This is a genomic window from Klebsiella sp. 2019SCSN059 (genome assembly GCF_021739525.1).
In the GTDB taxonomy this organism is placed as follows: Bacteria; Pseudomonadota; Gammaproteobacteria; order Enterobacterales; family Enterobacteriaceae; genus Klebsiella; species Klebsiella quasipneumoniae.
Genome location: NZ_JAKKOM010000039.1, coordinates 1 through 42332, shown reverse-complemented (window position 1 = coordinate 42332; position 42332 = coordinate 1). Strand labels below are relative to the sequence as shown.

General features: G+C 58.7%; 38 protein-coding genes and 1 pseudogene. 20 read left to right on the top strand and 19 right to left on the bottom strand.

Going from position 1 to position 42332, the window contains the following annotated elements; genetic code table 11:
• Positions 1 to 541: 541 nt before the first annotated feature.
• The 6 genes from L2I46_RS25535 to hutI all read right to left on the bottom strand — a co-directional run bounded on the left by L2I46_RS25535 (position 542) and on the right by hutI (position 8381).
• The gene (locus L2I46_RS25535; protein ID WP_023288910.1) at positions 542 to 1924 is read right to left on the bottom strand and encodes an amino acid permease; all 1383 of its coding nucleotides are present in this window, start codon (positions 1922 to 1924) and stop codon (positions 542 to 544) included.
• A gap of 98 nt (positions 1925 to 2022) precedes the next feature.
• Positions 2023 to 3558: a histidine ammonia-lyase gene (gene hutH, locus L2I46_RS25530; RefSeq protein WP_121936237.1), complete on the bottom strand. Its 1536-nt coding sequence runs from the start codon at positions 3556 to 3558 to the stop codon at positions 2023 to 2025.
• On the bottom strand, positions 3555 to 5243 hold the full coding sequence (hutU, locus tag L2I46_RS25525) for a urocanate hydratase (protein WP_236948312.1): 1689 nt from the start codon (positions 5241 to 5243) through the stop codon (positions 3555 to 3557). Before hutU ends, hutH begins: the two co-directional genes overlap by 4 nt.
• 142 nt (positions 5244 to 5385) lie before the next feature.
• A complete protein-coding gene (locus tag L2I46_RS25520; protein ID WP_023288907.1) occupies positions 5386 to 6111 on the bottom strand; it encodes a histidine utilization repressor in 726 nt (241 codons plus the stop codon).
• Between the two features lie 57 nt (positions 6112 to 6168).
• Positions 6169 to 7125, bottom strand: coding sequence for a formimidoylglutamase (hutG, locus tag L2I46_RS25515; RefSeq protein WP_117128527.1), 957 nt, complete (start codon positions 7123 to 7125; stop codon positions 6169 to 6171).
• Positions 7122 to 8381 (bottom strand): imidazolonepropionase, encoded by a 1260-nt coding sequence (gene hutI, locus L2I46_RS25510; RefSeq protein WP_236948311.1) that lies wholly within the window; start codon positions 8379 to 8381, stop codon positions 7122 to 7124. Before hutI ends, hutG begins: the two co-directional genes overlap by 4 nt.
• A gap of 214 nt (positions 8382 to 8595) precedes the next feature.
• Between hutI and L2I46_RS25505 the strand changes: the two genes are divergently transcribed.
• Positions 8596 to 9879 carry a putative acyl-CoA thioester hydrolase gene (locus tag L2I46_RS25505; protein ID WP_032455186.1) on the top strand — a complete coding sequence of 428 codons (1284 nt, stop codon included), beginning with the start codon at positions 8596 to 8598 and terminating at the stop codon, positions 9877 to 9879.
• Positions 9880 to 9956: 77 nt separating this feature from the next.
• Here L2I46_RS25505 and L2I46_RS25500 read toward each other — a convergent pair whose 3' ends face one another.
• Both L2I46_RS25500 and L2I46_RS25495 read right to left on the bottom strand, forming a co-directional pair.
• Complete coding sequence (locus tag L2I46_RS25500) at positions 9957 to 12644, bottom strand: cation-transporting P-type ATPase (RefSeq protein ID WP_236948310.1); 2688 nt, start codon at positions 12642 to 12644, stop codon at positions 9957 to 9959.
• 51 nt (positions 12645 to 12695) lie between these two features.
• Positions 12696 to 13127: a universal stress protein gene (locus tag L2I46_RS25495; protein WP_117132629.1), complete on the bottom strand. Its 432-nt coding sequence runs from the start codon at positions 13125 to 13127 to the stop codon at positions 12696 to 12698.
• Positions 13128 to 13661: 534 nt separating this feature from the next.
• Here L2I46_RS25495 and L2I46_RS25490 point away from each other — a divergent pair.
• The 3 genes from L2I46_RS25490 to L2I46_RS25480 are packed head-to-tail and all read left to right on the top strand — an operon-like array spanning position 13662 to position 18775.
• Positions 13662 to 14747: an efflux RND transporter periplasmic adaptor subunit gene (locus L2I46_RS25490; RefSeq protein ID WP_023288901.1), complete on the top strand. Its 1086-nt coding sequence runs from the start codon at positions 13662 to 13664 to the stop codon at positions 14745 to 14747.
• Positions 14748 to 17813, top strand: coding sequence for an efflux RND transporter permease subunit (locus L2I46_RS25485; protein WP_032455183.1), 3066 nt, complete (start codon positions 14748 to 14750; stop codon positions 17811 to 17813).
• 38 nt (positions 17814 to 17851) lie between these two features.
• Entirely contained in the window at positions 17852 to 18775 is a 924-nt protein-coding gene (locus L2I46_RS25480; protein WP_072421334.1) for an acyltransferase, read from the top strand.
• A 16-nt stretch (positions 18776 to 18791) separates the two neighbouring features.
• Here the strand turns inward: L2I46_RS25480 and L2I46_RS25475 are convergent, their stop codons facing one another.
• A complete protein-coding gene (locus tag L2I46_RS25475) occupies positions 18792 to 19298 on the bottom strand; it encodes a hypothetical protein (protein ID WP_085550609.1) in 507 nt (168 codons plus the stop codon).
• A gap of 732 nt (positions 19299 to 20030) precedes the next feature.
• Here L2I46_RS25475 and L2I46_RS25470 point away from each other — a divergent pair.
• Complete coding sequence (locus L2I46_RS25470; protein ID WP_023288897.1) at positions 20031 to 20243, top strand: biofilm development regulator YmgB/AriR family protein; 213 nt, start codon at positions 20031 to 20033, stop codon at positions 20241 to 20243.
• An 82-nt stretch (positions 20244 to 20325) separates the two neighbouring features.
• Entirely contained in the window at positions 20326 to 20880 is a 555-nt protein-coding gene (locus tag L2I46_RS25465) for a helix-turn-helix transcriptional regulator (RefSeq protein WP_085550608.1), read from the top strand.
• Positions 20881 to 20921: 41 nt separating this feature from the next.
• Here the strand turns inward: L2I46_RS25465 and L2I46_RS25460 are convergent, their stop codons facing one another.
• Together L2I46_RS25460 and L2I46_RS25455 are read right to left on the bottom strand one after the other, a co-directional pair.
• Positions 20922 to 21656 (bottom strand): MerR family transcriptional regulator, encoded by a 735-nt coding sequence (locus tag L2I46_RS25460; protein ID WP_023288896.1) that lies wholly within the window; start codon positions 21654 to 21656, stop codon positions 20922 to 20924.
• A gap of 154 nt (positions 21657 to 21810) precedes the next feature.
• Positions 21811 to 23022: a diguanylate phosphodiesterase gene (locus L2I46_RS25455; RefSeq protein ID WP_032455180.1), complete on the bottom strand. Its 1212-nt coding sequence runs from the start codon at positions 23020 to 23022 to the stop codon at positions 21811 to 21813.
• A gap of 327 nt (positions 23023 to 23349) precedes the next feature.
• On the opposite strand from L2I46_RS25455, the gene ycgZ reads away from it, so the two are divergent.
• From ycgZ to L2I46_RS25440, 3 genes are all read left to right on the top strand, one after another.
• Positions 23350 to 23595: a regulatory protein YcgZ gene (gene ycgZ / locus L2I46_RS25450; RefSeq protein WP_023288894.1), complete on the top strand. Its 246-nt coding sequence runs from the start codon at positions 23350 to 23352 to the stop codon at positions 23593 to 23595.
• A 124-nt stretch (positions 23596 to 23719) separates the two neighbouring features.
• Positions 23720 to 24025: a hypothetical protein gene (locus tag L2I46_RS25445; RefSeq protein ID WP_023288893.1), complete on the top strand. Its 306-nt coding sequence runs from the start codon at positions 23720 to 23722 to the stop codon at positions 24023 to 24025.
• A gap of 51 nt (positions 24026 to 24076) precedes the next feature.
• A complete protein-coding gene (locus L2I46_RS25440) occupies positions 24077 to 24343 on the top strand; it encodes a biofilm development regulator YmgB/AriR family protein (RefSeq protein WP_004886050.1) in 267 nt (88 codons plus the stop codon).
• Positions 24344 to 24450: 107 nt separating this feature from the next.
• On the opposite strand, the gene pgl is transcribed toward L2I46_RS25440, so the two are convergent.
• A complete protein-coding gene (gene pgl, locus L2I46_RS25435; RefSeq protein ID WP_023288892.1) occupies positions 24451 to 25446 on the bottom strand; it encodes a 6-phosphogluconolactonase in 996 nt (331 codons plus the stop codon).
• A 228-nt stretch (positions 25447 to 25674) separates the two neighbouring features.
• On the opposite strand from pgl, the gene L2I46_RS25430 reads away from it, so the two are divergent.
• Positions 25675 to 26493, top strand: coding sequence for a pyridoxal phosphatase (locus tag L2I46_RS25430; protein ID WP_044521692.1), 819 nt, complete (start codon positions 25675 to 25677; stop codon positions 26491 to 26493).
• On the opposite strand, the gene modC is transcribed toward L2I46_RS25430, so the two are convergent.
• From modC to L2I46_RS25410, 4 genes are all read right to left on the bottom strand, one after another.
• Positions 26494 to 27552, bottom strand: a complete 1059-nt coding sequence (gene modC, locus L2I46_RS25425) for a molybdenum ABC transporter ATP-binding protein ModC (RefSeq protein WP_044521712.1) — start codon at positions 27550 to 27552, stop codon at positions 26494 to 26496.
• Positions 27552 to 28244, bottom strand: a complete 693-nt coding sequence (gene modB / locus L2I46_RS25420) for a molybdate ABC transporter permease subunit (protein ID WP_023288889.1) — start codon at positions 28242 to 28244, stop codon at positions 27552 to 27554. The genes modC and modB overlap by 1 nt, the downstream gene beginning before the upstream one ends.
• On the bottom strand, positions 28244 to 29017 hold the full coding sequence (gene modA, locus L2I46_RS25415) for a molybdate ABC transporter substrate-binding protein (RefSeq protein WP_236948309.1): 774 nt from the start codon (positions 29015 to 29017) through the stop codon (positions 28244 to 28246). Before modA ends, modB begins: the two co-directional genes overlap by 1 nt.
• Positions 29018 to 29159: 142 nt before the next feature.
• A complete protein-coding gene (locus tag L2I46_RS25410) occupies positions 29160 to 29309 on the bottom strand; it encodes an AcrZ family multidrug efflux pump-associated protein (protein WP_002895156.1) in 150 nt (49 codons plus the stop codon).
• Between the two features lie 152 nt (positions 29310 to 29461).
• Between L2I46_RS25410 and modE the strand changes: the two genes are divergently transcribed.
• From modE to gpmA, 7 genes are all read left to right on the top strand, one after another.
• Complete coding sequence (gene modE, locus L2I46_RS25405; RefSeq protein WP_004886029.1) at positions 29462 to 30250, top strand: molybdenum-dependent transcriptional regulator; 789 nt, start codon at positions 29462 to 29464, stop codon at positions 30248 to 30250.
• 67 nt (positions 30251 to 30317) lie between these two features.
• Entirely contained in the window at positions 30318 to 31790 is a 1473-nt protein-coding gene (gene modF / locus L2I46_RS25400) for a molybdate ABC transporter ATP-binding protein ModF (RefSeq protein ID WP_044521688.1), read from the top strand.
• A gap of 209 nt (positions 31791 to 31999) precedes the next feature.
• Positions 32000 to 33016, top strand: a complete 1017-nt coding sequence (galE, locus tag L2I46_RS25395) for a UDP-glucose 4-epimerase GalE (RefSeq protein ID WP_023288886.1) — start codon at positions 32000 to 32002, stop codon at positions 33014 to 33016.
• 9 nt (positions 33017 to 33025) lie between these two features.
• Positions 33026 to 34072 carry a galactose-1-phosphate uridylyltransferase gene (gene galT / locus L2I46_RS25390; protein WP_032455172.1) on the top strand — a complete coding sequence of 349 codons (1047 nt, stop codon included), beginning with the start codon at positions 33026 to 33028 and terminating at the stop codon, positions 34070 to 34072.
• A 2-nt stretch (positions 34073 to 34074) separates the two neighbouring features.
• On the top strand, positions 34075 to 35223 hold the full coding sequence (gene galK / locus L2I46_RS25385; protein ID WP_032455171.1) for a galactokinase: 1149 nt from the start codon (positions 34075 to 34077) through the stop codon (positions 35221 to 35223).
• The gene (galM, locus tag L2I46_RS25380) at positions 35217 to 36260 is read left to right on the top strand and encodes a galactose-1-epimerase (protein ID WP_236948308.1); all 1044 of its coding nucleotides are present in this window, start codon (positions 35217 to 35219) and stop codon (positions 36258 to 36260) included. The genes galK and galM overlap by 7 nt, the downstream gene beginning before the upstream one ends.
• A 291-nt stretch (positions 36261 to 36551) precedes the next feature.
• The gene (gpmA, locus tag L2I46_RS25375) at positions 36552 to 37304 is read left to right on the top strand and encodes a 2,3-diphosphoglycerate-dependent phosphoglycerate mutase (protein ID WP_002895089.1); all 753 of its coding nucleotides are present in this window, start codon (positions 36552 to 36554) and stop codon (positions 37302 to 37304) included.
• Between the two features lie 73 nt (positions 37305 to 37377).
• On the opposite strand, the gene aroG is transcribed toward gpmA, so the two are convergent.
• The gene (gene aroG, locus L2I46_RS25370) at positions 37378 to 38430 is read right to left on the bottom strand and encodes a 3-deoxy-7-phosphoheptulonate synthase AroG (RefSeq protein ID WP_023288882.1); all 1053 of its coding nucleotides are present in this window, start codon (positions 38428 to 38430) and stop codon (positions 37378 to 37380) included.
• A gap of 315 nt (positions 38431 to 38745) precedes the next feature.
• Here aroG and L2I46_RS25365 point away from each other — a divergent pair, with 315 nt between their 5' ends.
• Positions 38746 to 39129 carry a YbgS-like family protein gene (locus tag L2I46_RS25365; protein ID WP_236948307.1) on the top strand — a complete coding sequence of 128 codons (384 nt, stop codon included), beginning with the start codon at positions 38746 to 38748 and terminating at the stop codon, positions 39127 to 39129.
• Positions 39130 to 39247: 118 nt separating this feature from the next.
• Positions 39248 to 40192 (top strand): CDF family zinc transporter ZitB, encoded by a 945-nt coding sequence (gene zitB / locus L2I46_RS25360; protein WP_236948306.1) that lies wholly within the window; start codon positions 39248 to 39250, stop codon positions 40190 to 40192.
• Here zitB and pnuC read toward each other — a convergent pair.
• Together pnuC and nadA are read right to left on the bottom strand one after the other, a co-directional pair.
• Positions 40189 to 40908: a nicotinamide riboside transporter PnuC gene (gene pnuC / locus L2I46_RS25355; RefSeq protein WP_004151689.1), complete on the bottom strand. Its 720-nt coding sequence runs from the start codon at positions 40906 to 40908 to the stop codon at positions 40189 to 40191. The genes zitB and pnuC overlap by 4 nt on opposite strands.
• Positions 40909 to 40943: 35 nt before the next feature.
• The gene (nadA, locus tag L2I46_RS25350) at positions 40944 to 41987 is read right to left on the bottom strand and encodes a quinolinate synthase NadA (RefSeq protein ID WP_236948313.1); all 1044 of its coding nucleotides are present in this window, start codon (positions 41985 to 41987) and stop codon (positions 40944 to 40946) included.
• A 69-nt stretch (positions 41988 to 42056) separates the two neighbouring features.
• Here nadA and L2I46_RS25345 point away from each other — a divergent pair.
• Positions 42057 to 42203, top strand: a pseudogene (locus L2I46_RS25345) (hypothetical protein); the annotation flags it as partial.
• Positions 42204 to 42332: the final 129 nt, after the last annotated feature.

The following is a 42332-nucleotide window of genomic DNA, read 5'->3' as shown; positions in this document are numbered from 1 at the left end:
ACCGGGAGCGCAATCTGCCCGGAATTAACATAGAAGTTGTAGCCCTGCCAGGCGCAGTGCGAACAAGGACATTTCCGCTTGTGCCGTTATTTTGCCGGGTGGCGGCTGCGCCTGACCCGGCCTACGGGGTCCTCTCACAGGCTCATACCTCGTAGGCCCGGTAAGCGCAGCGCCACCGGGCGATGACAGCAGGCACAGAGCCGTTTTATGCCGGGTGGCGGCTGGCGCCTGACCCGGCCTACGGGGTCCTCTCACAGGCTCATACCTCGTAGGCCCGGCAAGCGCCGCGCCACCGGGCGATGACAGCAGGCACAGAGCCGATTTTGTGCCGGGTGGCGGCTGCGCCTGACCCGGCCTACAGGGTCCTCTCCCAGGCCAACACCTCGCAGACCCGGCAAGCGCAGCGCCACCGGGCGATGACAGCAGGCACAGAGCCGATTTTGTGCCGGGTGGCGGCTGCGCCTTACCCGGCCTGGAGGGTCCTCTCCCAGGCCAACACCTCGTCGCCCCGGCAAGCGCAGCGCCGCCGGGGAGATCTGATTTACTGCTCAGTGACAACCTGCAGCGCGGTTTTACGCACCCGCGCGTACCACACCACCGTCAGCAGCCCGAGCCAGACCAGGCCGGCGATCAGCGCCATCCGCGTCTCGGCAAACATCCCCAGCACAGCGATGACCAGCCCCATAAACAGCAGCGTTAACAGCGGCGCCACCGGCCAGAACGGAACGGGGAAGGCAATCTGGCTGCGCTCTTCGGCAGACAAACTACGGCGCATGGCGAAATGGGACAGCAGGATCATCAGCCATACCCACACCGTGGCGAATGCCGCCAGCGAAGCAATCAGCACAAATACCTGCTCGGGGATCAGATAGTTCAGCACCACCGCCGCCAGCAGCGCGCCGCCCATGACCACCACCGTCATCCAGGGTACGCCGTTGCTGGCGATGCGCTGGAAGCTTTTCGGCGCCAGCCCCTCCTTCGACATGCCATACATCATGCGTCCGGCGCCGAAGATATCGCTGTTAATCGCCGAGATGCTGGCGCTAATCACGATGATGTTAAGGATTGTCGCCGCCGCCGGGATCCCCAGACCGTCGAAAATCAGCACAAACGGACTCCCCTGCTCGCCAAAGCTGTTCCACGGGAAAATCGCCATCAGCACCGCCAGGGTGCAGACGTAGAACAGGATAATGCGCAGCGGAATGGTATTGATGGCCTGCGGGATGACCTTCTTCGGATCCTTCGCTTCCGCGGCGGTGACGCCGATAATCTCCACCCCGCCGAAGGCGAACATCACGATGCCAAGCGAAGCGATAACGCCCTGCCAGCCGTTAGGGGCAAAGCCGCCGTGGCTCCAGAGATTTTCCAGCCCGGTGGCCGGGAAGCTATGGCCGAAGCCAAAGAAGATGATCCCCGCCCCCGCCAGCATCATGGCGATAATCGCCACCACCTTCACCAGCGACAGCCAGAACTCCATCTCGCCGAACACCCGCACGTTGCACAGGTTCATGGCGCCGATAAAGAAGATGATGCTGAGGATCCAGATCCAGCGCGGGACATCGGGATACCACAATCCCATATAGATGCCGAAGGCGGTCACGTCGGCCAGGGCGACGATTACCATTTCAAAAGTGTAGGTCCAGCCGGTAATAAACCCGGCCAGCGGGCCGAGATACTGGCGGGCATAGCTGCCGAAGGAGCCGGAAACCGGGTTGCGCACCGCCATCTCGCCCAGCGCGCGCATGACGATAAACACCGCCGCGCCGCCAATCAAATAGGCCAGCAGCACCGCCGGGCCCGCCGCCTTGATGGCGGAAGCCGAGCCATAGAACAGCCCGGTGCCGATCGCGGAGCCGAGCGCAATAAATCGAATGTGTCGGGCATTGAGCCCGCGCAGCAGATGTGGCTTGTGTTGTTGTTGCATATACAGGTGTCCTGGTTTTTTTATTTGACGACAAATATGCGATGTAGGGCGGTCGGGGGAATGATTTCCCCCGACGCGGGTACAGAGAACAACGGTGATTAGTGCAGGCCTGGCAGTACGGCAGGCAGCAGACGCGTCAGGTGACGGGCCGCCAGAAGCGCAATGGCATTATCGATATCCGGGGCGAAGTAGCGATCCTGCGTATAGTGAGGGACGCGTTCGCGCAGCAGATGGCGCGCCTCTTCCAGCAGCGGGCTGGTGGTCAGCCCTTCGCGCATATCCAGCCCCTGCGCCGCCGCCAGCCACTCGACGGCCAGTACGCCGCGGGTGTTCTCGGCCATCGCCCACAGGCGGCGACCGGCCGCCGGCGCCATCGAGACGTGGTCTTCCTGGTTGGCGGAGGTCGGCAGACTGTCGACGCTGTGCGGGTGCGACAGCGCTTTGTTTTCACTGGCCAGCGCCGCCGCCGTGACCTGGGCAATCATAAACCCGGAGTTCACCCCGCCGTTTTTGACGAGGAACGGCGGCAGCTGCGACATATGGCTGTCCATCATCAACGCGATGCGACGCTCGGAGAGCGAGCCGATTTCGGCAATCGCCAGCGCGATATTATCCGCCGCCATCGCCACCGGCTCGGCGTGGAAGTTACCGCCGGAGATCACGTCATTCTCGGCGGCGAAGACCAGCGGGTTATCGGACACCGCGTTGGCTTCGGCCAGCAGCACCTCAGCCGCCTGGCGGATCTGGGTCAGGCAGGCGCCCATCACCTGCGGCTGACAGCGCAGGGAGTACGGGTCCTGCACCTTGCTGCAGTTATGGTGCGACAGCGAGATCGCGCTGTCGTCGGTCAGCAGATGGCGATACAGCGCCGCCGCGTCAATCTGCCCGCGCTGGCCGCGCACTTCATGGATGCGCGCATCAAACGGACGACGGGAGCCCAGCGCCGCTTCGGTGGTTAACGCCCCGCAGACGACCGCGGAGGCGAACAAATCTTCGGCTTCGAACAGACCGCGCAGGGCAAAAGCGGTCGACGCCTGGGTGCCGTTGAGCAGCGCCAGCCCCTCTTTCGCCGCCAGGGTAATCGGCTCCAGCCCCGCCTGACGCAGCGCTTCGGTGGCCGGCAGCCAGTCGCCGCCGCGTACCCGCGCTTTACCTTCGCCAAGCAGGGTCAGCGACATATGGGCCAGCGGCGCGAGGTCGCCGGAGGCGCCGACGGAGCCTTTCGCCGGGATCCACGGCGTCACGCCGGCATTCACCAGGCCAATCAGCGCCTGGATCACGCTCAGGCGGATCCCGGAGAATCCGCGGGACAGACTGTTAATCTTCAGCACCATAATCAGGCGCGCCAGGTCATCGTCCAGCGGCTCGCCTACGCCCGCCGCATGGGACAGCACCAGCGAACGCTGCAGGTTCTCCAGATCTTCCGTCGAGATACGGGTCTGCGCCAGCAGGCCAAAACCGGTGTTGATGCCGTAGGCGGTCCGCCCTTCGGCAAGGATAGCGTTGACGCAGGCCACGCTCTCGTCAATGGCGGCAAACGCGCCGCTGTCGAGGGCAATATTCACCGGGTGGCTGTAGATGTCGCGGAGCTGCAACAGGCTGAGTTGACCCGGGATCAGAGTTAAAGATTTCATTTCGCGTTCCCCTGCGTTGCCGCCACCATCGGAAGATTCAGACCCTGTTCGGCCGCGCATTCAATGGCAATCTCGTACCCCGCGTCGGCATGACGCATCACGCCGGTGGCCGGGTCGTTGTGCAGGACGCGGGCGATACGCGCTGCCGCTTCATCGGTGCCATCGCAGACGATAACCATCCCGGAGTGTTGCGAGAAGCCCATGCCTACCCCGCCGCCGTGGTGCAGCGACACCCAGGTCGCGCCGCTGGCGGTGTTGAGCAGCGCATTCAGCAGCGGCCAGTCAGAGACCGCGTCAGAGCCGTCGCGCATCGCTTCGGTTTCGCGGTTCGGGCTGGCGACGGAGCCGGAGTCAAGATGATCGCGGCCAATCACGATCGGCGCGGAGACTTCGCCGCTGCGCACCATTTCGTTAAACGCCAGGCCCAGCTTCTGCCGCCATTCCAGACCGACCCAGCAGATACGCGCCGGCAGTCCCTGGAAGCTGATGCGCTCGCGCGCCATATCCAGCCAATGGTGCAGATGCTTATCATCCTTGATGATCTCTTTCACTTTCGCGTCAGTCTTGTAGATATCCTGCGGATCGCCGGAGAGCGCTACCCAGCGGAACGGACCGATACCGCGGCAGAACAGCGGGCGGATATAGGCCGGCACGAAGCCCGGGAAATCGAAGGCATTGCTGACGCCCACTTCCTGAGCCATCTGGCGAATGTTGTTACCGTAGTCGAAAGTCGGCACTCCCATCTCATGGAAGGCCAGCATCGCCTGCACGTGGTCGGCCATCGAGCGTTTCGCCGCCAGAATGGTGCCCTGCGGATCGGATTCGGCTTTCTGCTGATACGCTTCCCAGCTCCAGCCTTTCGGCAGATAGCCGTGCAGCGGGTCGTGGGCGCTGGTCTGGTCGGTGACCATATCCGGGCGCACGCCGCGTTTCACCAGCTCCGGCACGATCTCCGCGGCGTTGCCGCACAGCGCGATGGAGATAGCCCGGCCTTCGGCGGTGTATTTCTTGATACGCGCCAGGGCGTCATCCAGAGAAGTGGCTTGTTCGTCCACGTAGCGGGTGCGCAGACGGAAATCGATGCGGCTCTGCTGGCATTCAATATTCAGCGAGCAGGCGCCGGCCAGCGTCGCGGCCAGCGGCTGCGCGCCGCCCATGCCGCCCAGCCCGGCGGTTAGCACCCAGCGGCCTTTCAGGCTGCCCTGATAGTGCTGGCGACCGGCTTCGACGAAGGTTTCGTAGGTGCCCTGGACGATGCCCTGGCTGCCAATGTAGATCCAGCTGCCGGCGGTCATCTGGCCGTACATCGCCAGCCCTTTGGCATCCAGCTCGTTAAAGTGTTCCCAGGTCGCCCAGTGCGGCACCAGGTTGGAGTTAGCGATCAGCACGCGCGGCGAGTGTTCATGGGTTTTGAAAACGCCCACTGGCTTGCCGGACTGGACCAGCAGGGTCTCGTCGCTTTCCAGGTTCTTCAGCGCCTTCACGATAGCGTCATAGCATTCCCAGTTGCGCGCTGCGCGACCAATACCGCCATAGACCACCAGCTCGTGCGGGTTTTCGGCGACATCGGGATCGAGGTTATTCATTAACATACGCAGCGGGGCTTCGGTCAACCAGCTCTTCGCGATCAGCGTCGTGCCTCTTGGCGCACGGACGTCCTGCTGGCGATATTTGCTTTGCGACATCGGGGTTTCTCCTGACAATGAACGTTGTTTACGTAGATACATATACTTGTCTATACAAGCATGCGCAAGCCAGGATTTAACAGAAATGATACAATTTTGTTATATTGCGTCAGCAATCACGTTTTGCTGACGCCAGCGTGGATCAGGAGCCAAAGCGGCCCTGCAGACGATAGCGGCTACCGGGGAACAGCAGGCGCGCGTGGGAGACGATGTGGGTTGTCGACCAGGTGCGGCGGCGGATCAGCAGGCAGGGATCGTGGGCGTGAATATGCAGCAGCGCGCACTCTTCCGCCGTGGCCTGCACCGCTTCAACAATATGTTCACCTTCTGTTAACGGGGCGATCAGCGACAGATAATCATGGGGCGTGGTGGCGGTATAATCCTGCTGGAGATAGTCCGGCACCACCGCGGCATTGACGCAGCGATCTTCGATTTGCACCGGCACCTCGTTTTCGTAATGCACCATCAGCGAGTGAAAGATGCGGGTGCCTTCCGCTACGCTGAGCGCCGCCGCCTGAATATGATCCGCCCGGGTCTCCTCCAGCAGCAGCACCTCGCAGCGGTGCTGATGGTGACGGGCAATAATTTCTTCGGCAATGCTGCGCACCTCAAACAGCGCCGACTGCCCTTTCGGCTCGGCGACAAAGGTCCCCACCCCTTGCAACCTGACCAGCAGGCCTTCATCCGTTAGCTCGCGCAGCGCGCGGTTGATGGTCATCCGGCTGAAGCCGAACTGGGCCACCAGCTCCGCTTCGGAAGGGATACGGTCATGCGGTCGCCAGACGCCGCTGTGAATTTTTTCACCGATAGCCTGCTTCACCTTCTCATAAAAAGGCGCGGGCGCGGAACGGGGTTGCTGTGAAAACATAGCCTGGCTTTCCTTTTGCAAAATGGGCGGCGAAACACCCAGAATATACCGGAATGGCTACTGCCACCAATGGACGATTTGCCATGCCAGACGGGCGGCCGCGCGGGCGCCCTGACCGTCAATGTCAAACTGCGGGTTGAACTCCACCAGATCCACCGCCTGCAGCTTACCGCTGCGGCACAGCGGCTCAACGATGCGCAGCAGGGTCGCCAGCGGCACGCCCAGCGCCGCCGGGGCCGACACCGCCGGCATTTCCCGCGCCGGGAGCACGTCGAGATCGATGGTCAGATACAGACGATCGTACTGCGCGATGTTGCGCTCAAGCTCCGCCAGCACCCGGGTTTCGAAGGCCTCCAGCACCTGGAGATCCTCCACGATAGCCACCTCGCGTCGCGCCGCTTCCTCCCAGAGCGCCTGGGTGTTGGCCGCCCGACTGACGCCGATGCAGGTATAGTGAAAAGCGCGCTGCTGCGCGTCACACTCCAGCGCCAGCTGGCGAAACGGCGTCCCGGAGCTGGCGCGCTCGGCAATGCGCAGATCAAGATGCGCATCGAGATTAATAATGCCCACTTTTTCGCCCGGGAAGGCATCCAGTACCCCCGCGCCATGACCGAAGGCGGTCTCGTGGCCGCCGCCCAGAACCAGCGTGCGTTTCCCGGCGCGCTGGCAGGCGGTCACCGCCTCGCGCAGCGCCTGATGCGCGGCTTCCAGCTGGTCGCCATCGACGCTAATCGTGCCCATATCCACGCAGCGGTCGTGGCCCTGATGGCTGGCCATATTGGCCAGCGCCCGGCGTAGGGTCGCCGGGCCGTCAGCCGCTCCGGTACGCCCTTTGTTGCGCCGGACGCCTTCGTCACAGGCGAAGCCAAGCAGCGCGATATCGCCGGGCAGCGCCTGCGGCGCGAAGCGTTCCGCGCGGGGGATGGTCTGAAACAGGCGCAGCGCATTCGGCGCTTCCGCACTATCATCGCGCCCCTGCCAAAGGTTGGCGGGCGTAGCTTGCCACAGCATCATTGCAATTCTCCTTGTACCACGCGTCCCCAGAGCGGACTGCGCCCCGGCTCATACACCATCTCGACCGGATGCTCGGCATCCCAGATGGCAAAGTTCGCCACAAAGCCCGCCGCCAGCTGACCGTGGCTGTTCTGCCGCCCCAGCGCCCGCGCGGCATGGCGCGTCACGCCGGCCCACGCCTCTTCCGGCGTTAAACCAAACTTGACGCAGGCCATATTCATCGCCAGATGCAGGCTGGCGAAGGGGCTGGTGCCGGGGTTGAAATCGGTCGCCACCGCCATCGGCACCTGGTACTTGCGCAGCAGTTCCACCGGCGGTTTGCGGGTTTCATTGAGGAAGTAAAACGCGCCGGGCAGCAGGGCCGCCACGGTGCCGCTTTCGCGCATCGCCGCCACCCCCTCTTCCGTCAGATATTCAATATGGTCGGCGGACAGTCCGTGATAACGGCTCACCAGCTGGGCGCCGCCCAGCGAGGAGAGCTGCTCAACGTGACCTTTAACCGGAATGCCCAACGCCTGCGCCGCCTGAAACACCCGCTCGGTTTGCTGCGGGCTGAAGCCGACGTTTTCGCAGAAGACGTCAACGCTTTCAAACAGTCCCTCCCGCCACAGCGTCGGCAGGATAGTGTCGCAGACCAGCGTAATATAGCCGTCGGCGTCGCCTTGATATTCCGGCGGCGTGGCGTGGGCGGAGAGCAGCGTCGCCGAGAGTTCCACCGCGTTATCACGCGCCAGCTGGCGGGCGACCCGCAGCATTTTGCGTTCGTTTTGCAGATCGAGACCGTAGCCGGATTTGATCTCCAGGGTGGTCACCCCTTCACGCAGAAGGCGGGCCAGACGCGGCTGCGCCAGCGCCAGTAATTCGGCTTCGCTGCTGTCGCGGGTGGCGCGCACGGTGGCATTAATCCCCCCGCCGCTGGCGCTGATGGTCTGATAGGAGACGCCGTTCAGCCGCTGCTCCCACTCCTGCGCCCGGCTGCCGCCGAAGATCAGGTGGGTATGGCAGTCGATTAATCCCGGCGTGACCAGCCGGCCTTCGAGATCGATCCTGCGCCCGCTGGGGAGGTCATCTTCGGGGACGATTGCCGCAATGCGACCGTCGCGCACCAGCAGCGCGTGGCGCTCCAGCAGACCGTACGGTTGGGAAGCATCAGGGTTCAGGGTGGCGAGACGGGCGTTTCGCCAGATAACGCGTTCGGAGGTGGCTTCAGTCATAGCGCTTAACTTGTCATGGGTTGTATAGACATTTATTTTCATAACGCCGGGAATGTCAACAAAAGCGCGAGTAAATGTTATTTATTTGTGACTGGAGACCGTCCGGCGACGCGGCGTATTGCGTAAAGAAGGTAAGTTTTTCAGCCCACGTCTTCCCGTTTCGTTCAAGTTAGTATAAAACAGCAGGTTTTAAAGGACTTATACCCTGGCGTCTCAGCCGGGGTATTTCACTACGCTTAATTTTGCCCGGAGCAACATGAACACATATTCCGTTTCCCGTCTGGCGCTGGCGCTGGCCTTCGGCGTGACGCTGTCCGCCTGTAGCTCGACGCCTGCCGATCAACAGCCCTCAACGCAGACTGCACCGGGCACCACCGCGCGTCCCATTCTGAACGCCGATGAAGCGAAAAACTTTACCCAGGCGGCCTATTTCCAGTCGCTGACCCCCAATGCCGCGGCCTGGACGCCGTCCGCCATCAGCCTGCCGGCGCAGCCTGACTTTATCGTCGGCCCGGCGGGAACCCAGGGCGTGACGCATACCACCGTCCAGGCGGCGGTGGATGCGGCGATTGCCCGCCACTCTAACCGTCGTCTGTTTATCGCCATCATGCCGGGCGAATACCCGGGCACCGTCTACGTTCCGGCGGCGCCGGGCGCCCTGACCCTGTATGGTACCGGCGATAAACCGATCGACGTGAAGATCAGCGAAGCCATTGATTCCGAAATGGATCGCAACACCTGGCGTCGTCTGGTCAATCCGGGTGGCAAATACATGCCGGGCAAACCAGCGTGGTATATGTTCGACAGCTGCCAGAGCAAATCCACCGCCACCGTCGGCGTGATGTGCTCCGCGGTCTTCTGGTCGCAGAATAACGGCCTGCAGCTGCAGAACCTGACCATCGCCAACAACCTGGGCGACAGCGTCGATGCCGGCACCCACCAGGCCGTTGCCCTGCGCAGCGATGGTGACCAGGTGCAGATCGATAAAGTGAACATTCTTGGCCGCCAGAACACCTTCTTCGTGACCAACAGCGGCGTGCAGAACCGTCTGCAGGACAACCGTCAGACCCGCACCCTGGTGACGAACAGCTATATTGAAGGCGACGTGGATATCGTTTCTGGCCGCGGCGCCGTGGTGTTTGATAACACCGACTTCCGCGTGGTGAACTCGCGTACTCAGAAAGAAGCCTACGTCTTCGCGCCGGCCACCCTGAAGAGCGTGACCTACGGCTTCCTGGCGACCAACAGCCGCTTCACCGCCTCCGGGGATAACGTCGCGCAACTCGGCCGCGCGCTGGACGTTGACGGCAACAGCAACGGCCAGGTCGTGATCCGCGACAGCGCCATCAATGAAGGCTTTAACATCGCCCAGCCGTGGGCGGCGGCGGTAGGCTCCGGCCGTCCGTTCAGCGGCAACACCGGCAGCGCGGATGACAAAGGCAATCTGCAGCGCAACCTCAACGACAACGGCTTCAACCGTATGTGGGAATATAACAACCGCGGCGTGGGAAGCAGCGTGGTCGCCGAGCCGAAACAATAAACCGCGATACCGGCACAGCACAATAAAAAGAGGGGGCGATGCCCCCTCTTTCCTTTTTCGTTCAACGCTTCACGCCGTCAGGCGGTTCGCCATTTGCGGGTCAGCGGTTTTTCCAGCTCCACAATCAGGAACATGGCGAAGCCGATGATAAAGGTGATCACCCAGTAGCGGAACGGCAGCCCGGTGGTGCCGAACAGCAACTGCATAAACGGCGCATAGATAATCAGCAGCTGCAGCACCAGCAGCACGCCGCTGACGATCCAGATCCCTTTGTTAGCCAGCAGACCTTTGGTCAACGAGAAACCATCCGACACGCGGCAGTTCAGCATATAGAACCACTGGGCGGTGACCAGAGTCTGCAACAGCACGGTACGGATAAACTCCGGCGAATAGCCGCGCGGCTGCAGCCAGGCTTCGAGAATAAAAGCGCTGACCGCAATCATCGACCCCACAAACGCCACGCGCCAGATGGCAAAGCCGTCCATCACGTGCAGTTTCGGGTCGCGCGGCGACCGTCGCATAATATTTTTCTCACCGGCTTCAAACGCCAGACCAAACGACAGCGTGGCGGAGGTGGCCATGTTCATCCACAGGATCAGCACCGGCGTCAGCGGCAGTACGTTGCCCGCCAGCAGCGCGATCACGATCAGTAACCCCTGCGCAAGGTTGGTCGGCATGACAAAAAGAATGGTTTTTTTCAGGTTGTCATACACCCGGCGCCCCTCGCGGACCGCGCTGGCGATGGTGGCGAAGTTGTCATCGGTCAGCACCATATCGGCGGCTTCCTTGGTCACCTCGGTCCCCTTGATCCCCATCGCCACGCCGACGTCAGCCTGCTTCAGCGCCGGGGCATCGTTCACCCCGTCTCCGGTCATGCCGACAATCTCTTTCTTGCTCTGTAGAGCCTGCACCAGACGGAACTTATCTTCCGGGCTGGTGCGGGCGAAGATATCGTACTGCTGCGCGGCCACGCTCAGCTGCGCGTCGTCCATCACCTCCAGCTCGCGCCCGGTAATGGCGTTCCCCGCATTGCCAATCCCCAGCATTTTGCCGATGCTCATCGCCGTTTGCGGGTGGTCTCCGGTGATCATCTTCACGCGGATCCCGGCCTGCAGGCAGTCGGCAATCGCCGTGATCGCTTCCGGACGCGGCGGATCCATCATCCCGGCAACCCCTAATAAAATGACCCCCTGCTGTAGATCCTGATGGGTCAGCTCGGTCTGGCCTGCGGCAGCCGGCTTCCAGGCCGCGGCCACCATTCGCAGCCCCTCCCGGGCGTACTCTTCAATTTTGCTTTCCCAGTACGGGAGATCCAGCGGCTGCAACCCGCTGTCGCTCTGCTGATACTGGCACAGGCGGAACAGAACATCCGGCGCGCCGGTGACCAGCACCACCTCCTCTTCGCCCAGCCGGTAAAGCGTCGACATGTATTTATATTGCGAATCAAAAGGAATTTTACTGCGCAACTCGCTGGGCTGCGGCGGCAGGGTTATCTTCGCCGCCAGCACCTTCAATGCCCCCTCGGTGGGGCCGCCGGTGATTTTCCACAGCCCGCTTTCCTCTTTGATAAGCTGGCTGTCGTTACACAGATCGATGGTGCGCAGATAGCGCTCAAGAAGCGATCCTGGCGCCACCGCAACCGGCGTCGGGTCGTCGATAGCATGGATTTTACCGACCGGCTCATAGCTGTCCCCTTCCACCCGATAGACGCTGTCCGCGGTGATCACCGCCTTCACCGTCATTTCGTTCATGGTCAGGGTCCCGGTTTTATCCGAACAGATAACGGTCATCGCGCCGAGGGTTTCTACCGTCGGCAGCTTGCGGATAATCGCTTTCTGGCGGGCCATCGCCTGCACGCCGAGCGACAGAATAATCGAGATAATCGCCGGCAACCCTTCGGGGACCGACGCCACCGCGAGGCTAATCAACGACAGCATCAGTTCGGAGACCGGCATATCACGGAACAGCAGGCTAAAGACGAACAGCGCCGCCATCATCACCAGAATCAGGATGAAGATGGCTTTGCCCAGCTTGTCCATCTGCACCAGCAGCGGCGTGCGGTGCTTCTCAATGCCCGCCATCATTTGGTTGATGTGGCCCAGCTCGGTATCGCCGCCGGTGGCCACCACGATCCCTTTCCCCGCCCCTGAGCTGACGGTGGTCCCGGAAAACAACAGGTTGCTGCGATCGCCAAGCGGTAAATCGCCGCTTAGCGGCTCGGTGGTTTTTTCCACCACCGTCGACTCGCCGGTGAGGATCGCCTCTTCCACCCGCAGGTTGTGCGCCTCAATCACCCGTAAATCGGCGGGGATACGGTCGCCGGCGCGGATCACCACGATATCGCCGGGTACCAGCGAGGTGGTGGGGATGGTTTCATGGTTACCCTGTCGGATCACCACCGCCTCGCTGGACAGCATATTGCGGATACTCTGCAGCGATTTTTCCGCATTACTCTCCTGAATGAAGCCGATCAGCGCATTGACTACCGCCACCGCGAGGATCACTGACATGTCGATCCAGTGGCCCATTACCGCCTTCAGCAGCGCCGCCGCCAGCAGGACGTAGATCAGCACATCGTTAAAATGCACAATAAAACGCAGCCAGGCGGGTTTACCCGGCTTCTGCGGCAGGGCGTTTTCGCCATACTGCTGCAGGCGCGTGGCCGCCTCTGTTCCGCTAATCCCGTCCGGCGAACTCTGTACGCTGGCGAGCGTCTCCTCGACGGAGCGCTGATAATAGGGCGCCCCCGGTTTATCTGTATTCATACTCTCTCCCTCGATTTCTGAAGCGGAAGTCAGGACGACATCCCGCCGTCATCAGCGCACAACGAAAACCGGTACATGGGCATAGCGCACGATATTGGCCGCTTCCGAGCCCAGCAGGTGAGTCTGAATCCCCGGATTGCGCGAACCGACAATCACCACGTTCGCTTGTAGCTCATCGGCCAGAGCAATCACTTGATCGCGAACATTGCCACTGCGCACATAAAGATGGCTGGCGTCTTCCGCAAGGCCATTTTTTTTGACCAGCTCAGTCAGTTTTTCCTTAGCGGTATTAATCAAATGGTCTTCCATCTTTCTGGCATCAGAGATAAATCCGCGCGTTAACACCGGAGAGAATGCCGGAATGACATGGACAAGATGAATTTGCCCGGAAGAATGCTGGGCGAGGAATTTCGCATGAGAAAGGGCTTTGTCGGCCAGGCCTGCATCAAACACGTCAACGGGAACAACGATATTTTTATACATGAGATAATCCTTTTATTACCAATACAATGCGTAGTGATGAATAACCCCATACTTGGGGAGGAACGAAATCTCAACAACAGAAGCGGCGAGCGGAATAGATGTTATTAAACGTAGCACAGGAAAATTAACATTAGAAAATGACGGATTAATAGACTGAAAAATATTATAAAAACCATATATTCCCTGCAGATCTCCTGCGTTTTCCCCAACAGTGCCGCTGCCACTCGCGGTATGCTCTTTTTTAACACTTCACCTTTTCTCCGACTATGCTGATTACAAGCAGGAGTGCCGCTCCGAATGTCCGGTGGTCACCGTGGGGGCCGAATTAAATGACATTCGCGGTTCGGGTGGGAGTAAAGGGAGAAAATCATGTTTGGTTATAGCCTGTTACGTCTGGGATTATTTGTCGCGCTGGCCATTGTCGCCTGCACGCTGGTGGGACTATTCACCTATCTGGTTGTCGCCGCCCTCGCCGAATAAGCGTGCGCCGCGTAATAAAAATGTAAAATAAATCCTGAATCTGAGGGGAATACTGTGAACCGTTATTTTTCTCTCATCCCGGTTGTTATTTTATTTACAACCGCTTGCGATCAGAAATCGCCGTCCGTCGAGTCCGCCCCGCGCATGGTCAAGGTGGCGCAGGTGACCGCCGTGGGCAATACCCAGCAGCGAACGTTTCCGGCACGTATCGAGTCTGGCGACTCCACCGAGCTGTCGTTTAAGCGGGGGGGCCAGGTGGAATCGCTGGATATTCGCCAGGGGGCGACCATCGCCCAGGGGCAAACGCTGGCGCGCCTGAATGCCCGCGAGGCCCAACAGCGGGTCAATGAGCGACAAACGGCGGCCACCCTCGCCCAGCGTCAGTTTGATCGCTTCCAGACCCTGGCGGGACGTCAGGCGATTTCCCAGGCGGAGATGGACGTGCAGCGCGCCAATCGCGATGCCGCCAACGCGGCCTTAAAAATCGCCCGTGAAGAGCTGGCGCAAATGAGCCTCACCGCGCCCTTCGGCGGGATTGCCGCCGGCGTGCATATCCGCAACCATCAGGTGGTCGCCGCCGGCCAACCGGTGATCACCCTGACGCGTACCGACCTGCTGGATGTGGTCTTCAGCATTCCCGAAAATCTGTTCACCTCCCTGGATATCCGCAATACCGCCTACCGCCCCGTCGTCAGGATCAATACCCTGCCGGGCCGCGAATTTACGGCGGAATACAAAGAGCATACCGGCAGCAGCGACAACAGCACCCTTACCTGGCAGATCATTTTAACCATGCCGCGGCCGGATGATTTTCCCACCGTCGGCGGGGTCAGCGGCACCGTGACGGTCAATCTCGGCAATTTACCGGCCAGCGCCGGAAGGGAAACGCTCATGGTGCCGGTAGAGGCGGTGTTTAACCCGGATAACCGGCCGAAGAATGAACCGGTCGTCTGGGTGGTGAAAGGCGACAACGCGCATCGGTTTCTTGAGGAGCGCAAGGTCACGGTCGGCGAGGTGACCTCGCAGGGAGTGGCCATCACCGACGGTCTCCGCGCGGGTGAAGAGGTGGTCGCGGCGGGCGTGAGCGAGCTGCATGCCGGGCAGCCGGTGCGGATCTGGACGCGTGAACGAGGATTATAAATGGACATTTCCCGTCAGTTTATTAATAACCCGACCCGCGTCTGGTTAGCCATTCTGCTGCTGGGGGTGGGTGGTCTGTTCGCCCTGCTCAATATCGGCCGTCTGGAAGATCCTGCCTTCACCATCAAAACGGCGGTGATCGTGACCCACTACCCGGGCGCGTCCGCTCAACAGGTGGAGGAGGAGGTGACCCTGCCGCTGGAAAACGCGATTCAGCAGCTTCCCTCACTGGATAACGTCAGCTCCATCTCCTCAAATGGCTTATCGCAAATTACGGTGAATATCGCTTCGCAGTACCATTCCAGCGAGCTGCCGCAAATCTGGGATGAGCTACGTCGCCGCGTCGGTGACGCCAGCCGACTTTTCCCCCCTGGCGTAGTGACCCCCTTCGTCAACGATGACTTTGGCGATGTGTTTGGCTTTTTCTTCGCTATCTCGGGCGACAGTTTTACCAACCCCGAGCTGGTGCGCTATGCCGAACAGCTGCGTCGGGAGCTGGTGCTGGTTCCTGGCGTCGGTAAAGTCGCTATCGGCGGCGTCATTCCGCAACAGATCAATGTTGATATCTCGCTGGCGAAAATGGCGGCGCGCGGGATCACGCTCAACCAGCTCGCCGCTATCCTGACCCGGCTCAACGTGGTGTCCAGCGCCGGAGAGATCCGCGTTGGCAGCGAATCGATCCGCCTACACCCCACCGGGGAGTTTCAAAGCATCGATGAACTGGGGGATCTGCTGGTCAGCCCTCACGGCGCCAGCGCCACCACTCGACTGCGGGATATTGCCACGCTGTCGCGCGGGCTGACTGACTCGCCGTCCAGTATTTATCATGCCAACGGCCGCCAGGCGGTGACCATGGGGGTCTCTTTTATTCCTGGCGTCAACGTCATTGACGTCGGGCACGCCCTTGAAGCCCGCCTCCAGCAGATGGCCGTCGACAAACCGGCGGGTATCGATATCGCCATTTTTTACGATCAGGCGGCTGAGGTCGCCCACTCGGTCAATGGCTTTATTACCAACTTCCTGATGGCCCTGGCGATCGTGGTCGGCGTGCTGCTGGTGTTCATGGGAGTACGCAGCGGGATCATTATCGCCCTGTCGCTGGCGCTCAACGTCCTCGGCACCCTGCTTATCATGTTTGTCTGGGGGATCGAGTTACAGCGGATCTCCCTCGGGGCGCTGATCATCGCCCTGAGTATGCTGGTGGATAATGCCATTGTCATTGTCGAAGGGGTGCTTATCGCCCGCCAGCAAGGATCGCCGCTGCTGGGCGCCATTAACTATGTGATCCGCCGCTCCGCCCTGCCGCTGCTCGGCGCCACGGTCATCGCCATCCTCGCCTTCGCGCCGATTGGCCTCTCGCAGGACTCCACCGGAGAGTATTGCAAATCCCTGTTCCAGGTGCTGCTGATCTCCCTGATGCTCAGCTGGTTCTCCGCCCTGACCATCACTCCGGTGCTCATTAAGTGGTGGTTGTTTAAACACGCCCCGCCGGCCGCCGCGCCGGAGGAAAAAGCCGATCCCTACCGCGGCCGCTTTTACCGTGGCTATCAGCAGACGCTGCGAATACTGCTGCAGCAAAAGACCCTGACCCTGGTGCTGATGGGCGCCCTGCTGGCCGCGGCGATCTGGGGCTTCACCTTCGTGCGACAGAATTTCTTTCCGTCATCGAATACGCCCATTTTCTTTGTCGACCTGTGGCTGCCCTACGGTACCGATATTAACGCCACCGAGCAGATGACCCGCGATATTGAGCGGTCGATCGCCGGCCAGCCGGGGGTGGTCACCACCGTCGCCACCATTGGCCAGGGCAGTATGCGTTTTATTCTTACCTACAGCGGTCAGCGGCAGTACAGCAACTACGCGCAGATTATGGTGCGGATGGACGACCAGCGCGGCATCGCCCCCGTCACCCGCCACGTCGAAACCTGGATCGCCAGAAACTACCCGCAGGTGAACGCCAGCACCAAACGCATTATGTTCGGCCCCTCCGGCGATAGCGCGATTGAAGTGCGCATTAAGGGCCCTGACCCGGATACGCTGCGCGCGCTGGCCAGTCAGGTGAGCGATATTCTCGCTGAGGATCCGGCGACCGACAGCGTGCGTAACGACTGGCAGAACCGCAGCAAGGTGATCCGCCCGCAGTACTCCCTAGCGCTGGGGCGCGAACTGGGGGTGGATAAACAGGACATTGATAACGCGCTGGAGATGAATTTCTCCGGCAGTCGCGCCGGGTTATATCGCGAGGGCGCCGATCTGCTGCCAGTGATCGTCCGGCCGCCGGCAGCGGAGCGACAGGATGCCAACCATCTGCATAACGTGCTGGTCTGGAGCCAGAGCCGCCAGCAGTATATCCCGTTGAGTAACGTCATCCATGGCTTCTCCCTGGAGTGGGAAGATCCCTTGATTCTCCGCCGGGATCGCACCCGGGTGCTGACGGTCCAGACCGATCCCAGCCCGCAAAGCGGCCAAACCTCGGGTGATATTCTCGCCCGGGTGAAACCGCGCATTGACGCATTGACGCTGCCGCATGGCTACCGCATCGAATGGGGCGGCGATGCCGAGAACTCAAGTGAAGCACAGCAAGGGCTGTTCACGACCTTGCCGCTTGGCTATCTGGTGATGTTTATCATTACGGTGCTGATGTTCAGTTCGCTGAAAAACGCCGTCGCCATCTGGCTGACCGTCCCGCTGGCGCTGATCGGCGTCACGCCCGGCTTTTTGCTGACCGGCATCCCCTTCGGCTTTATGGCCTTAATCGGCCTTCTCAGCCTCAGCGGCATGCTGATCCGCAACGGCATTGTGCTGGTGGAAGAGATAGAGCAACAAAAACAGGAGAAAGATCAACGACAAGCGATCATTGATGCGGCAACATCTCGTCTGCGGCCGATCCTGCTGACCGCCTTCACCACCGTGCTTGGCCTTGCCCCGCTGCTGCGCGATGTTTTTTTCCAGAGTATGGCAGTGGTGATTATGTTCGGTCTGGCCTTCGCCACCGTGCTAACGTTGCTGGTTCTGCCGGTGATTTACGCCTGCTTTCACCATAAGGATATGACGCCTCAACGATGAACAGTACCGGTCTGAGCATTATTAAGACACTCGGTTGTATGACAGCGGTGACTTTTTTCACCATCTATAACACCTGGGATCGCTTTGATTATGACTATCACTGGATCCTCGGGCTGCTGACCTTTGTCTCGACCATCGCCACGCCGCTGTTTTTTGTGGTGGCCGGCTATCTTGATGCGCAAACGCGACACGACGCCAACTGGCAAATTGGCAAAATTAAAAGCGTGGTGATCGTCTTTCTGTTTTGGGTGACGGTCTATTATGTCTGGGAGCCTTACCAGCGCGGCTACCTGATCCAGCCCTGGTTTATTTTCGCCCTGATTGTCATCTATACCTTCCATCCCCTGATTGCCTGGCTCAGCCAGCGGCGCGGTCTGTTTTTCACCGTGGTCCTGACGCTACTGTGCTGCTCTTATGGTTACGATCTGCTCTCGGTGCTCTACCCGGAAAGACATCTTTTCAGCCTGGCGCCGCAGTATCGTCTGTGGACGTGGCTACTTTTTTATTTAACCGGGCAGTTATTTAACGATCCGCGGGTCACGGAGTGGATACGCGACCCGCGGGTGATTAAAGCCGCCATTATCGCCCTGCCCTTTGTCTATTTATTTACCTGGTTTTATGAACGCCACTTTTTCTTCGCGCTGTTTAAAGCCGATCGCAATGCGTTCATTCTCACGGGGTCGCAGATTTATATTCTGATCGTCCTGCTGGTGATCGCCGCTAACGCCGTACAGTTTAAAAAGAACCGCGAACTGAAGGAGGCCGTGCTGGCGACGGTTAGCAAAGCGATGACCGGGGTCTATATCCTGCACTACTCCGTTTTTCACCTGCTGGTGATGCTGATCCCTATTCACTCGTTAGCCACCAAGCTGGGAGTGATTGTCCTAACGTTTGTCCTGTCGGTGCTCATTTCCCTCGCCGCGCTCTCCAGCACGCTGCTCAGGAAGGTGATAACCCTGTAACAAACGACGCGGCAACTTAGCGGAAGCTCCACTGGATGCTGATCACAAACACGCTGGGAATAATAATGCCGCTCTCAAGGGCGAAATAGTCGGTAAAGTTGTACTGGATAGCATGGTAGATATAGGGTGAAAAGCCGATCCCGGTGGCGTCCTTAAAATCTTTATAGGAGCCATGATCGCCGCAATGCTCGAAGGCGTCGAAGAAGAATTCGCCGGTATAGCCGTAAACGCCTTTGAAGGTCCACCCGCTGCCGTTGTGGTACCAGTCTCTTCTCACCCCCAGCGCCAGACAGCGATCGTCGAAACTGTTATTCATGGTGCCAATCAGCAGGCTGTATTTCGAGTCGGCAGAGAATTTCCGCTCCACCGAGAAAAAGTGGTTCTCGAAATTCTCAGTATATTGACCGTGATTATTGGTCAGATGGTAAACATAGGAACCGGTATTCACCGAATAGAGGTTAATCTCTTTCGCCTGCGCGAGAGTCGCTAACCCGGCCAGGAGCATCACGCTTTTACCGCGCATTTCCCCTCCTCACACCTCTACGCCTGTCCATAGACAGACTGCCTTTGCCGTATTTACCGGTCGTGACAGGGGTAAAAGACCCGACAGGGAAATGGGGGAAAGATAACGATGCCGAACCATCGCATCGCTAGTAAAAAGCGTAGCACACGCCTTATCCGCCAACAAACCGACCGAAGCGTTAACGAAATGGCCGATGTGTTGCTCTTTACCTGATTGTGCAAAAAACAGACAAAACCTCACCTGATATCCGCTATGATCAGCGTCCGACGCGGAAGAAAGCCACCTGTCGACGACAGAGTTGCTGTGTACCCCTTCCTGCGTCGGCGCGATTTCATCCAACACGCCAGCCAGCACAACACCTTCCCATTGAGCTCACGCCTGTCGTCAGCCTCTTCCCGCTAGTTTTACAAGTGGAACCTGCACAAACCGGCTTTAATGTACAAGTTATGCAGCTATTCAAATCCTTTAAAATCAATAAGTAAAAACACACATTAAAAATAAGCCGTTCCGTTGTACATATACTTCTGAAAAAAGTTGTACATAGTGGGATCACCGTCTATAGTTTGGAGTGTTAACTGCTTGTTGCGCAACGAAGCGGGGATGTTTAACGGTGGCGCGGCAAGTCAGGCGGTGGTTCCTGGTTTTGCATTTCCTGTTCGTGACTTGGCGCGTACCAATGGTACGTAGCGACTTTTATTGTCAGTTTGCGTTATACGTGGGAGAGTTCGAGCTATGCATATTAAAAATACCATTCCAGCAGAGTTTGTCTTCAATTCGGCCCTGATGAAGAATATTGAAAATACGCTCATTAAGCAGCACAGAACGATAAATAATGAGCGGATGATTACGGAAATTCAGCATCGCCTGCAAACGGAAAGTAATGAAATACTCTCCGACCTCTATTTGCAGGCGCTGGATATGCTGTACAGCAAACCTCATCATTAATTAAACTCGCGGAGCTGGCAGCAGACTTAAGCCTGCGGCGCCGGCACGCCTGGGTCTCTATCGGCTAACTGAGGCAAATAAAATGTCACACCATAATACCTGCTATCGTACTGAACATTACGATCTGTGGTTTGATAATCGTTTTCTTCTCTATGGGATGTCGCTGTTCCTGAATAGTCTGCCGGCATCTTACTTTCGTAAAAAACATGTTTTCTTTACCAGCGACAATTATTTCGCGGTACTGCAGCACAACTATAATCGTCGGGATACGTTATTTATTTTGTTAACCGAAGGCAATGATCTTAATTTTCTTAGTGAACTGCCTATGCTGCGCTTACCGGCCAATTCAACGCCGGAAGAGTTAAAGATATTTCTGCACCAGCCAACCCGCTACTATAAAACCCACCCGGCGCCGGGCGCCTCGGTGCAGTTTACCGAGCGGGAAAAGAAAGTAATTCAACTTATCAGCAATGGCGAAGCGGTCGCCAGCATTGGCCGGTCGCTGAATCTGCATATTAAAACCATTTATCAGATCCGGCTGAATCTGATTAAAAAGCTCGGCTGTAGCGGTAGGACCGATTTTTTTAATATCAGCCGCAGCGAAACCTTTAAATCCTGGAGCCAGATCCACCTGTAACCCGGCGCGTTAGCCCCGGTCTGCTTTGCGGATCGGGGCGATTAATTATTACCGTGAAAATGGATGCTGAAGCCCTGCTCCTGCCAGTGGCTGAGCAGCTCTTCCTGGAGAGGGGTGGCGGCGCGTCCGGTCCAGACGAAGATATGCTGCCCGGGGAACAGCTCGGGCCGCGGCGACTCCAGCGGTTCGGCGAGGACGTTGACGTGCCAGCCGCGCTGGGAAAGACGCCATGCCTCCAGCCACAGACGCGTCCTGTCCTCATTGCTCCAGCCCACCAGCAGCGTCTCCCTGCCGTTCTTTTTACGCGCTTCGGCGAGAAACAGCGCCACGCAGTCAATCAGCAGACCATCCAGCAAACTACTAATCACCAGAGAGGTATTCTGATCGAGCTTCAGACGCTGACGTACCGGCACTAACAGGCTGTCGATGAGCGTGTCGACGGGGTGTTGATGGCTTAGCGCCAGTAATTTGGCACGGATTCTGGCGGGCTGCATATAACGCAGAATGGACATCATCTCTTCCTGAAGATGCGCGGATTCGTCGCGCGCCGCCGGCAGGTTACCCTCCAGCAGCGCTTTGACTTTCCCGACGGATACGCCGCGCTCGATCCAGCGCTTGATCTCTTCAATGCGCAGGATATCTTCTTCATCAAATTGCCGATGCCCGCCTTCGCTACGCTGCGGTTTCAGTAGACCGTAACGACGCTGCCAGGCGCGCAGTGTGACCGGATTGATTCCGCAACGTTCGGCGACTTCACCGATACTGTAAAACGCCATAGCAGCCTCACATCAACCTGATACTTTAATACCTAAACTAACGAATTCATGCATCCTGTACAACTCTATTTTCTTGTACAGATAAAGATAACAGGTTGTGGCTCACAGCGCTTGGGAAAAAGATGAAAAAATAGTTGGCTGATTTCGCGGTGGATTATTTTTTTTCCGGCCAGGCGACGGCGGGTAAGCCCCCCAGGCGCGCGCTGGCGAACAAATTCCCCTGAAACTGCGAAATACCGGCTGATTCCAGCCACATCCACTCTTCAGCACGCTCAACGCCGACGGCAGAGACCGCAATCTCCAGCGAAAAACAGCATTTGATAATCGCCTGTACAATTGACTGGCGCGGTCCATCCTGGTGGATATTGCGGATCAGCTCATGGTCGATTTTAATTCTGTCGGGCTGGTATTGCGCCAGCAGCGACAGCCCGGCAAACCCGGCGCCGAAGTGATCGATGGCAAGATTGATACCCGCCCCTTTTAGCTTTCGCACCGCATCGGTAAAATCATCCATCCGTGAAATCACTTCCCGTTCGGTAAACTCGACAATAATCTGTTCAGGAATAAGATCATTACGCTGAATTTGATCGAGCAGGAAACCCACCGCGTTCGGCGCTTTAACCAGCGTCATCGGCAGTAAATTAATACTTAACGCCTTATTACGTAAGCCTAATTGCCCGGCCAGCGACAGCGCGACGCGTTTACTGTGCAGATCGGCGAGATAAATATCGTCCCCGGAAAGCCCGGCAAAATAGGCGCCAGGCGACTGGCCGTCCGGTGTGCGTAACAGCGCTTCCCACGAAATAATTTCGCAAGCGAAAGGGTCGACAATCGGCTGGAAGGCAAAGGACCAGCTTTCCTTATTATCAATTATCGGCGTATCAGGATAGAAAGTATTCTGATCGGGGATAAATACCCAGCTGTCAGCGGAAGGAATCTCAAAATAGTTCGCTTTTTCCGTTGATTCGACAAAGGTGCGGAAAAATTGCAGTGCCCGGTCATCATAGGTGAGCTGATATTTTGTGGTCCCGCGGTCCATCACCGCCTGCAGCACCTCCTCGCGATCATGTTCCCGTAAATCAAACAGTTCCATGCCGACCTTGCCGAAACGGCGGGACGGCGCATAATCGCACAGAAGCTCCACCAGGTTATAATGGCGGGGATCCCGGCAAATATGCTGATAAATATCCTGAACCTTTTCTTCAGGTCCCTCAATGAGTTGAAAAAAATGCGTCCCGTTAAAAAGTAAAATACCGGTGACGTCCGCCTGCCCATTTCTTTCGTTTGCCCTGGCAACCATGGCCTCGATCGATTTGAATGAGACATTGTCGCAAATATGGCTGCGATAAATGATGGTGGTTAGCATAGTGATTCCAGATGGGAGGGTAAGCATTCACAGTAGCAGTTATCAGGCTAATCGTCTTGTAAAACTACGTTTTGTCTTAACAAAAAAGATACACTAAAAATCCCTTTTTTGTGCAAGGCTTTTTCATTTTTCTTTTCTTGTACAACGTGCACCGTTAAACCCTACCTTTACAAGCCAGAACCGCACAAAACACATAAAAATAAATTATTAAAAATCAATAAGTTAACCATGCCTGGATCATTATTGTGCAACTTTGTGTGTACAGGTTAACAATTATTGTATAAGTTTAATGGCAGTTAACAGATGAATGAAATGTAAGGAGCAGATATGCAGCAGAATGGTTACATTCCAGATACAGCGAACGCAATTGCCCAGTATTTCAACAAAGCATCGTTACCTTCCCAGCAGGAAACGCTGGGTCAGATTGTGATGGATATTCTCAACGAAGGGCGTCATCTCAACCGCAAGGCGCTGTGCACTAAACTGTTGAGCCGACTCGACCGGGCCCGTGCCCCCGAGGAAGAGAGTCACTATCAGACCTTAATTGGTCTGCTGTTTGCCGATCAGGAATAACGTCATCGATCGTCGCCTGTTGCGCCGCAGTAGCAGATGAGGGGCGATCGCTTCCATAAACCTGCTGCTGACCTGAATGCCCGTTCGCAGATTCAGGGAGAGAGTGGCATGCAGTGAGACGGTTATGAATAGCAGTGAAACTGAGGAAATCACCGATGAGATCATCGGCGAGGCGGTACTCGCGCTTCTGAAAACGAATCGCCCTATTACCACCCCGACCCTGCTGGTTCGACTTCGGTTGATGCAGGCGACAGAGTCAGACCGACAGCGAAGAAAGGTCATCGCTGCCGTGATTGAAGAAATTTGCGCGAAGCTTGCCCGTCAGCGGAAGCAGGCGCCTTTGCAGGTAAAGAAAATCAATGGCCGTTGGGAAACCCGAGGATCGCCGGCGCAAAGCGCCATGGCGCCGGAAGGTAAAAAGATCCACTGAGTATCCTAACCGTGGTGAATAACACAGAGTGAGAATGTGATGAGACAGACTATGCATCAGCAACCCGATATTTACGCAGGACTGCAGGACACCGCGCTCTCCGACTATTTCCGTAACGCCGGTGATAAGCTGGTTGATGAGTCCGCCGTGATGTCGCTGGCCATCAACAGTATTCTCCAGTCCGAAGGTCACCTGAACAATAAGGCCATTATTTTATGGCTGATTCAGGCGCTGGAAAGCACCGATGACGTGGTGACCGCAGACGTGATCCGTAAAACGCTGGAGATTGTCGTCGGCTACACCATGGACGATATCTAAGGCCGTCACGCTTCAGGCCCGCCAGGGCAACCCCTTTCCGACAGAGCCTGTCCGCTCTGTTAAAAAAACCTCGCTGACGCGAGGTTTTTTCATTTACGCCTGACGGATCAGTGGGCGTTGACTACCACCCACATCGGCCCCTGCCCGACCGCATAGCGCCCCTTCTCCTGCAGCAGCCCCTGCTCGCCGGTAATTTCGTACACTGCGATATGGTGCGACTTCTGCCCGGCGGCAATCAGATACTTACCGCTGTGATCGAGATTAAAGCCGCGCGGCTGGGTTTCGGTCGGCTGATAGCCCTCCACCGCCAGCACGCTGCCATCTTCCGACACGCTGAACACCGTGATAATGCTGGCGGTACGATCGCAGGCGTACAGGTGACGACCGTCCGGAGTGATATGAATATCCGCCGCCCAGCGCACGCCGGTGAAATCAGACGGCATCATATCCAGAGTTTGTACACATTCGATGTTGCCATTCGGGTCTTTCAGCTCCCAGACGTCAATTGAGCTGTTTAGCTCATTGACGCAGTAACCATACTGCTGGTTCGGATGGAACACCATGTGGCGCGGACCCGCCCCTTCGACGGTGGTGACTTCCGCTGGCTCCTGGGCGGAGAGGAAACCATCCTCGCTGAGGGTAAACAGGCAGATGCGATCCTGCTTCAGCGCCGGCACCCACAGGGTACGATTGTCCGGGGAGATATTGGCCGAGTGGCAGCCTTCCAGCCCGTCCACCACGGTGATGGTTTCGCCCGGCAGACCATCCTGCAGCGGGGTCACGCTGACGCAGCCCTGATTGTAGGAGGCGCTGAAGACAAAGCGACCATGATGATCGGTAGAGATGTGGGTCGGGCTGCCCGGCAGCGCCGCTTCCCCTGCGAAGGTCAACGCCCCGTTATCCGGCGTGATGCGATAAGCTAACACGCGAAACTCCGGACGAACGCCAACGTACAGATACTCCTTATTGGGGCTGACCACCATCGGCTGGACCTGCCCCGGGGCATCAACCACCTGCACCAGCGTCAGTTTGCCGTCCGCTTCAAGACTCCAGACGTGGATTTGTTGGCTTTCCGGGCTGGCGGTATAAACGGTTTGTTTCATGACTACTCCTTCCCTCACTGCACGTGGATTTTTCATTTTCAGGATAACTGCACCCTGAAAATTATAAGACATCCGCCCATGATACTCGCATCGCCCGCCGAATTACCGACGGACGGCGGCACAAAGGGCATACAGACATTCACGGCAGATGTGGAAAAATTGGTCCTGACGCCACGGCGGTGTACCATCATGGCCAGGTCACTTTTCAACATCAACCGGAAATAACACATGACAACACGCGTGATTGCCCTGGATTTAGACGGCACCCTGCTCACCAGCAAAAAAACCATCCTGCCCGCTTCGCTGGAAGCGCTGGCCCGCGCCAGAGAGGCGGGCTACCAGGTGATCGTCGTTACCGGACGTCATCACGTCGCTATTCATCCTTTTTATCAGGCACTGGCTCTCGATACACCTGCAATTTGTTGTAATGGCACTTATTTGTATGATTATCACGCAAAAAAGGTTTTGGCGGCCGATCCTATGTCGGTGGAACACGCGGTAAGCCTCACCGCCATGCTCGCCGAACAGCAGATCCACGGCCTGGCCTATGTGGATGACGCGATGCTTTACGAACAGCCCACCGGGCATGTGATCCGCACCCGCAACTGGGCGCAGGCGTTACCGGAGGATCAGCGCCCGGTCTTCAGCCAGGTCGACTCGCTGGCGCAGGCGGTCCGCGAGGTCAAGGCGGTATGGAAATTCGCCCTCACCGACGACGACATTCCCCGTCTGCAGCGCTTTGCGCAGGAGGTCGGCGAGACGCTGGGCCTCGAGTGCGAATGGTCGTGGCACGACCAGGTGGATATCGCTCGCGCCGGCAACAGCAAAGGCAAACGCCTGGCGCAGTGGGTCGCTGACCAGGGGCTGTCGATGCAGAATGTGGTGGCCTTCGGCGATAACTACAACGATCTGAGTATGCTGGAAGCGGCAGGCACCGGGGTGGCGATGGGTAACGCGGTGGACGACGTCAAAGCCCGCGCCAACGTGGTCATCGGCGACAATGAGTCCGCCAGCATCGCCGAGTTTATCTACCGTCAGCTGCTGTGATCAGGCGGCAATCGACACGCTTTTGATCTGGGCAAATACCTGCTGGCCTGGCGCTATCGCCAGGTCATCCCGCGCCCACGGACTGATTCGAGCCCACAGAGGATGGCCGCTCACCCTGAGCTGAACCTCAATCTGCCCGTTGACCTCCAGACACTGAACCACCTCGGCGCGTAAGATATTGCGGATGCTGGTTGCGGACGGCTGGGCCAGCACCAGCGAGACGTCCGACGCCTGGATGCGGATCCGCGCGCTCTCCCCGGCGGGACGATCGAGCCGGTTGACCCACAGCATTTGATCCCCCAGCGTCAGCGCGGTCATCGCGTACTGCGGATGCTGCGCGGCGACGGTGGCGCTGAGGATCGTACTCTGCTGTTCCGCCGGCAGCCAGGGGTGCATCACGCTGCTGCTCCAGACCTCCTCCAGCGGACCGAAAGCCTTCACCTTACCGGCCTCCAGCACCAGCACGCGATCGGCCAGATGCTGGATCTCGTCCAGCGAGTGGCTAACGTAGAGCATCGGAATATGGATCTCCTGCGCCAGCCGCTGCAGATAGGGCAACAGTTCGCGTTTGCGCGGAATATCCAGCGAGGCCAGCGGCTCGTCCAGCAGCAGCAGCTCCGGCGCGGTCAGCAGGGCGCGGCCGATGGCCACGCGCTGCTTTTCGCCGCCGGATAACCGGCCCGGCAGCCGATCCAGCAAGGGCGCAATTCCCAGCAGTTCCACCAGCTTATCGAACTGGCTGACCATGGATTTCGCCATTCCGTACTGCAGATTGCCGCGCACTTTATAGTGGGGAAACAGGCGCGCATCCTGAAATACATAGCCGATCCGCCGCTGCTCCGGCGCCAGGCAGATACGCTGCGCGGTGTCGTTCAGCACCCTTCCGTTGAGGACGATCCGCCCCGCCTGCGGCCGGGTCAGGCCGCTGATAGCGTTGATCAACGACGTTTTCCCGGCGCCTGAGACGCCAAAGATGGCGGTGATCCCGCTGCTGGGCAGCGTTTCACGGATCTGCAGACAGTGGCTGCCGAGGGTCTGGGTAAAGTCCAGCTCGAGCATCATGATCCTCCCATTCGCTGGCGGCTCACGCGGGCCAGCCATTCTGAAATCAAGAGCGAGACCAGCGCCAGACCGATAGCGATGAGGCAGAGGCGGGCCGCCGCCCCCTCCCCGCCTGGGGTCTGGATCAAGGTGTACATCGCCGAAGGCAGGGTGCGCGTTTCACCGGGAATATTGGAGACGAACGTGATGGTCGCGCCAAACTCCCCTAACGAGCGGGCGAAGGCCAACACCGTGCCGACAATAATTCCCGGCAGAGTCAGCGGCAGCGTAATGGTGAAAAATACCCGCCAGCGGCTGGCCCCGAGGGTTCTCGCCGCCTGCTCCAGTTTGATGTCCACCCCCTCCAGCGCCAGGCGGATGGCACGCACCATCAGCGGGAAAGACATCACCGCCGCCGCCAGCACCGCCCCGCGCCAGCTGAAGGCAAAGCTGATGCCGAACCAGTCGTACAGCCAGCTGCCAATAAACCCGCGCCGCCCCATGGCCACCAGCAGCAGATACCCCACCACCACCGGCGGCAGCACCAGCGGCAGATGGAGAAGACTATCGAGCAGCGCCTTGCCGGGGAAGGTGCGCCGGACCAGCAGCCAGGAAAAAAAGATGCCAAAGGGCAGGCTCAGGGCCACCGCCAGGGAGGAGACTTTCAGGCTCAGCAGCACCGCCTGCCATTCGGGTTCGCTCAGAAACATCAGCGGGTGGTAAATCCGTAACGTTGAAAAATCGCCGACGCTTCCGGCCCTTTCAGGTAGTCATAGAAAGCGCTCACGGCCGCATTGCGGTGGCCATCGACAATCGCCAGCGGGTACTCGACTTTCTGATGCGACGCCTCCGGTAAAGTGCCAACCACTTTCACCCCTTTGCTGGCCACGGCATCCGATCCGTAGACGATGCCCAGCGGCGCTTCGCTACGCTCCACCAGCGCCAGCGCGCCGCGCACGTCTTCCGCCGGGGCGAGCTTCGGCGACAGGGTCTCCCAGGCGCCCAGTTTCTGCAGCGCTTCTTTGGCGTAGATACCTGCCGGAACGTGCTGCGGATCGCCCACCGCCAGACGGCCCCCTTTCAGCAGGCTGGTCCAGTCGGTTTTCTCATCAATGGTTATCGCCCCCTGCGCGCTGGCTTTCGGCGCCACCACCACCAGGCTGTTGCCAAGCAGGGTGGCGCGGGTCGCCGGATCGATGGCCTTTTTGTCTGCCGCGTAATCCATCCACTTTTGATCGGCGGAGATAAACAGGTCCGCCGGGGCGCCTGCTTCAATCTGCCGCGCCAGCGTTGACGACGAGGCAAACGACGAGACGACCTCGACGTTTTTCGCTTTCTTATACGCCTGGGCGATATCCTGCATCGCGTTGGTTAACGACGCGGCCGCGAAAACGGTCACTTTCCCCTCTGCCGCCAGCGCCTGACCCGCGACGCACAGCGTGAGCGATACCCCGACCACCCCGCGTAACCAAGAACCTGTCATCTGAATCTCCTGTCAATGCGTTATGTACTCGACAATATAACGATATGCGAAGCGTTTTTATAGTGACGCAGGACAATAAAATGAAGGGAAATGATACAGGAGGGAAATAGCACAGCGCCCGGTTAAACCGGGCGCCGGGAAATCAATGATTTTGCTGGCTGCGATCTTTGTGGCCGACGCCGGAGAAGAGGTTGAACACTTCGCCAAGACCGTAAATCAATCCCAGGATGACCGCCATCACCACCGGTACCATGATGACCGCAAAAACCAGACTTTTCAAAAGCTCTAACATGGTTCACTCCAGATAGTATGATTCCCTGATTGTAACGGTTTCAGCCGAAAAAACACGCCCCATTTGTGCGGTGGTTAATGACAAACCGCGCAGAGAGGTTTTGCAACGGGGTGACTATCGGTCACAATACGCTTTTTTGTCAGGAAACGATTATGCAGGCCGAAATTCTTCTCACCCTTAAGCTTCAGCAGCGCCTGTTTGCCGACCCCCGGCGGATCGCCCTGCTCAAACAGATTGACCAGACCGGTTCGATAAGCCAGGGGGCGAAGCACGCGGGTATCAGCTATAAAAGCGCGTGGGATGCCATCAACGAGATGAACCAGCTCAGCGAACAGCCGCTGGTGGATCGCGCCACCGGCGGCAAAGGCGGCGGCGGCGCGGTGCTGACCCGCTACGGGCAGCGTCTGATCCAACTGTACGATCTGCTGGCGCAGATCCAGCAGAAAGCGTTTGATGTGCTCAGCGATGACGACGCCCTGCCGCTGGACAGCCTGCTGGCGGCCATCTCGCGCTTTTCCCTGCAGACCAGCGCCCGCAACCAGTGGTTCGGCACTATCACCGGCCGCGATCGTCAGCAGGTGCAGCAGCACGTCGAGGTGCTGCTGGCCGACGGGCAGACCCGCCTGAACGTCGCCATTACCGCCCAAAGCGCTGAAAAGCTGGGGCTCGATGAGGGCCAGGAGGTGCTGGTCCTGTTGAAAGCGCCCTGGGTTGGCATCACCCTCGACCCGGCGGTGGCCCGCCAGGCCGAGAACCAGCTGTCGGGTCGCATCAGCCATATCGAATGCGGCTCCGGGCAGTGCGAAGTGCTGATGACCCTTGCGGACGGCCAGACCCTGTGCGCCACCCTGCCGCAGGCCCAGACCTCTGGCCTGACGGAAGGGACGGAGGCGATCGCGTACTTCAACGCCGATCGCATCATTCTCGCTACGTTATGCTGACCCCATTGACATTGCACGCCTGAAGTCGTATCCCTGATGCACATCGCTGCAAAAAATGGGATACATCATGTCATCATTGCAAATTTCGCAAGGCACGTTTCGCCTGAGCGATACAAAAACCTTAAAAATAGACCACCTGAGCGTGGCGGCGGGTGAAAGCTGGGCGTTCGTCGGCAGCAACGGCAGCGGCAAATCCGCCCTCGCGCGGGCCCTGGCCGGCGACCTGACCCTGCTCAGCGGCCAGCGCGACAGCCTCTTCTCCCGCGTAACCCGCCTCTCCTTCGAACAGCTGCAGAAGCTGGTCAGCGACGAGTGGCAGCGCAATAACACCGACCTGCTCAGCCCCGGAGAAGAAGATACCGGACGCACTACCGCGGAGATTATTCAGGATGAGGTGAAAGATCCGGCCCGCTGCGCGCAGCTTGCCGAACAGTTTGCCATCAGCGCCCTGTTGGACCGCCGCTTTAAGTATCTGTCCACTGGCGAAACGCGTAAGACCCTGCTGTGCCAGGCCCTGATGAGCGATCCGCAACTGCTGATCCTCGACGAGCCGTTCGACGGCCTCGACGTCAACTCCCGCCAGCAGCTGGCCGCCCTGCTGGCCGACCTGCATCGCGCCGGCATCACCCTGGTGCTGGTGCTCAACCGTTTCGATGAGATCCCGGACTTTGTGCAATACGCCGGCGTGCTGGCTGACTGCCTCCTCAGCGAGACCGGCGAGAAGCACGCTCTGCTGCAGCAGGCGCTGGTCGCCCAGCTGGCGCACAGTGAAAAACTGGACGGTATCACCCTGCCGGAGCCGGATGCCCCACCGGCCCGCCATACGCTGACGGAGACGGCGCCGCGTATCGTCCTCAATGACGGGGTGGTCTCCTACAACGATCGCCCGGTCATCAACCACCTCTCCTGGACCGTAAACCCTGGCGAACACTGGCAGATCGTCGGCCCCAACGGCGCGGGTAAATCCACCCTCTTAAGCCTTATCACCGGCGATCACCCCCAGGGCTACAGCAACGATCTCACCCTCTTTGGCCGTCGGCGCGGCAGCGGTGAGACCATCTGGGATATTAAAAAGCATATCGGCTACGTCAGCAGCAGCCTGCATCTGGACTACCGGGTCAGCACCAACGTCCGCAACGTGATTCTGTCGGGCTATTTTGACTCGATCGGCATTTATCAGGCGGTGTCGGATAAACAGCATAAGCTGGTGCAGCAATGGCTGGATATTCTCGGCATCGATAAGCGCACCGCCGACGCGCCGTTTCACAGCCTGTCGTGGGGCCAGCAGCGGCTGGCGCTTATCGTCCGCGCGCTGGTGAAGCATCCAACCCTGCTGATCCTTGATGAACCGCTGCAGGGGCTGGATCCCCTCAATCGCCAGCTGGTGCGCCGCTTCGTCGACGTCCTGATTGGCGAAGGCGCCACGCAGCTGCTGTTTGTCTCGCACCATGCGGAAGATGCCCCGGACTGTATTACCCATCGCCTGGCGTTCGTTCCCAGTGGAGACGGTTACACTTATCAGCTCGGCCCCGTGGCCTGACGCCCCCTGCCGGGGATCGCAAGATCCCTGGTATTTTTCAGAAAAATAGCGCCTTACTCACCTAACACTATGTATTTTAAACAAAATATATTAAACGATGCCGTTTCATCCCCGAGTGTAAACGATTCCACTAACTTGTTCTGTGTCACACTTTTCACTTCTTTGATATGCTATCTTCCTCATACACGATAAGCCGAATGGAGCGAATCATGAAAGTTCTGGTTACAGGTGGTAGCGGTTACATTGGAAGTCATACCTGCGTTCAACTGCTGCTGCAGGGGCATGAGGTGGTGATCCTCGACAATCTCTGCAACAGCAAGCGCAGCGTACTGCCGGTGATTGAGCGTCTCGGCGGCAAAGAAGCCACCTTTATTGAAGGCGATATTCGTAACGAAGCGCTGATGACCGAGATCCTCCACGATCACGCCATTGAAGCGGTGATCCACTTCGCCGGGCTGAAAGCCGTCGGGGAGTCCGTCGCCAAGCCGCTGGAATATTACGACAATAACGTCACCGGCACATTGAAATTAGTCTCCGCCATGCGCGCCGCGGGCGTGAAGAACTTCATCTTTAGCTCCTCCGCCACCGTCTACGGCGACCAGCCGAAAATCCCGTATGTCGAAAGCTTCCCGACCGGCACCCCGCAAAGCCCCTACGGTAAAAGCAAACTGATGGTGGAGCAGATCCTGACCGACCTGCAAAAAGCGCAGCCGGAGTGGAGCATTGCCCTGCTGCGCTACTTCAACCCGGTCGGCGCCCACCCGTCGGGCGACATGGGCGAAGACCCGCAGGGGATCCCGAATAACCTGATGCCGTATATCGCCCAGGTCGCCGTTGGCCGTCGCGAATCGCTGGCCGTGTTTGGTAACGACTACCCGACCGAAGATGGCACCGGCGTGCGCGATTATATCCACGTGATGGACCTTGCCGACGGCCACGTCGCGGCCATGGAAAAACTGGCTGACAAAGCCGGGGTCCATATCTACAACCTTGGCGCCGGCGTCGGCAGCAGCGTGCTCGACGTGGTCAATGCTTTCAGCAAGGCCTGCGGCAAACCGATTAACTACCATTTCGCGCCGCGCCGCGATGGCGACCTCCCGGCCTACTGGGCGGATGCCGCCAAGGCCGACCGCGAGCTGAACTGGCGCGTGACGCGCAACCTGGACGAAATGGCGCAGGACACCTGGAACTGGCAGTCCCGCCATCCGCAGGGTTATCCAGACTAAGGAACCTTCATGAGCGTATTTAACCCCGTTGACCATCCGCATCGTCGTTATAACCCGTTAACCGGGCAGTGGATTCTGGTTTCTCCGCATCGCGCCAAGCGCCCCTGGCAGGGAGCGCAGGAGACGCCGGCAAAACAGACCTTGCCGGCCCACGATCCGGACTGTTTCCTGTGCCCGGGCAACACCCGGGTCACCGGCGACACGAATCCGAATTACACCGGCACCTACGTGTTTACCAACGACTTTGCGGCCCTGATGACCGACACGCCGGATGCCCCGGAGAGTGACGATCCGCTGATGCGCTGCCAGAGCGCGCGCGGCACCAGTCGGGTGATCTGCTTCTCGCCAGACCACAGCAAAACGCTGCCGGAACTGAGCCTTGAAGCGCTGGAAGGCGTGGTTAAAGCGTGGCAGGAACAGACCGCGGACCTCGGGAAAAGCTACCCGTGGGTGCAGGTCTTTGAAAACAAAGGAGCAGCGATGGGCTGCTCCAACCCACACCCGCACGGTCAGGTATGGGCCAACAGCTTCCTGCCTAATGAAGCGGAACGGGAAGACCGTCTGCAGAAAGCGTATTACGCCAGCCAGGGCCAGTCGATGCTGCTGGACTATGCCCGGCGCGAACTGGCCGACGGCAGCCGCACGGTGGTCGACACCGATCACTGGCTGGCGGTCGTGCCCTACTGGGCCGCGTGGCCGTTCGAAACGCTGCTGCTGCCGAAAGCGCCCGTGCAGCGTATTACCGATTTAACCGACGCCCAGCGCAGCGATCTGGCGCTGGCGTTGAAAAAGCTGACCAGCCGTTACGACAACCTGTTCCAGTGCTCATTCCCCTACTCCATGGGCTGGCACGGCGCGCCGTTTAACGACGAAGACCATAACCACTGGCAGCTTCACGCCCACTTTTATCCGCCGCTGCTGCGCTCCGCGACGGTCCGCAAGTTTATGGTTGGCTACGAAATGCTGGCCGAAACGCAGCGCGATCTCACCGCCGAGCAAGCTGCCGAACGACTGCGCGCCGTCAGCGACGTCCATTTTCGTGAATCCGGAGTGTAATGATGAGTCTGAAAGAGAAAACCCAAACCCTGTTTGCTGAGGCCTTCGGCTACCCGGCCAGCCATGTCATTCAGGCGCCAGGCCGCGTCAACCTGATCGGCGAGCATACCGATTACAACGACGGCTTTGTGCTGCCCTGCGCCATCGACTACCAGACGGTGATCAGCTGTGCGCCGCGCGACGATCGTACCGTGCGGGTGATTGCCGCCGATTACGACAATCAGACCGACGAGTTCTCTCTCGACGCGCCGATTCTCAGCCACGACACCCAGCAGTGGTCGAACTATGTCCGCGGCGTGGTGAAGCATCTGCAACAGCGGAACAGCCACTTCGGCGGCGCGGATCTGGTGATCAGCGGCAATGTGCCGCAGGGCGCGGGCTTAAGCTCCTCAGCCTCGCTGGAGGTCGCCGTCGGCACGGTGTTCCAGCAGCTGTACCACCTGCCGCTCGATGGCGCGCAAATTGCCCTCAACGGCCAGGAGGCGGAAAATCAGTTCGTCGGCTGCAACTGCGGGATCATGGATCAGCTGATTTCGGCGCTGGGCAAAAAAGACCATGCGCTGCTGATCGACTGCCGCTCGCTGGGCACCAAAGCCGTCTCGATGCCGAAAGGCGTGGCGGTGGTGATCATCAACAGCAACTTTAAGCGCACCCTCGTCGGCAGCGAGTACAACACCCGTCGTGAACAGTGCGAGACCGGCGCGCGCTTCTTCCAGCAGCCCGCTCTGCGCGATGTCACCCTTGAGCAATTCAACGCTGTCGCCCATGAGCTGGATCCGGTGGTGGCGAAGCGGGTACGTCATGTGCTGACGGAGAATGCCCGCACCGTGGAAGCCGCCAGCGCCCTTGAAAAAGGCGACCTGAAGCGGATGGGCGAGCTGATGGCCGAATCCCACGCTTCGATGCGCGATGATTTCGAGATCACCGTCCCGCAGATCGACACCCTGGTGGAGATCGTCAAGGCGACAATCGGCGATAAGGGCGGCGTGCGCATGACCGGCGGCGGTTTTGGCGGCTGTGTGGTAGCGCTGGTCCCGGAAGATCTGGTCGATACCGTTCAGCAGGCCGTTGCCAACGAGTATGAAGCGAAAACCGGAATTAAAGAGACGTTTTATGTCTGCAAACCGTCACAGGGGGCTGGTCAATGGTAACGCAAACTACCGCGCTGGCGCCGGACGGCCAGCCATGGCAGCAGGTAACCCTGCGCAATAAGGCGGGGATGACCGTCACCGTGGCAGACTGGGGCGCGACGCTGCTCAGCGCCGAGGTGCCGCTGGCCGATGGCAGCGTGCGCCATCCGCTGCTGCGCTGCGCAAAGCTGGAAGATTATGCCCGCCAGGCCGCGTTTCTTGGCGCCTCGGTAGGCCGCTACGCCAACCGTATCGGCAATAGCCGCTTCCCGCTTGACGGCCAGCTCGTCACCGTCACGCCGTCAAACGACGCGGGCCACCAGCTTCACGGCGGCCCGGAAGGGTTTGATAAACGCCGCTGGCGCATCGTCCGCGCTGACGAGCAGGAAGCGCTGTTCGCCCTGACCTCGCCCGATGGCGATCAAGGCTTTCCGGGCACTCTGCAGGCCACCGCGCACTATCGTCTGACCGACGATAACCGCATCGCGATTACCTATCGCGCCACCGTGGACCAACCCTGCCCGGTGAACATGACCAATCACGTCTATTTCAACCTCGACGGTGACCAGGGCGACGTGCGCCAGCACCAGCTGCAGATCCTCGCCCATCGCTATTTGCCGGTGGAAAGCGATGGTATCCCGGGCGGCGGACTCAAAGACGTCGCCGGCACCAGCTTTGATTTCCGCCAGCCGAAAACCATCGCCGCCGACTTCCTCGCGGATGCCGATCAGCAAAAGGTGAAGGGTTATGACCATGCCTTCCTGCTGGACGCCAGAGGCGACGCCAGTCAACCTGCGGCGCAGGTCTGGTCGCAGGACGGTAAGCTGCAGATGACGGTCTATACCTCCGCTCCGGCGCTACAGTTTTATTCCGGCAACTATCTCGGCGGCACCCCGTCGCAGACGACGGACCCCTACGCCGACTGGCAGGGGCTGGCGCTGGAGAGCGAATTCCTGCCGGATTCGCCGAATCATCCGGAATGGCCGCAGCCGGACTGTGTGTTACGTCCAGGCCAGGAGTACGTCAGCCTGACGGAATATCAGTTTATCGCCCGCTAATCGCCAGCGCCCTCCGCCGGGGGGCGCTGAGTTTCGTCCCCGCCCTCTTCTCTCCTGCCTCTTTTTTCAGCAACCTGCTCTATTTTCCATCATCAAAGGACAAAAAAATAACCTGTGTTTTACAAGCACCTTACACTGAGCCACTATTTTCGCTATGGTTAGGGATAAGCATTGCCGTGGGCCAAATCACGGCAATATAATGAGAATAGTTATCAATCAATAACACATACACCAACATATTCAGCGCACCGTTCGCGGCGCGAGGGATGGCGTGTAGAGAGGAGTAAGAGAATGGCTGTAACTAAGCTGGTACTGGTTCGTCATGGCGAAAGCCAGTGGAACAACGAAAACCGCTTCACCGGTTGGTACGACGTTGATCTGTCCGAGAAAGGCGTTAGCGAAGCGAAAGCAGCAGGTAAACTGCTGAAGGCTGAAGGCTTCAGCTTTGATTTTGCTTATACCTCCGTGCTGAAACGTGCCATCCACACCCTGTGGAACGTGCTGGACGAACTGGATCAGGCCTGGCTGCCGGTTGAGAAATCCTGGAAGCTGAACGAGCGTCATTACGGCGCGCTGCAGGGCCTGAACAAAGCGGAAACTGCTGAGAAATACGGTGACGAGCAGGTTAAACAGTGGCGTCGCGGCTTCGCCGTTACTCCGCCGGAGCTGACCAAAGACGACGAGCGCTACCCGGGCCACGATCCGCGCTATGCAAAACTGACCGACGCGGAACTGCCGACCACTGAAAGCCTGGCGCTGACCATCGACCGCGTCGTGCCTTACTGGAACGAAACCATTCTGCCGCGCCTGAAAAGCGGTGAGCGCGTGATCATCGCCGCTCACGGTAACTCCCTGCGCGCGCTGGTTAAATACCTCGACAACATGGGCGAAGACGAGATCCTCGAACTGAACATCCCGACCGGCGTACCGCTGGTGTATGAGTTCGATGAAAACTTCAAGCCGATCAAACATTACTATCTGGGCAACGCGGAAGAGATCGCGGCGAAAGCAGCTGCCGTCGCCAACCAGGGTAAAGCGAAGTAATTTCCCCCGGTGAAAATAAAAAAGCGTGGAAATCTCCACGCTTTTTTTATGACCTGCGCGAGCGCAACGTAGCTTAGCCGCGGCGGGTTTTCACCGCTTCCGCCAGCTGACGCAGGATCGCTTCGGTATCCTCCCAGCCGATGCAGGCGTCGGTGACGCTCTTGCCGTAGGTCAGCGGTTCACCGCTCTCGAGGCTCTGGTTGCCTTCCACCAAATGGCTTTCAATCATCACGCCCATAATGGCGCGCTCGCCGCCGGCAATCTGCTGGCATACGTCGGCGCCTACTTCCATCTGCTTCTTGAACTGCTTGCTGGAGTTGGCGTGGCTGAAGTCGATCATCACCTGGGCCGGCAGGCCCGCTTTCGCCAGACCGATTTTCACCTCCGCCACGTGCTTCGCGCTGTAGTTCGGCTCTTTGCCGCCGCGCAGAATAATATGGCAGTCGCCGTTGCCGCTGGTATTGACGATAGCGGAGTGGCCCCACTTGGTGACCGACAGGAAACAGTGCGGCGCGCCGGCGGCGTTAATCGCGTCGATAGCCACCTTGATGGTGCCATCGGTACCGTTTTTAAAGCCCACCGGGCAGGAGAGCCCCGAGGCGAGCTCGCGGTGCACCTGGGATTCGGTGGTGCGCGCCCCGATGGCGCCCCAGCTCATCAGATCGGCGACATACTGCGGGGTGATCATATCGAGGAATTCCCCCGCCGCCGGCAGGCCGCTGTCGTTAATATCCAGCAGCAGTTTGCGCGCAATGCGCAACCCGTCGTTGATGCGGAAGCTGTTATCCATATGGGGATCGTTGATAAGCCCTTTCCAGCCGACGGTGGTGCGCGGTTTCTCAAAATAGACGCGCATGACGATCTCGAGCTCGCCCTTCAGCGCCTCGCGCAGGGTCAGCAGACGGGAAGCGTACTCTTTCGCCGCCGCCGGGTCGTGAATAGAACAGGGCCCAATCACCACCAGCAGGCGGTCATCATCACCTTTGAGGATCTGGTGGATCGCTTTGCGAGCATGTGCAACGGTGTTTGCAGCATTTTCGGTAGCAGGGAATTTTTCCAGGAGCGCAACGGGAGGTAATAATTCGTTGATCTCTTTAATGCGTAAATCGTCGTTCTGATAATTCATCTTCTTTCCAGCGTTGCCATACTTATTCAATGAAATGCAATCCCTCCAATCTATCTCTTCGCTGAAATAGTGTAAACGTGATTTTACAGTAGTGATGGAATAATCCTGGAAATAGGCAAAAATACGCCATAAAGTAGCGAAACCAGACTCATGAACTACAATATTTAACTGTTAAAGCTAATTAAGTCTTACGTTTCAGGATTATATAGTGACACTGCGATCGTCTGCGGAGTCTTTAACCATAGCGAGTCAGATCCCTGGCACACTTACCGCTGGAGGCGTAGTTACCGCTTCCCGACCCAACAGGAGTATCCGATGAACATGAAAAAACTGACGACCCTTTTGCTCACCGCCACCTTAGGTTTTGCCAGCGGCGCGGCCCTGGCGGCAGACGCCGGCGCCCAGTCCAACAATGGCCAGGCCAACTCTTCCGCTGATGCCGGTCAGGTGGCGCCGGACGCCCGTGAAAACGTGGCGCCGAATAACGTCGATAATAGCCAAATCAATTCTGGCACTGGCACTGGCGGCACCATGCTTCATCCTGACGGCTCGACGATGAGCCAGGACAATATGTCGAGCGATGAGGTCCATAAAAACTCGATGTGTAAAGACGGCCGCTGTCCGGACACCGGTAAGAAGCTGGACAACGGCGACAGCATGAACCATGACAACAGCAAAACCGACGGCACCACCCAATAATTGATGCGGTGAGTGCAAACAGAGAAAAGGCGAGCCGGGCTCGCCTTTTCTCTGTTTGTTATCGTTCTCTGTTTATGATGTCATAGCGTGATAATGATAACTATCAAGGGACGACACTATGGCGCACTCGCATTCGCACTCCCCTGCCCAGGCTACGGATAACGGCAACGCTCGCCGGCTGCTCTGGGCGTTCATCGTCACCGCCGGTTTTATGCTGGTAGAAGCCATCGGCGGCGCGATCTCCGGCTCGTTGGCCCTGCTGGCGGATGCCGGCCATATGCTCACCGACTCCGCCGCCCTGCTGTTTGCGCTGCTGGCGGTTCGCTTCGCCAGCCGTCCCCCGAATGCCCGCCATACCTTTGGCTGGCTGCGTTTGACCACCCTGGCGGCGTTTCTCAATGCCATTGCCCTGGTGGTGATCACCATGCTGATTGTCTGGGAGGCCATTCAGCGCTTCCAGCACCCGCAGCCGGTTGCCGGCGTGACGATGATGGTGATTGCGGTCGCTGGCCTGCTGGCCAACGTGCTGGCTTTCTGGATCCTGCATCGTGGCAGCGAAGAGCGGAACCTCAACGTGCGCGCCGCGGCGCTACACGTGCTCGGCGATCTGCTGGGCTCGGTTGGCGCGATTGTGGCCGCCGTGGTGATCCTCACCACCGGCTGGACACCTGTCGACCCGATCCTTTCCGTGCTGGTTTCCTGCCTGGTGTTACGTAGCGCCTGGCGTCTGCTGAAGGAGAGTCTGAATGAGCTGCTGGAAAGCGCGCCGCGTTCGCTGGATGTGACGGCCCTGCAGCGGGATATCCGCCGCTCTATCCCGGAGGTGCGCGATGTTCACCACGTCCACGTCTGGCTGGTGGGGGAAAAACCGGTGATGACGCTGCATGTGCAGGTTGTGCCGCCGCACGATCATGATGCGTTACTCAACCGCATCCTGCATTTCCTGGAACATAAATATGAAATTGAGCATGCCACGGTGCAGATGGAGTACCAGCCCTGCAGCGGCCCGGAGTGCCATCTCAACACGATGCACGCCGGGCACGATCATCACCACCACCATTAGCCAGAAAACGCGTGAGAACCTCGCTCACGCGCGCTGTTTATCCACATCCGGCTGCCGTTCAGCGCAATGAACGTCAGCAAGAGATATTCCAGCGACATCGCATAGACGCCCTGACGGGCAAAAATCACCACGCTGATGACGTTGACGATGACCCACAGCAGCCAGTTCTCAACGTATTTGCGGGTCATTAAGATCATCGCCACTACCGACAGCACCGTCATACAGGAGTCCCAGAACGGGAAGGCGTCCGGCTGCAGTTCCGGCATAGTGACCTGCAAACCGAGCGCTTGCATCAGGCTGACCGCGATCCGCGTCAGGAAAGCAAAAAACGGATTGATAAACAGGGTCAGCAAGCCGATCGCCACCACGCAGGCCGCCAGCCAGCCCAGGGCTTTACTGCGCGGTAGCCAGCGGATCTGCAGCTCAGCCTCATGGTTGCTGCTTTGCCGCGACCAGGCATACCAGCCGTAAACGTTAGCGGCAAAGAAGAACAGCTGCAGCAACAGGCTGGCATACAGCTGGATCTGAAAGAAGATGATGGCGAACAGCGTGACGTTGACCAGACCGAAGGCATAGTTACTGATCTTCTCCAGGCTCGCCAGCCAGATGCACAACAGCCCGGCGATGGTCCCCACGGCCTCTATCCAGGAGAGATCGTACCCCCCGGCGCCGATGGGTATATGTACTAAAATATTCTGCGTGCTAAAAAAATCCATTTTATCCTCTCAGCGCCAGATGACGCGGCAATAGGTTATCCCCGTAGTGTAGCCGCAAAATCCAGCATCCGGTTAAGGGGAATTAATGCGCCAGTCCGCAGCGCTTCGTCGACGTGGATTTCATGTTCAGCGCCGCCCTGCTCGAGACCCTCGGCAATGGCTTTCAGGCCGTTCATCGCCATCCACGGACAATGCGCGCAGCTGCGGCAGGTCGCCCCTTCACCGGCGGTGGGCGCTTCCAGCAGCGTTTTCTCCGGCACCGCCTGCTGCATTTTATAAAAGATACCGCGATCGGTCGCCACGATCAGCTGGCGCTGGGGCAGGCTTTTCGCCGCCGCGATCAGCTGGCTGGTGGAGCCTACGGCATCGGCCATCTCGACGATCGCCTGCGGCGACTCGGGATGGACCAGCACAGCGGCTTCGGGATGCAGAGCCTTCATCCGCTTCAACGCCTGGGTTTTAAACTCGTCGTGCACGATGCACGCCCCCTGCCAGCAGAGCACATCTGCGCCGGTCTGACGCTGAACGTAACGGCCAAGATGGCGGTCCGGCGCCCAGAGGATTTTTTGACCAAGGCTATCCAGATGGTCAATGAGTTCCACGGCGATGCTGGAGGTCACCACCCAGTCGGCGCGAGCCTTCACCGCGGCAGACGTATTGGCATAGACCACCACGGTGCGGTCAGGATGAGCGTCGCAAAAGGCGTTGAACTCCTCAATCGGACAGCCCAGATCCAGGGAACACTCGGCGTTCAGGGTCGGCATCAGAATGGTCTTTTCCGGGCTGAGGATTTTGGCGGTTTCCCCCATAAAACGCACCCCGGCGACCAGCAGCGTAGAGGCCGAATGGCGGGCGCCAAAGCGCGCCATCTCCAGCGAGTCGGCAATACAGCCGCCGGTCTCTTCCGCCAGCTGCTGAATTTCAGGATCGGTGTAGTAATGCGCCACCATCACGGCATCGCGCTCGCGCAGCAGACGCTTGATTTTTTCGCGGTAAAACTGCTTTTCATCGACGGTCAGCGGCTGCGGTTTCGGTGGGAAGGGATAAATCGCCGTTTCAGGATCAAACATTACGCTCATCATGCAATCTCGTTTTACTGGCTTAACTCTAAGACCGTCAGTATGGCCTGCCCGCGCCATGATACGGTCATGGTGTTTTATATGCTAAACAAGATAGCCGATTACGCGCCAAAAGTCGTGATGAATTTTGTACATCAGCGCCTGTTCCAGGGGACGAGGCTGCGTCGCTGTCCGGGCTACCGGTTCGCGCCCTGTGCAGGCGTGGTAAGCGCAGCGCGAGCGTGGGAAAGCGCTGAATACAATATTGTGGCAATTGATGGGCGGGCAGATAGCAAAAAGGCGCCTTTAGGGCGCCTTTTTACATTGGTGGGTCGTGCAGGATGACTCGGCTTCGCCTCGCCCTTC

What these genes read in the sequence shown, in the direction of transcription:
- L2I46_RS25535 (WP_023288910.1), bottom strand. Translation starts at nt 1,924, where the DNA reads ATGCAACAACAACACAAGCCACATCTGCTGCGCGGGCTCAATGCCCGA.
- hutH (WP_121936237.1), bottom strand. Translation starts at nt 3,558, where the DNA reads ATGAAATCTTTAACTCTGATCCCGGGTCAACTCAGCCTGTTGCAGCTC.
- hutU (WP_236948312.1), bottom strand. Translation starts at nt 5,243, where the DNA reads ATGTCGCAAAGCAAATATCGCCAGCAGGACGTCCGTGCGCCAAGAGGC.
- L2I46_RS25520 (WP_023288907.1), bottom strand. Translation starts at nt 6,111, where the DNA reads ATGTTTTCACAGCAACCCCGTTCCGCGCCCGCGCCTTTTTATGAGAAG.
- hutG (WP_117128527.1), bottom strand. Translation starts at nt 7,125, where the DNA reads ATGATGCTGTGGCAAGCTACGCCCGCCAACCTTTGGCAGGGGCGCGAT.
- hutI (WP_236948311.1), bottom strand. Translation starts at nt 8,381, where the DNA reads ATGAAAATAAATGTCTATACAACCCATGACAAGTTAAGCGCTATGACT.
- L2I46_RS25505 (WP_032455186.1), top strand. Translation starts at nt 8,596, where the DNA reads ATGAACACATATTCCGTTTCCCGTCTGGCGCTGGCGCTGGCCTTCGGC.
- L2I46_RS25500 (WP_236948310.1), bottom strand. Translation starts at nt 12,644, where the DNA reads ATGAATACAGATAAACCGGGGGCGCCCTATTATCAGCGCTCCGTCGAG.
- L2I46_RS25495 (WP_117132629.1), bottom strand. Translation starts at nt 13,127, where the DNA reads ATGTATAAAAATATCGTTGTTCCCGTTGACGTGTTTGATGCAGGCCTG.
- L2I46_RS25485 (WP_032455183.1), top strand. Translation starts at nt 14,748, where the DNA reads ATGGACATTTCCCGTCAGTTTATTAATAACCCGACCCGCGTCTGGTTA.
- L2I46_RS25480 (WP_072421334.1), top strand. Translation starts at nt 17,852, where the DNA reads ATGACAGCGGTGACTTTTTTCACCATCTATAACACCTGGGATCGCTTT.
- L2I46_RS25475 (WP_085550609.1), bottom strand. Translation starts at nt 19,298, where the DNA reads ATGCGCGGTAAAAGCGTGATGCTCCTGGCCGGGTTAGCGACTCTCGCG.
- L2I46_RS25470 (WP_023288897.1), top strand. Translation starts at nt 20,031, where the DNA reads ATGCATATTAAAAATACCATTCCAGCAGAGTTTGTCTTCAATTCGGCC.
- L2I46_RS25465 (WP_085550608.1), top strand. Translation starts at nt 20,326, where the DNA reads ATGTCACACCATAATACCTGCTATCGTACTGAACATTACGATCTGTGG.
- L2I46_RS25460 (WP_023288896.1), bottom strand. Translation starts at nt 21,656, where the DNA reads ATGGCGTTTTACAGTATCGGTGAAGTCGCCGAACGTTGCGGAATCAAT.
- L2I46_RS25455 (WP_032455180.1), bottom strand. Translation starts at nt 23,022, where the DNA reads ATGCTAACCACCATCATTTATCGCAGCCATATTTGCGACAATGTCTCA.
- ycgZ (WP_023288894.1), top strand. Translation starts at nt 23,350, where the DNA reads ATGCAGCAGAATGGTTACATTCCAGATACAGCGAACGCAATTGCCCAG.
- L2I46_RS25445 (WP_023288893.1), top strand. Translation starts at nt 23,720, where the DNA reads ATGAATAGCAGTGAAACTGAGGAAATCACCGATGAGATCATCGGCGAG.
- L2I46_RS25440 (WP_004886050.1), top strand. Translation starts at nt 24,077, where the DNA reads ATGCATCAGCAACCCGATATTTACGCAGGACTGCAGGACACCGCGCTC.
- pgl (WP_023288892.1), bottom strand. Translation starts at nt 25,446, where the DNA reads ATGAAACAAACCGTTTATACCGCCAGCCCGGAAAGCCAACAAATCCAC.
- L2I46_RS25430 (WP_044521692.1), top strand. Translation starts at nt 25,675, where the DNA reads ATGACAACACGCGTGATTGCCCTGGATTTAGACGGCACCCTGCTCACC.
- modC (WP_044521712.1), bottom strand. Translation starts at nt 27,552, where the DNA reads ATGCTCGAGCTGGACTTTACCCAGACCCTCGGCAGCCACTGTCTGCAG.
- modB (WP_023288889.1), bottom strand. Translation starts at nt 28,244, where the DNA reads ATGTTTCTGAGCGAACCCGAATGGCAGGCGGTGCTGCTGAGCCTGAAA.
- modA (WP_236948309.1), bottom strand. Translation starts at nt 29,017, where the DNA reads ATGACAGGTTCTTGGTTACGCGGGGTGGTCGGGGTATCGCTCACGCTG.
- L2I46_RS25410 (WP_002895156.1), bottom strand. Translation starts at nt 29,309, where the DNA reads ATGTTAGAGCTTTTGAAAAGTCTGGTTTTTGCGGTCATCATGGTACCG.
- modE (WP_004886029.1), top strand. Translation starts at nt 29,462, where the DNA reads ATGCAGGCCGAAATTCTTCTCACCCTTAAGCTTCAGCAGCGCCTGTTT.
- modF (WP_044521688.1), top strand. Translation starts at nt 30,318, where the DNA reads ATGTCATCATTGCAAATTTCGCAAGGCACGTTTCGCCTGAGCGATACA.
- galE (WP_023288886.1), top strand. Translation starts at nt 32,000, where the DNA reads ATGAAAGTTCTGGTTACAGGTGGTAGCGGTTACATTGGAAGTCATACC.
- galT (WP_032455172.1), top strand. Translation starts at nt 33,026, where the DNA reads ATGAGCGTATTTAACCCCGTTGACCATCCGCATCGTCGTTATAACCCG.
- galK (WP_032455171.1), top strand. Translation starts at nt 34,075, where the DNA reads ATGAGTCTGAAAGAGAAAACCCAAACCCTGTTTGCTGAGGCCTTCGGC.
- galM (WP_236948308.1), top strand. Translation starts at nt 35,217, where the DNA reads ATGGTAACGCAAACTACCGCGCTGGCGCCGGACGGCCAGCCATGGCAG.
- gpmA (WP_002895089.1), top strand. Translation starts at nt 36,552, where the DNA reads ATGGCTGTAACTAAGCTGGTACTGGTTCGTCATGGCGAAAGCCAGTGG.
- aroG (WP_023288882.1), bottom strand. Translation starts at nt 38,430, where the DNA reads ATGAATTATCAGAACGACGATTTACGCATTAAAGAGATCAACGAATTA.
- L2I46_RS25365 (WP_236948307.1), top strand. Translation starts at nt 38,746, where the DNA reads ATGAACATGAAAAAACTGACGACCCTTTTGCTCACCGCCACCTTAGGT.
- zitB (WP_236948306.1), top strand. Translation starts at nt 39,248, where the DNA reads ATGGCGCACTCGCATTCGCACTCCCCTGCCCAGGCTACGGATAACGGC.
- pnuC (WP_004151689.1), bottom strand. Translation starts at nt 40,908, where the DNA reads ATGGATTTTTTTAGCACGCAGAATATTTTAGTACATATACCCATCGGC.
- nadA (WP_236948313.1), bottom strand. Translation starts at nt 41,987, where the DNA reads ATGAGCGTAATGTTTGATCCTGAAACGGCGATTTATCCCTTCCCACCG.